The sequence below is a fragment of the Pseudomonas sp. SP16.1 genome, assembly GCF_052682975.1.
Genome location: NZ_JBQYFZ010000001.1, coordinates 387,964 through 442,141 on the forward strand (window position 1 = coordinate 387,964; position 54,178 = coordinate 442,141).

Annotated in this window: 65 protein-coding genes and 3 tRNA genes (2 of these 68 running past the window's edge); 64 read left to right on the forward strand and 4 right to left on the reverse strand. The window is 64.5% G+C overall.

The features are described from left to right. The 37 genes from ACUTAF_RS02020 to ACUTAF_RS02200 all read left to right on the forward strand — a co-directional run. On the forward strand, nucleotides 1-418 hold the 3' portion of the coding sequence (locus tag ACUTAF_RS02020) for a hypothetical protein (protein WP_445578402.1). Its footprint begins 344 nt before the window's first position; the window shows 418 of its 762 coding nt (coding positions 345-762); its start codon lies off the left edge, out of view; it ends in the stop codon at nucleotides 416-418. A gap of 82 nt (nucleotides 419-500) precedes the next feature. Continuing rightward, a complete protein-coding gene (locus tag ACUTAF_RS02025; protein ID WP_445578403.1) occupies nucleotides 501-887 on the forward strand; it encodes an antiterminator Q family protein in 387 nt (128 codons plus the stop codon). Nucleotides 888-1,033: 146 nt separating this feature from the next. Then, on the forward strand, nucleotides 1,034-1,273 hold the full coding sequence (locus ACUTAF_RS02030) for a hypothetical protein (RefSeq protein ID WP_445578404.1): 240 nt from the start codon (nucleotides 1,034-1,036) through the stop codon (nucleotides 1,271-1,273). 58 nt (nucleotides 1,274-1,331) lie between these two features. Beyond that, nucleotides 1,332-1,407 (forward strand) — tRNA-Thr (locus ACUTAF_RS02035). A gap of 5 nt (nucleotides 1,408-1,412) precedes the next feature. Next, nucleotides 1,413-1,488: transfer RNA gene (locus ACUTAF_RS02040), tRNA-Asn, on the forward strand. A gap of 41 nt (nucleotides 1,489-1,529) precedes the next feature. Next, entirely contained in the window at nucleotides 1,530-1,919 is a 390-nt protein-coding gene (locus ACUTAF_RS02045) for a hypothetical protein (protein ID WP_445578405.1), read from the forward strand. Between the two features lie 166 nt (nucleotides 1,920-2,085). After that, entirely contained in the window at nucleotides 2,086-2,259 is a 174-nt protein-coding gene (locus ACUTAF_RS02050) for a hypothetical protein (protein ID WP_445578406.1), read from the forward strand. After that, nucleotides 2,256-2,462, forward strand: a complete 207-nt coding sequence (locus ACUTAF_RS02055; protein ID WP_445578407.1) for a hypothetical protein — start codon at nucleotides 2,256-2,258, stop codon at nucleotides 2,460-2,462. The genes ACUTAF_RS02050 and ACUTAF_RS02055 overlap by 4 nt, the downstream gene beginning before the upstream one ends. After that, nucleotides 2,462-2,632 carry a hypothetical protein gene (locus ACUTAF_RS02060; protein ID WP_445578408.1) on the forward strand — a complete coding sequence of 57 codons (171 nt, stop codon included), beginning with the start codon at nucleotides 2,462-2,464 and terminating at the stop codon, nucleotides 2,630-2,632. The genes ACUTAF_RS02055 and ACUTAF_RS02060 overlap by 1 nt, the downstream gene beginning before the upstream one ends. 25 nt (nucleotides 2,633-2,657) lie before the next feature. Beyond that, on the forward strand, nucleotides 2,658-3,296 hold the full coding sequence (locus ACUTAF_RS02065) for a terminase small subunit (RefSeq protein WP_445578409.1): 639 nt from the start codon (nucleotides 2,658-2,660) through the stop codon (nucleotides 3,294-3,296). Next, nucleotides 3,283-4,578 (forward strand): terminase large subunit domain-containing protein, encoded by a 1,296-nt coding sequence (locus ACUTAF_RS02070; protein ID WP_445578410.1) that lies wholly within the window; start codon nucleotides 3,283-3,285, stop codon nucleotides 4,576-4,578. Before ACUTAF_RS02065 ends, ACUTAF_RS02070 begins: the two co-directional genes overlap by 14 nt. Before the next feature lie 3 nt (nucleotides 4,579-4,581). Beyond that, entirely contained in the window at nucleotides 4,582-5,988 is a 1,407-nt protein-coding gene (locus tag ACUTAF_RS02075) for a DUF4055 domain-containing protein (RefSeq protein ID WP_445578411.1), read from the forward strand. A 14-nt stretch (nucleotides 5,989-6,002) separates the two neighbouring features. Next, nucleotides 6,003-6,215 (forward strand): hypothetical protein, encoded by a 213-nt coding sequence (locus tag ACUTAF_RS02080; protein ID WP_445578412.1) that lies wholly within the window; start codon nucleotides 6,003-6,005, stop codon nucleotides 6,213-6,215. Next, entirely contained in the window at nucleotides 6,203-7,318 is a 1,116-nt protein-coding gene (locus tag ACUTAF_RS02085; protein ID WP_445578413.1) for a structural protein, read from the forward strand. The genes ACUTAF_RS02080 and ACUTAF_RS02085 overlap by 13 nt, the downstream gene beginning before the upstream one ends. Nucleotides 7,319-7,327: 9 nt before the next feature. Continuing rightward, nucleotides 7,328-7,579: a hypothetical protein gene (locus tag ACUTAF_RS02090; RefSeq protein WP_445578414.1), complete on the forward strand. Its 252-nt coding sequence runs from the start codon at nucleotides 7,328-7,330 to the stop codon at nucleotides 7,577-7,579. Between the two features lie 25 nt (nucleotides 7,580-7,604). Then, nucleotides 7,605-7,838 (forward strand): hypothetical protein, encoded by a 234-nt coding sequence (locus ACUTAF_RS02095; protein WP_445578415.1) that lies wholly within the window; start codon nucleotides 7,605-7,607, stop codon nucleotides 7,836-7,838. 140 nt (nucleotides 7,839-7,978) lie between these two features. Continuing rightward, the gene (locus tag ACUTAF_RS02100) at nucleotides 7,979-8,737 is read left to right on the forward strand and encodes a DUF6651 domain-containing protein (protein ID WP_445578416.1); all 759 of its coding nucleotides are present in this window, start codon (nucleotides 7,979-7,981) and stop codon (nucleotides 8,735-8,737) included. A 16-nt stretch (nucleotides 8,738-8,753) separates the two neighbouring features. Beyond that, nucleotides 8,754-9,902: a major capsid protein gene (locus ACUTAF_RS02105; RefSeq protein ID WP_445578417.1), complete on the forward strand. Its 1,149-nt coding sequence runs from the start codon at nucleotides 8,754-8,756 to the stop codon at nucleotides 9,900-9,902. A gap of 55 nt (nucleotides 9,903-9,957) precedes the next feature. Beyond that, nucleotides 9,958-10,272 (forward strand): hypothetical protein, encoded by a 315-nt coding sequence (locus tag ACUTAF_RS02110; protein WP_445578418.1) that lies wholly within the window; start codon nucleotides 9,958-9,960, stop codon nucleotides 10,270-10,272. Between the two features lie 2 nt (nucleotides 10,273-10,274). Beyond that, entirely contained in the window at nucleotides 10,275-10,901 is a 627-nt protein-coding gene (locus tag ACUTAF_RS02115) for a hypothetical protein (RefSeq protein ID WP_445578419.1), read from the forward strand. Further along, nucleotides 10,898-11,392 (forward strand): DnaT-like ssDNA-binding protein, encoded by a 495-nt coding sequence (locus ACUTAF_RS02120; RefSeq protein ID WP_445578420.1) that lies wholly within the window; start codon nucleotides 10,898-10,900, stop codon nucleotides 11,390-11,392. The genes ACUTAF_RS02115 and ACUTAF_RS02120 overlap by 4 nt, the downstream gene beginning before the upstream one ends. Further along, complete coding sequence (locus ACUTAF_RS02125; RefSeq protein WP_445578421.1) at nucleotides 11,385-11,771, forward strand: hypothetical protein; 387 nt, start codon at nucleotides 11,385-11,387, stop codon at nucleotides 11,769-11,771. Before ACUTAF_RS02120 ends, ACUTAF_RS02125 begins: the two co-directional genes overlap by 8 nt. After that, nucleotides 11,768-12,343 (forward strand): hypothetical protein, encoded by a 576-nt coding sequence (locus ACUTAF_RS02130; protein ID WP_445578422.1) that lies wholly within the window; start codon nucleotides 11,768-11,770, stop codon nucleotides 12,341-12,343. The genes ACUTAF_RS02125 and ACUTAF_RS02130 overlap by 4 nt, the downstream gene beginning before the upstream one ends. Beyond that, on the forward strand, nucleotides 12,340-12,756 hold the full coding sequence (locus ACUTAF_RS02135) for a phage tail terminator-like protein (RefSeq protein ID WP_445578423.1): 417 nt from the start codon (nucleotides 12,340-12,342) through the stop codon (nucleotides 12,754-12,756). The genes ACUTAF_RS02130 and ACUTAF_RS02135 overlap by 4 nt, the downstream gene beginning before the upstream one ends. Before the next feature lie 8 nt (nucleotides 12,757-12,764). Then, complete coding sequence (locus tag ACUTAF_RS02140) at nucleotides 12,765-12,962, forward strand: hypothetical protein (protein ID WP_445578424.1); 198 nt, start codon at nucleotides 12,765-12,767, stop codon at nucleotides 12,960-12,962. A gap of 203 nt (nucleotides 12,963-13,165) precedes the next feature. Next, nucleotides 13,166-13,813 carry a phage tail protein gene (locus tag ACUTAF_RS02145; protein ID WP_445578425.1) on the forward strand — a complete coding sequence of 216 codons (648 nt, stop codon included), beginning with the start codon at nucleotides 13,166-13,168 and terminating at the stop codon, nucleotides 13,811-13,813. Between the two features lie 9 nt (nucleotides 13,814-13,822). Next, the gene (locus ACUTAF_RS02150; protein WP_445578426.1) at nucleotides 13,823-14,209 is read left to right on the forward strand and encodes a phage tail assembly chaperone; all 387 of its coding nucleotides are present in this window, start codon (nucleotides 13,823-13,825) and stop codon (nucleotides 14,207-14,209) included. Nucleotides 14,210-14,277: 68 nt separating this feature from the next. Next, complete coding sequence (locus ACUTAF_RS02155; protein WP_445582385.1) at nucleotides 14,278-14,520, forward strand: DUF1799 domain-containing protein; 243 nt, start codon at nucleotides 14,278-14,280, stop codon at nucleotides 14,518-14,520. Between the two features lie 3 nt (nucleotides 14,521-14,523). Next, on the forward strand, nucleotides 14,524-18,006 hold the full coding sequence (locus ACUTAF_RS02160; RefSeq protein WP_445578427.1) for a phage tail tape measure protein: 3,483 nt from the start codon (nucleotides 14,524-14,526) through the stop codon (nucleotides 18,004-18,006). After that, nucleotides 18,006-18,866, forward strand: a complete 861-nt coding sequence (locus ACUTAF_RS02165; protein WP_445578428.1) for a DUF2460 domain-containing protein — start codon at nucleotides 18,006-18,008, stop codon at nucleotides 18,864-18,866. Before ACUTAF_RS02160 ends, ACUTAF_RS02165 begins: the two co-directional genes overlap by 1 nt. A gap of 7 nt (nucleotides 18,867-18,873) precedes the next feature. After that, on the forward strand, nucleotides 18,874-19,770 hold the full coding sequence (locus ACUTAF_RS02170; protein WP_445578429.1) for a DUF2163 domain-containing protein: 897 nt from the start codon (nucleotides 18,874-18,876) through the stop codon (nucleotides 19,768-19,770). Continuing rightward, a complete protein-coding gene (locus tag ACUTAF_RS02175) occupies nucleotides 19,767-20,180 on the forward strand; it encodes an NlpC/P60 family protein (RefSeq protein WP_445578430.1) in 414 nt (137 codons plus the stop codon). The genes ACUTAF_RS02170 and ACUTAF_RS02175 overlap by 4 nt, the downstream gene beginning before the upstream one ends. Continuing rightward, on the forward strand, nucleotides 20,177-23,371 hold the full coding sequence (locus tag ACUTAF_RS02180; protein ID WP_445578431.1) for a phage tail protein: 3,195 nt from the start codon (nucleotides 20,177-20,179) through the stop codon (nucleotides 23,369-23,371). Before ACUTAF_RS02175 ends, ACUTAF_RS02180 begins: the two co-directional genes overlap by 4 nt. After that, nucleotides 23,368-25,227, forward strand: coding sequence for a DUF2793 domain-containing protein (locus tag ACUTAF_RS02185; protein WP_445578432.1), 1,860 nt, complete (start codon nucleotides 23,368-23,370; stop codon nucleotides 25,225-25,227). The genes ACUTAF_RS02180 and ACUTAF_RS02185 overlap by 4 nt, the downstream gene beginning before the upstream one ends. Nucleotides 25,228-25,287: 60 nt before the next feature. Then, a complete protein-coding gene (locus ACUTAF_RS02190) occupies nucleotides 25,288-25,812 on the forward strand; it encodes a hypothetical protein (RefSeq protein WP_445578433.1) in 525 nt (174 codons plus the stop codon). Continuing rightward, nucleotides 25,809-26,198, forward strand: a complete 390-nt coding sequence (locus ACUTAF_RS02195; RefSeq protein ID WP_445578434.1) for a hypothetical protein — start codon at nucleotides 25,809-25,811, stop codon at nucleotides 26,196-26,198. Before ACUTAF_RS02190 ends, ACUTAF_RS02195 begins: the two co-directional genes overlap by 4 nt. Next, nucleotides 26,195-26,461, forward strand: coding sequence for a hypothetical protein (locus ACUTAF_RS02200; protein ID WP_445578435.1), 267 nt, complete (start codon nucleotides 26,195-26,197; stop codon nucleotides 26,459-26,461). The genes ACUTAF_RS02195 and ACUTAF_RS02200 overlap by 4 nt, the downstream gene beginning before the upstream one ends. Before the next feature lie 5 nt (nucleotides 26,462-26,466). Here the strand turns inward: ACUTAF_RS02200 and ACUTAF_RS02205 are convergent, their stop codons facing one another. Together ACUTAF_RS02205 and ACUTAF_RS02210 are read right to left on the reverse strand one after the other, a co-directional pair. Next, nucleotides 26,467-27,702, reverse strand: a complete 1,236-nt coding sequence (locus ACUTAF_RS02205; protein ID WP_445582386.1) for a tyrosine-type recombinase/integrase — start codon at nucleotides 27,700-27,702, stop codon at nucleotides 26,467-26,469. Nucleotides 27,703-27,868: 166 nt separating this feature from the next. Further along, nucleotides 27,869-27,953, reverse strand: a tRNA-Leu gene (locus tag ACUTAF_RS02210). Between the two features lie 112 nt (nucleotides 27,954-28,065). On the opposite strand from ACUTAF_RS02210, the gene queA reads away from it, so the two are divergent. From queA to ACUTAF_RS02240, 6 genes are all read left to right on the forward strand, one after another. After that, nucleotides 28,066-29,109: a tRNA preQ1(34) S-adenosylmethionine ribosyltransferase-isomerase QueA gene (gene queA, locus ACUTAF_RS02215; protein ID WP_445578436.1), complete on the forward strand. Its 1,044-nt coding sequence runs from the start codon at nucleotides 28,066-28,068 to the stop codon at nucleotides 29,107-29,109. A gap of 20 nt (nucleotides 29,110-29,129) precedes the next feature. Further along, entirely contained in the window at nucleotides 29,130-30,245 is a 1,116-nt protein-coding gene (gene tgt, locus ACUTAF_RS02220) for a tRNA guanosine(34) transglycosylase Tgt (protein ID WP_445582387.1), read from the forward strand. 39 nt (nucleotides 30,246-30,284) lie between these two features. After that, nucleotides 30,285-30,617, forward strand: coding sequence for a preprotein translocase subunit YajC (gene yajC / locus ACUTAF_RS02225; protein WP_445578437.1), 333 nt, complete (start codon nucleotides 30,285-30,287; stop codon nucleotides 30,615-30,617). A gap of 69 nt (nucleotides 30,618-30,686) precedes the next feature. Beyond that, a complete protein-coding gene (gene secD / locus ACUTAF_RS02230; RefSeq protein WP_445578438.1) occupies nucleotides 30,687-32,555 on the forward strand; it encodes a protein translocase subunit SecD in 1,869 nt (622 codons plus the stop codon). An 11-nt stretch (nucleotides 32,556-32,566) separates the two neighbouring features. Further along, on the forward strand, nucleotides 32,567-33,475 hold the full coding sequence (secF, locus tag ACUTAF_RS02235; RefSeq protein WP_445578439.1) for a protein translocase subunit SecF: 909 nt from the start codon (nucleotides 32,567-32,569) through the stop codon (nucleotides 33,473-33,475). Between the two features lie 113 nt (nucleotides 33,476-33,588). Next, nucleotides 33,589-34,131: a glycine zipper 2TM domain-containing protein gene (locus tag ACUTAF_RS02240; RefSeq protein ID WP_445578440.1), complete on the forward strand. Its 543-nt coding sequence runs from the start codon at nucleotides 33,589-33,591 to the stop codon at nucleotides 34,129-34,131. Between the two features lie 57 nt (nucleotides 34,132-34,188). Here the strand turns inward: ACUTAF_RS02240 and suhB are convergent, their stop codons facing one another. Continuing rightward, nucleotides 34,189-35,004 carry a type III secretion system regulator SuhB gene (suhB, locus tag ACUTAF_RS02245; RefSeq protein ID WP_445578441.1) on the reverse strand — a complete coding sequence of 272 codons (816 nt, stop codon included), beginning with the start codon at nucleotides 35,002-35,004 and terminating at the stop codon, nucleotides 34,189-34,191. Nucleotides 35,005-35,150: 146 nt separating this feature from the next. On the opposite strand from suhB, the gene trmJ reads away from it, so the two are divergent. From trmJ to ACUTAF_RS02350, 21 genes are all read left to right on the forward strand, one after another. Beyond that, the gene (gene trmJ / locus ACUTAF_RS02250) at nucleotides 35,151-35,930 is read left to right on the forward strand and encodes a tRNA (cytosine(32)/uridine(32)-2'-O)-methyltransferase TrmJ (protein ID WP_445578442.1); all 780 of its coding nucleotides are present in this window, start codon (nucleotides 35,151-35,153) and stop codon (nucleotides 35,928-35,930) included. Beyond that, nucleotides 35,923-36,708, forward strand: a complete 786-nt coding sequence (gene cysE, locus ACUTAF_RS02255) for a serine O-acetyltransferase (RefSeq protein ID WP_445578443.1) — start codon at nucleotides 35,923-35,925, stop codon at nucleotides 36,706-36,708. The genes trmJ and cysE overlap by 8 nt, the downstream gene beginning before the upstream one ends. Before the next feature lie 136 nt (nucleotides 36,709-36,844). Next, entirely contained in the window at nucleotides 36,845-37,339 is a 495-nt protein-coding gene (gene iscR, locus ACUTAF_RS02260; RefSeq protein WP_445578444.1) for a Fe-S cluster assembly transcriptional regulator IscR, read from the forward strand. Nucleotides 37,340-37,369: 30 nt separating this feature from the next. After that, entirely contained in the window at nucleotides 37,370-38,584 is a 1,215-nt protein-coding gene (locus tag ACUTAF_RS02265; RefSeq protein ID WP_445578445.1) for an IscS subfamily cysteine desulfurase, read from the forward strand. A 74-nt stretch (nucleotides 38,585-38,658) separates the two neighbouring features. Next, complete coding sequence (gene iscU / locus ACUTAF_RS02270) at nucleotides 38,659-39,045, forward strand: Fe-S cluster assembly scaffold IscU (RefSeq protein WP_017362576.1); 387 nt, start codon at nucleotides 38,659-38,661, stop codon at nucleotides 39,043-39,045. A gap of 13 nt (nucleotides 39,046-39,058) precedes the next feature. Beyond that, nucleotides 39,059-39,382: an iron-sulfur cluster assembly protein IscA gene (gene iscA / locus ACUTAF_RS02275; protein WP_061241133.1), complete on the forward strand. Its 324-nt coding sequence runs from the start codon at nucleotides 39,059-39,061 to the stop codon at nucleotides 39,380-39,382. Between the two features lie 9 nt (nucleotides 39,383-39,391). Continuing rightward, a complete protein-coding gene (hscB, locus tag ACUTAF_RS02280) occupies nucleotides 39,392-39,913 on the forward strand; it encodes a co-chaperone HscB (RefSeq protein WP_445578446.1) in 522 nt (173 codons plus the stop codon). A 45-nt stretch (nucleotides 39,914-39,958) separates the two neighbouring features. Beyond that, entirely contained in the window at nucleotides 39,959-41,824 is a 1,866-nt protein-coding gene (gene hscA / locus ACUTAF_RS02285; protein WP_445578447.1) for a Fe-S protein assembly chaperone HscA, read from the forward strand. A 3-nt stretch (nucleotides 41,825-41,827) separates the two neighbouring features. Next, the gene (gene fdx / locus ACUTAF_RS02290; protein ID WP_445578448.1) at nucleotides 41,828-42,169 is read left to right on the forward strand and encodes an ISC system 2Fe-2S type ferredoxin; all 342 of its coding nucleotides are present in this window, start codon (nucleotides 41,828-41,830) and stop codon (nucleotides 42,167-42,169) included. Between the two features lie 16 nt (nucleotides 42,170-42,185). Beyond that, nucleotides 42,186-42,386, forward strand: coding sequence for a Fe-S cluster assembly protein IscX (gene iscX, locus ACUTAF_RS02295; RefSeq protein ID WP_445578449.1), 201 nt, complete (start codon nucleotides 42,186-42,188; stop codon nucleotides 42,384-42,386). Nucleotides 42,387-42,495: 109 nt separating this feature from the next. Beyond that, the gene (gene ndk, locus ACUTAF_RS02300) at nucleotides 42,496-42,927 is read left to right on the forward strand and encodes a nucleoside-diphosphate kinase (protein WP_017675177.1); all 432 of its coding nucleotides are present in this window, start codon (nucleotides 42,496-42,498) and stop codon (nucleotides 42,925-42,927) included. 27 nt (nucleotides 42,928-42,954) lie between these two features. Next, entirely contained in the window at nucleotides 42,955-44,103 is a 1,149-nt protein-coding gene (gene rlmN, locus ACUTAF_RS02305) for a dual-specificity RNA methyltransferase RlmN (protein WP_445578450.1), read from the forward strand. A 13-nt stretch (nucleotides 44,104-44,116) separates the two neighbouring features. Next, complete coding sequence (gene pilW / locus ACUTAF_RS02310; protein ID WP_445578451.1) at nucleotides 44,117-44,875, forward strand: type IV pilus biogenesis/stability protein PilW; 759 nt, start codon at nucleotides 44,117-44,119, stop codon at nucleotides 44,873-44,875. Beyond that, nucleotides 44,875-45,900, forward strand: a complete 1,026-nt coding sequence (locus ACUTAF_RS02315) for a RodZ domain-containing protein (RefSeq protein WP_445578452.1) — start codon at nucleotides 44,875-44,877, stop codon at nucleotides 45,898-45,900. The genes pilW and ACUTAF_RS02315 overlap by 1 nt, the downstream gene beginning before the upstream one ends. A 3-nt stretch (nucleotides 45,901-45,903) precedes the next feature. After that, nucleotides 45,904-47,016, forward strand: coding sequence for a flavodoxin-dependent (E)-4-hydroxy-3-methylbut-2-enyl-diphosphate synthase (gene ispG / locus ACUTAF_RS02320; RefSeq protein WP_445578453.1), 1,113 nt, complete (start codon nucleotides 45,904-45,906; stop codon nucleotides 47,014-47,016). A 19-nt stretch (nucleotides 47,017-47,035) separates the two neighbouring features. Beyond that, the gene (hisS, locus tag ACUTAF_RS02325) at nucleotides 47,036-48,316 is read left to right on the forward strand and encodes a histidine--tRNA ligase (protein WP_445578454.1); all 1,281 of its coding nucleotides are present in this window, start codon (nucleotides 47,036-47,038) and stop codon (nucleotides 48,314-48,316) included. 66 nt (nucleotides 48,317-48,382) lie between these two features. Then, nucleotides 48,383-49,027 (forward strand): tetratricopeptide repeat protein, encoded by a 645-nt coding sequence (locus ACUTAF_RS02330; protein ID WP_445578455.1) that lies wholly within the window; start codon nucleotides 48,383-48,385, stop codon nucleotides 49,025-49,027. Continuing rightward, on the forward strand, nucleotides 49,020-50,171 hold the full coding sequence (gene bamB, locus ACUTAF_RS02335) for an outer membrane protein assembly factor BamB (RefSeq protein ID WP_445578456.1): 1,152 nt from the start codon (nucleotides 49,020-49,022) through the stop codon (nucleotides 50,169-50,171). Before ACUTAF_RS02330 ends, bamB begins: the two co-directional genes overlap by 8 nt. A gap of 103 nt (nucleotides 50,172-50,274) precedes the next feature. Further along, entirely contained in the window at nucleotides 50,275-51,750 is a 1,476-nt protein-coding gene (gene der / locus ACUTAF_RS02340; RefSeq protein ID WP_445578457.1) for a ribosome biogenesis GTPase Der, read from the forward strand. A 140-nt stretch (nucleotides 51,751-51,890) separates the two neighbouring features. Beyond that, the gene (locus ACUTAF_RS02345) at nucleotides 51,891-53,039 is read left to right on the forward strand and encodes a pyridoxal phosphate-dependent aminotransferase (RefSeq protein ID WP_445578458.1); all 1,149 of its coding nucleotides are present in this window, start codon (nucleotides 51,891-51,893) and stop codon (nucleotides 53,037-53,039) included. 75 nt (nucleotides 53,040-53,114) lie between these two features. Beyond that, on the forward strand, nucleotides 53,115-53,897 hold the full coding sequence (locus tag ACUTAF_RS02350) for an amidohydrolase (protein WP_445578459.1): 783 nt from the start codon (nucleotides 53,115-53,117) through the stop codon (nucleotides 53,895-53,897). A 159-nt stretch (nucleotides 53,898-54,056) separates the two neighbouring features. On the opposite strand, the gene leuA is transcribed toward ACUTAF_RS02350, so the two are convergent. Beyond that, nucleotides 54,057-54,178, reverse strand: partial view of a 2-isopropylmalate synthase gene (leuA, locus tag ACUTAF_RS02355; protein WP_445578460.1) — the 3' end only. Its footprint extends 1,549 nt past the window's final position; 122 of the gene's 1,671 nt are visible here — the last part of the coding sequence; its start codon lies beyond the right edge, outside the window; it ends in the stop codon at nucleotides 54,057-54,059.

Sequence of the window (54,178 nt, forward strand, 5' to 3'; positions counted from 1 at the left end):
CCCGGCGCCGGAAGTGCGGGAGTTCGCGAAACCGTCGCTGCTCAAGTACTGCGATGTCCGCTACGGCAACAGCGCAAGGAGTACAGCGGTTAATCCGATGGCTTCCCTGCCCGGAACGATTAAGGCCGAGCATGGAGGGCGGCAGGAGGCGGTGGCGTGGAGTCTGCGCTTGCCGGATGGCCGAACGACGCTTGAAAAGGCCTATCCGAAATGGGCTGAAGGCGAAGGAGAGGGTTACGCCATACAGCCGCTCTACACAACCCCACAACCCGCCCCGGACGTTTCGGCGCTGGTGGAGGCGTTGGAGGATTCGCGCGCCTTCACGCTTGAGCATGACAGTGGCCGATCTGGCGTTGTTCGCGGCCGCATTGATGCAGCCCTCGCCACCTTCCGCAAGTCGCGAGGGGGTAGCGATTGAGCGATCCACTCTTCCAGGCCTGGATGGCCTAGCAACGCCGGATATTAGAGAACGCAGGGCTACTACCGAGGGGAAATTCGCGATGATCAAAGCACTGGCAGATACCGAATGGATGCTCGAGCAATGGGGCTGGTGGCGGATGAGCGGGATGGGGGTTCCGCGGTACGTCTCACCGTCGTTCGCCATCATGCGTGACAACGTGCAGCAGGCCGGCGGGCCATCGTTCAGCATCACCGACGAGTTGGCGATGGCGGTCGATAGCTGTGTTGCCAGGCTCTGCGCACGGGAAGCCGGCCGTACGAAGGGCCCGCTGATGGGCGACCTGATCTGGCTGTACTTCGGCGCCAAGTGGCCTGCGCTCAGGATCGCCCGGGAATACGGCGTCGGAGAGGCGAAGGCGCGCGAGGTAATCCGGGCGGGCGTGGCGTGGATTGACGCGGCTCTGGAGAATTTGCGCGAGGCGGCTTGAAAACCGCGCGGAACAAGTGCACTATCCGTCATAACTTGGGGTTGTACCCCATAGCACACTCGAAGCCCTGGCAGAAATGCCGGGGCTTTTTCGTTTCGGCAGGCGAAAGACAGATAGACCATCCTGCACTACCGAGAGGAAGAGTCATGTCTCATCGCATCCGCTGCAAAATGATCTGCCACGCAGTTACGCCCAACGAACACAGCGACGGTGAGCTCTGCACCGTGCAACTCGGCGCAGTCTATTCGCCGGAAAAAGAAACCGAGGACTACATCTACGGCAAGTACACGCCGTACGGTGATTTCCGCGCCGGAATCGTCACTGAGGTGGCGAAGAAGATGGAAGTTGGCAAGGCCTACTACGTTGATATCTTCCCGGTCGAATGAACCCTAGCGCGTCACTCCCTCGACGCTCCTTGCCCGCTCCGGTGGGCCTTTTATTCAAGCCGCTATAGCTCAGCCGGTAGAGCAGCCGACTTGTAATCGGCAGGTCCCGGGTTCGAAGCCTGGTGGCGGCACCATTGAATGGCATGTAGCTCAGTTGGTAGAGCCGGCGACTGTTAATCGCCTGGTCGGAGGTTCGAATCCTCCCGTGCCAGCCAAACACACCGAAGTACAGCCCGGCGATGGGCGGGAAAGGCCTATGAGGATTCGCGACATGACAGAGCCTGCTTCCACAGCGGCTGGCGGGCTCGCCCTGTACAAGCTGGGCGTCCTGGGCGCGCTCGCCGCTGTGCTGGTGACCATCGTCGTTATGGCGATGACCCTGCCGAAGACGGTGCGCGAATTCGTGGTGGCGATGATCTCGACGGTGGTGTCGAGCCTCGCCGGCGGTGCGTTCGTCATCCGCTGGTTCGACCTGCTGCACTGGGCGCAAGACGACCTAGGCCTGGTGGCTCTGGCCGGTGTGATATTCGTCTGTGGCCTTCCCGCCTGGGTCGTGGTCCGCGCCTGGTTCGCCTATGCCGAGCTGCGCAAAGAGATGACCCTTCCCGACATGATCCGCGAGATCAAGCAGGCGGTGTGGAAGTGAGCGGCGAAGTGAACTTCGACCTAGCTCGCATGAAGCGAGCTGTGGCCGGACCTCATCGCGTTATGCCTAGCGGCCTTACCCGAGAGCAGTTCAGACAGTGGATGCTGGATGACGCAAATCGCATCAAGGGACGATCTGCCCGCGAAGAATACGACGGTATCTGACCATGCCCTGGCTCATCCCTGCACTCCTATTCGTTGCTGCGGTGGTGTTCTGGCGCCTGTCGTTTCACACCGATGACGCCGTGGCAGCCTGGTGCCGGTTCCTGCTCGCCTGCTTCCTGCTCTCCCTTGCGCTGATCTTCGCCGGCGTGCAGCTGGTGCATGGGTGGATCGCATGACCGCCAAGGTGTTCCAGCTCGCCGGAAACGGCTTGACCCCGGGCCTGGTGAACGCATTGGACGCCATGCGCCGCGAGATCTGGGAGTCCATCGACAAGGCTGCCGATGCCGGCATGCCTGCTGGCCTGATTGTGGGTCAGCTGGAGTTCATGAAGGCCGCCATCATCGAGGCGCACTTCCGCCAGGCGGAGCAGGAGGAGTGATGGCCAAGGTCACGCTCACGGCTCGCATCACCTACGCATGGTGGTGGAAACCGTACTGCTACGGCCTGATGGCTACGGCCTGGCTGACAGGCCTGGAGCCTGATCCTGAGAAGGTCGGCTACTGGCTGAAGAAAGCGGCGACAATCCACATTGAGGGGCGGAAGGCCTGAGCCGTCCGAGTAACGGCAATGACCTATGGCGCTCACACCAAAGCAGCGACGGTTCGTCGATGAATACCTGATCGACCTGAACGCGACGCAGGCCGCCATTCGGGCTAAGTACAGTGCCAAGACAGCAGCCTCTCAAGGCGAAAGGCTGTTGAGAAATGTTGAGGTTCGACGCGCAATCGCCAAGCGCATGAAAGATCGCGAGAAGCGGACCGAGATTACCCAGGACATGGTGCTACGGGAGCTGGCCAAGATCGGCTTCAGCGACATCCGCAAGGTTGTCCGCTGGGGCGAGACGATGGTTCGCGTGGTGGACGCCGAGGAGGAAGGCGAAGACCTGGTGCCATACCACGGTCTTGCCTTGATCGATTCCACTGAGGTGGACGACGACACCGCCGCTGCCATTGCCGAGGTGTCTCAGGGCAGAGAAGGCCTGAAGGTCAAGTTTCACGACAAGAAGGGCGCACTGGTCGAGATTGCCAGGCACTTGGGTATGTTCACCGCCAAGGGTCATGCCGAGCTTGACCTTGAGATGAAGCGGCTAGATATCGAGAAGCGCCGTGCAGAAGTTGATCGACTGAAACATGGGTTCGATCCAGACGAGGTAGCCCCGGCGCGGGTAGAGGTCGAGATCATCGACGCCAGGAAGCGCGATGCCGGCGCTTAACGTGCCGCAGGGCGAGTTCCTGCTGCTGCCGCACAAGTTCCGGGCGTTCGTCGCCGGGTTCGGCTCGGGTAAGACCTGGGTCGGCGGCGCCGGTATCTGCAAGCACGTCTGGGAATGGCCCGGGGTGAACTCCGGGTACTTCGCCCCGACCTATCCGCAGATCCGCGACATCTTCTTTCCGACGATCGAGGAAGTGGCCTTTGACTGGGGGTTGAAGGTCAAGACCAAGGAGGGCGACAAGGAGGTCGAGTTCTACTCCGGCTGCCGGTACCGCAGCACGACCATCTGCCGGTCGATGGAGAAGCCACAGACCATCGTCGGCTTCAAGATCGGCCACGCCCTGGTCGACGAGCTCGACGTGCTGCCAATGCTCAAGGCGCAGCACGCCTGGCGCAAGATCATCGCCCGCATGCGCTACAAGCTGGATGGGCTGAAGAACGGCGTGGACGTGGCCACGACCCCGGAAGGGTTCAAGTTCGTCCACCAGCAGTTCGTCAAGCAGCTGCGGGACAAGCCTCACCTCGCGGCCATGTACGGCATGGTCCAGGCGTCGACCTACGACAACGAGGCGAACCTGCCGGACGACTATATCGAGTCGCTGATCGAGTCGTACCCGCCGCAGCTGATCCAGGCGTATCTGCGCGGCCAGTTCGTCAACCTGGTCAGCGGCACGATCTACTGCGCCTACGACCGGAAGCTGAACGGCTGCACGGACACGGTTCAGGCCGGCGAGCCGCTGTTCATCGGGATGGACTTCAACGTCGGCAAGATGTCGGCCGTCACGCACGTGAAGCGCGATGGCCTGCCACGGGCCGTCGACGAGATCATGAAGGGCTACGACACGCCTGACATGGTCCAGAAGATCAAGGAGCGCTACTGGCGCTACGACGGGAATGCGTACCACAAGACGTGCGAGATCCTGATCTACCCGGATGCCTCCGGTGATTCGCGCAAGTCGGTCAACGCCAGCGTCACCGACCTGGCACTGCTGAAGCAGGCCGGCTTCCAGGTCAAGGCGCCGGATGCGAACCCGCCGGTGAAGGACCGCATCAACGCCATGAACGCCATGTTTTGCAACGCCAAGGGCGAGCGCCGCTACCGGGTGAACGCCGACAAATGCCCGACCTATGCCGACTGCCTGGAGCAGCAGGTGTGGGGGGCGAACGGCGAGCCGGACAAGTCCACCGACATCGATCACCCGAACGACGCCGGCGGCTACTTCATCCACCGCGAATACCCGATTGTCCGACCGATCACCCAGACCGCCCCACTCAGGATGTAGCGCATGACCAACGACCCGAGCATCGTCCTCCCGGCTGTGAAGGCCATGCGCGAGGACTGGGCCATTGTGGACGCGCTGATGGGCGGCACGAAGGCCATGCGCGAAGCGGGCGAGACGTTCCTGCCGAAGTGGCCCAAGGAGGACGCCAAGGCCTACAAGGCGCGCCTCGGGCTATCCACCCTGCTGCCAGCGTTCGCCGAGACCGTGCGCAACATGACCGGCCGCGTCTTCGCCGAACCTATTTCGTTCGGCGAGGACGTGCCGGACGAGATCCAGGGCTACGCCGAGAACATCGACCGGCAGGGAAACAACCTACAGGTCTGGGCGCAGGAGTTCTTCCGGTCCGGCCTGGCCCGTGGCCTGTGCCATGTTCTGGTGGACTACCCGAAGGCCGACGGGCTGAAGACCCGCGCCGACGAGATCAACGCAGGCGTGCGCCCCTACGCCATCATCATTCAGCCGGGCCAGGTGCTGGGCTGGAAGTCGACCAGCCAGAACGGCGAGCAGATGCTCAGCCAGTTCCGCTATATGGAGAGCGTAGAGGTCGACGACCCGGAGAACGGTTTCGGGGTGAAGAAAATCGAGCAGATCCGCGTGCTGGCGCCGGGCACCTGGCAGACCTATCGCCAGGTGGATGGAGATAATGGCGCCAAGGTGTGGACCCTGTTCGAGGAAGGTGCCACCAGCCTGGACCATATCCCGCTGGCCACGTTCTACACCAAGCGCACCGGGTTCATGACCGCCGAGCCGCCGCTGCTGGAACTGGCGCACCTGAACGTCAAGCACTGGCAGAGCCAGAGCGACCAGGACAACATCCTGCACATCGCCCGGGTGCCGATCCTGGCGGTGATGGGCGCCGGCGACATGGTGGACGAGACCGGAAAGACCAAGCCCTTCGAGCTCACCATCGGCACATCCTCGGCAACCGTCCTCGACAAGGACGGCGACATGAAATGGGTGGAGCACACCGGCCAGGCCATCAAAGCTGGGCGCGAGTCGCTGCTCGATCTCGAAGACCAGATGCGCATGGCCGGCGGCAAGCTGCTGCAGAAGGAGAAGCAGGCGACCAAGACTGCGGCCCAGGCCGAGGAAGAGGCCGCGCAGGAGCTGAGCCCGCTGCAGACCATGGCCGGCCAGTTCGAGGATTGCCTCGACCAGGTGCTGCAGTACTTCGCCGAGTGGCGCCGCCAGAAGGAGGGCGGCCACGTCAGCGTCAACGGCAACTTCGACATCGACTACGCGCCCGAGCAGACCCTGCCGCTGTTGAAGGGCATGACCGACTCGAGCTACCTGTCCAAGGAAACGCTGTTCAAGGAGGTTCAGCGACGCGGTGTGCTGAATGGCGACCTGACGTGGGAAGAGGAGCAACAGAAGATCGCGGACGAAGGCCCGCGACTGGGAGCGCTGTGATGGCTATATGTCAAATGAGCACAGGACGCCAACTAGGCATCCAGATTCTCGAAGCGCTCGGCGTGCCGACTGAGGGCGTTACCTCCGTGTCGATCAACATGGAGCCGGATGACTTGGCCACGGTCACCGTGGTGCGCGCCATCGACCGGGACGAAGCCGGCAAGATCATCGAGAGCCTTCAGCGGTACGCGCTTCACGAACTGCCGGCGACGAAATGCCAACCGTAAACGAGACACTGCAGGACGAGGCGGTCGCGCACAAGGTCTCGCTCGAGCAGTACAGCTTGGGCGTGGTGCGGCGCATCATCGCGCTGCTGAACCGCACGGACGCCAGCTTGGCGGCACAGCTGATGCAGGCGCTGGACATGATGCCGGCCGAGTCGTTCACCGTTGAGCGGCTGGAATCGCTGCTCACCTCGGTGCGCGAGGTCAACGCCGAGGCGTACCGGCGCGTCGAGCAGGAGCTGGCCGGCGACCTGCAGGAGCTGGCCGCCTACGAGACGCAATGGCAGTTCGACCTGTTCGAGCGGCTGTTGCCGGAGCCGGTGAAAGTGCGGTTCCCGGTCGCCAGGGTCAGCGCCCAGCAGGCATACGCCGCGGCGATGTCGAGGCCGTTCCAGGGGCGCCTGCTGCGCGACTGGGTGCGCACGGTAGAGGCCGACCGCATGACCAGGGTGCGCAACGCCGTGCGCCAGGGCTACATCGAGGGCAAGACGGTCTCGCAGATCGTGAGCGAGATCCGCGGCACCAGGGCGAACGGGTACGCCGATGGGTTCCTTGAGCGCCCGCGGCATGAGCTGGCGACGATCATCCGCTCGGCGATCAGCCACACAGCAGCGACGGCGCGCGAGCAGTTCACCGCAGCCAACGACGACGTGGTGCAGGCCGTCCGCTGGGTCAGCACCCTGGATAGCAAGACATCGGCGCCCTGTCGCATTCGTGACCATCTGCGCTATACCGCCGGCACGCACAGGCCAATCGGCCACAAGGTGCCATGGCTGCAAGGCCCTGGCCGGCTGCACTTCAACTGCCGCTCGACCGACGCCATCGTGACCAAGTCCTGGCGCGAGCTGGGCATCCCGGTCGACGAGATGACCCCGGGCGAACGGGCAAGCATGGACGGCCAGGTGCCGGCCGACATGAACTATGCGGACTGGCTGCAGCGCCAGCCGCGCGAGCGTCAGGAGCAAGTGCTGGGCGTAGAGCGCACCAGGCTGCTCCGAGAGGGCGGGCTCAAGCTGCCCGACTTCTACAGCCCGACCGGGCAGTGGCTGACCCTGGACCAGCTGCGCGAGCTCGACAGGGCTGCATTTGAGCGGATCGCGGCGTAATATCGCGCCATGACCGACAAGCCAAGGCTCCACGTGATCGAAGGCACGCCAGCCCCTGACACCGCTCAGGAGCAGGTGCGCAAGCGCGTGAGAGCGACCGAAAAGCCCGCGACGATGATCCAGTGCCACCGCTGTGGCGGCCGGGAAGTCATCGAAACCAAGATCGGCGTCATGCTGAAGAACGGCAAGACTACGGGCGGCACGAAGCAGCTGATCTGCGCGTGCTGCTTCATGAAGGGGGAGCGTGTCGTGGTAGGGTGACGTGCACACAACAAGGAGGTGCAGCATGTCTATCAACTTGGATTCCTACTGCCAGAGCCTTTTTAATGAAATCCAGGAAAAGTGGGGCGGTGGCAAGATGAACCAAACGCTTGTCACGCTCAATGAGGCCGAAAAGCAATGCAGTGAGGAGATCGCGACTCAATTGGAGACCCTGCTTAACGAGGCTTACCCAGAGTCGAGAATCGATGTAACCGTTGATGGGTTCCGACGCATAGCGATATCCCAAAGCCTGAAGTAACCAAAAAAGCCCGCCACCGTGCGGGCTTTTTCTTTCCAGCCTCGGCAATGCCGGGGCTTTTTTATGCCTGATCGGCGGATGCCGTAGGGCGCTCAGGGGCGGATGCCTCACCAGATGGGCGGATGCCCGGAGACCAACCAATGAAACTGAAACTCGACGAACAAGGTCATGCAGTCCTGCAGGACGGCAAGCCGGTCTATGTCCATGACGACGGCAAGGAGGTTGCTTTCGACGCCCCCGGCACCGTCGCCACGATCACCCGCTTGAACGCCGAAGCGAAATCCCACCGGGAGCGCGCCGAGGGTGCAGAAAGCAAGCTGAAAGGCTTCGAGGGGATCGAGGACGGCGCTGCCGCCCGCAAGGCTCTGGAGATCGTGGCGAACCTCGATCAGAAGAAGCTGGTGGATGCCGGCGAGATCGAGAAGGTTAAGGCGGAAGTCGGCAAGGCCTTCCAGGCCCAGCTGGACGAAGCCACCACCAAGGCCAAGGCCTTCGAGCAGCAACTCTACGAAGAGAAGATCGGCGGCTCGTTCGCCCGGTCCAAGCTCATCGCCGAGAAGCTGGCCATCCCTGCAGACCTGGTTCAGGCGCGTTTCGGCCAGGCCTTCAAGATCGAGGACGGCAAGACCGTCGCCTACGACCAGCACGGCAACAAGATCTACAGCCGCGCGCGTCCGGGTGAGCTGGCCGACTTCGACGAAGCCCTGGAAACCCTCGTTGAGCACTACCCCCACAAGAACCACATCCTGAAGAGCTCCGGCGCCAATGGCGGCGGTGCTCCGAATAATGGTGGCGGCGGTGGGGACGGCAAGAAATCCATCAACCGCCAGACCTTCGACTCGCTCGGCGCAGCTGAGCGCCAGAAGTTCGTGAAGGAAGGCGGGAAGGTAACCGACTGAGCATTAGGAGCCCATCATGGCCAACACGCTGACCAACCTCATCCCCGACATGTACGAGGCGCTCGACGTCGTCTCGCGCGAGCTGACCGGCTTCATCCCGGCCGTCTCGCGTAGCTCCGACGTCGCCCGCGCTGCCCTCAACCAGCAGGTGCTGGTGCCGGTGACCACCGCCGCCAGTTCCGCCGACAACACCCCGGGCGTGACCGCGCCGAACACCGGCGACACCACCGTCGACAACGTCGCTGTGTCGATCACCAAGTCCAAGCACGTCCCGGTTCGCTGGAACGGCGAGGAAACCAAGGGGCTGCAGAACGCCGGCACCTTCTCCACCATCCAGGCGGATCGTTTCTATCAGGCCATGCGCACCCTGGTGAACGAGATCGAGGCCGACCTGTGGGGCGAGGCCTACAAGAACGCCAGCCGCGCCTTTGGCGCCGCCGGCACCACCCCGTTCGGCACTGCGGCCGACATGACCGACTTCGCCGGGGTACTGCGCATCCTGGAAGAGAACGGCGCGCCGACCAACGACCTGCAGCTGGCTCTGGGCCATGCGGCCATCGGCAACCTGCGCGGTAAGCAGTCCGGCCTGTTCAAGGTCAACGAGGCCGGTTCGGACGATATGCTGCGCAACGGCATGACCGATCGCATCATGAACATGGCCATCCGCCACTCGCACGCCATCGGCGTTCACACCAAGGGCACCGGTTCGGGCTACGTCACCAGCGGAGCGACCGCTGTGGGCGCGACCGACGTCGCCCTGATCACCGGTACCGGCACTGTGCTGGCTGGTGACGTCGTGACCTTCGCGGCCGACGGCTCCAACAAGTACATCGTCAACACCGGTGTGGCTGCTCCGGGCACCATCAGCCTCGGCAAGCCGGGTGCTCGCGTGCTGATCCCGGGCGCCAACGCGCTGACCGTGGGCAACAGCTATACCCCGAACGTGGCGTTTGCCCGCTCGGCGATCGTGCTGGCAACCCGCGCGCCTGCCCTCCCGGAAGGCGGCGATGCTGCGGACGACGTGATGATGATCACCGACCCGCGCACCGGCCTGTCCTTCGAGGTGGCGGTCTACCGTCAGTTCCTGCAGACCGTCTACCACGTCCGTCTGGCCTGGGGCTTCCGCGCCATCAAGCCGGAGCACATCGGCGTGCTGATGGGCTAATCCACCGCTACGACAACCAGGGGCTTCGGCCCCTGCGTTTTTTAAGGAGAACGAAATGGCTGGTAAATCCAAGGCTGATAAAGCCGCCGAAGCCCTGTTGGCCAAGGCGATCGAACTGAGCGGCCTCACCGCCGACGCATTCGCGGCACTCTCCGAAGAGGAGCGCGGTGGCTTCACCGTCAAGGCCCAGGAGGCTATCGACGCTGCCGCAGTTGAGGCCAAGCGCCTGGCTGAAGAAGCGAAGGCCGCCAAGACCCAGGATCAGGCCGACACCTCCCACCTGGTCAAGATGGCCAAGGGCGGCGATGAAATCAGCGTCCACCCTTCCTGTGTGGCCGATCACAAGCGTATCGGCTGGGTTGAAGCTTAATCGTGCCCAGCGTCGGTGATGGGTTCCGCCCAGGACGCGGCGGCTACTACAAGGAGTCGGACAACTCGGGGCCGTACTGCATCGACAGCGACGGCAATGCGGTACTGATCACCGACCCGCGGCTAATCACCGGCACTACCAACCCGCGAGTCAGGGTAGATATTGCTCAGACCGGATTCTTCGAGGGCCGCGAGTTCAGAACCTTCAAGGAGTGGACCGTAGCGGAAACGTCAACCTACGTGGTCAAGGCGGTGGTCCCGATCAATATCATTCTGTTCGAGCTCGGCATTCAGTTGGACGAAGGTCAGGCTCGCATCGAGACGCTTCTCGGCGGCACGGAGGGCGGGACATTCAGCGAGACGTTGCCGATATTCCCGACAAACACGATGAGCGAAAAGCCGCAGCCTGCATACGTCAATCAGGTCCAGCTGACCTCAGGCGGTACGTTGACAGGCGGTACGTTGCTCGATCCGTTGAGGGCGAAAACATCGGGCAATACCAATCACTCGTCGTCCGTAGGCGCCGCATCTGGAGCGGAGCGCGGCGTAGGCGCAAACACCTACTACTTCAGGATGACGCTAGCTGGAGCTATCGGTGTGTTCAAAGCTCGCTGGGAGGAGAGACCATGACCCTGATCATCGAGGACGGCAGCATCGTGCCGGGCGCTGACAGTTTCGCCACGGCCGCCGAGCTGGTGACCTATGCGGCCAACTTCGGGCGCACGATCCCAGGCACGGAAGCCGATCAGGAGTCCCTGCTGCGCCGCGCCGCGCTGCAGATGGACGCCATGAACTGGAAGGGCGAGATCGTGCAGTATGACCAGGCCCTGTCGTGGCCGCGCTACGGCGTGTACCGCGGCGAGTACCAGCTGTCTTCCGACTCCATTCCGGCCAAGGTCAAGGCCGGCCAGATGGCGCTGGCGACGGAGATACATGCCGACGACCTGGCGCCGCCGGAGTTGAAGGTGGGCGCCATCGAGTCGGAGAAGGTGGGGCCGATCAGTACGACCTTCGCCAAGGTCTCGACGGCGGTATCGCGCGCCGCCGCCGGCCGGCAGTCCGAGGCGCAGTTCGCCGAGTTCCTGAACGCATCCAACCAGGTGAGGCTCGCCCGTGGCTGATATCTACGACCGCGCCAAGGCGCAGGCGGCCCGGATGCTCGCACCGCGCAGTGCCGGCGGTAAGGGCCTGGAACTGACCCTGCGCCGCACGGTGGTCGGCGAGTACGACCCGGACACCGGCAGCAGCGAGACGATCACCGATTACATCGGCTCGGGCCTGCGCGAGAACTACCGCATGGAGGACATCGACGGATCGCTGGTCAAGGCCGGCGACGTGCGTTTCATGGTCTCGCCCGTGCTGCTGAACGGCGACGACATGCCGGAGCCGAAGACGCTCGACAAGGTGCTCTTTGACGGCGAGACCTACACCGTCCAGCGCTGCGACCCGGGCGACTACGCCGGCCTGTCCTGCTTCTTCTACGTGCAGGCCCGCAAATGAGCTTCAGCCTGCAGTTGGCCGAGTTCATCGAGAAGGCCAAGGGCAATACTGAGCAGGTGGTGCAGAAGGTCGCCATCGACCTGATATCGGCGGTGATCGACCGCTCGCCGGTCGGCAATCCCGAACTGTGGGCCGTCAACCAGACCGCCCGCGAGTACAACCTCGAGGTCGTGCGCTTCAACGCCGCGTTGCGCGACGACCCGAACAACCTGACCAAGGCCGGGCGCCTAAAGAGCGGGCTGAAGGTCAACGACAGCATGGACATCATCAGTCCGGACGGCTACGTCGGTGGCCAATTCCGCGGCAACTGGCAGGTGACCTTCGACACCAAGGCGACCGGCCAGCTGGACCGCATCGACCCTCAGGGCGACAGCACCAAGTCGGCTGCAAGCCAGGTGGTTCTGGGCTTCACCTCGGACGTTGGCACGATCTGGGCGGTGAACAACCTGCCGTACGGCCCGCGCCTGGAGTTCGAAGGCTGGTCCAGCCAGGCGCCGGCTGGAATGGTGAGGGTGTCCGTCACCGAGTTCCAGAGCTTCGTCAACCGCGCCGTAGCGAGCCTGCCGCAATGAGCAACCGCCTTATCCGCAACCTGTTCGAGAAGCGCATCAAGGACTGGGCCGCCGCTCGCTCGCCGGTGATTCGAGTCGCCTATCAGGACGCGCCGTTCACGCCGAACAGTGGCGAGACGTTCCTCGAATGCTTCCTGCTGCCGGCCACCACCGACAGCCAGGACCTGGCGGGCGAGCACAAGCTCTATCAGGGCGTCTGGCAGGTGACCATCGTCAAGCCTGCCGGCACTGGCCTGGTGGCTGCCGGTGGCATCGAGGACGAACTGGCCGCGCTGTTCCCGAACAACCTGCAGTTGACCAGCGGGGCGTTCTCCGTGTTCGTCCGCTCGCCGATGAGCGCCGCGCCGGCCCAGGTCGGCACCCCTTACACCCGAGTTCCAGTGTCCTGCCGTTATCGGGCGGACACCCCGTAGGAGGCAGCATGGAAAAGAATGAGCATGTGAAGCGCGACCCCAAGGTACTGGTCATGCATTTTCGGAAGATGGCAGACCGGTTTGAGTCTGGTGCATTGGTACCAATCGAACTCCAGGTTGGTCTCGGGCACGATGGTGAGAGTTGCGGCCGTTACGATAGTCTCGACGGGGTTCGTTTCATGAAGATCGTATATGGTGAATCATGAGTGAACTGACCAAAGAACTGCACCGCAGCCTGATCCGCGCAGCCAAGGCCGCCATAGCGGCATGGGAACGCTGGCTTAAAGAGCACGACCAAGCCGAATAGTCGGCAACCAACACCGAATACCGGGCACGCTGAACAGCCACGCCGCAAGGCCCCGCTGATCGCCACGCCTCCCCGGATTGAAAAAATCCGAGGAGACATACCATGGCTTTCAGATTGCCCAACGGCTCGACTTTCGATCTGGCCTCCACCTACGGGTCGCCGATCACCGTCAGCGCCATCAGCAACGCCAACCCGGCAGTGGTCACGGCCACTGCGCACGGCCTCAGCAACGGCGACATCATCGAGCTGACCTCCGGCTGGACCGGCCTCAATGGCCGCCTGTTCCGTGTCGCTGGCGCCACCATGGACGCCTTCGAGCTCGAGGACATCAACACCACCGACACCACCCGCTTCCCGGCGGCCGGCGGCGCTGGCTCGGCGCGGGAGATTACTGCTTTCGTTTCCGTGACCCAGGTCACCGATGTGACCACCTCCGGCGGCGAGCAGCAGTTCTTCCAGTTCGGCTTCCTGGAGGAGAACGACGACCGTCAGCTGCCGACTACCCGCAGCCCGATGAGCATGAACATCGTGGTGGCCGACGACTCGACGCAGCCCTTCGTGGCCGTCGCCGAGGCCGCCGACCAGAGCCGCAACCCGACCGGCCTGCGGCTGAACCTGCCGAACAACGACATCATCCTCTACAACGGCTACACGACCATCAGCGAGACCCCGGCCCTGGCGCGGAACAACCTCATGACCCGCACCATGACCTTCTCCCTGTCCGGTCGCCCGACCCGCTACAACGCCTAAGGAATCCCCATGGCTGCCAAGTTCAAGATCGAGCAGAACCCGACCTTCGAGGCGAAGGTCGGCATCCACCGCGCCGGCGGCGAGAAAATCGAGGTCGGGATGACCTTCAAGTATCGCACCCGCACGGAAGCGGCCGAGCTGAGCGAGAAGTGGAAGCAGCGCGGCGAGGATCTGGCCAAGGAGTTCGAAGGCAAGGAGGCCGACCTGCCGGCGCTGGTCAGCGCTCAAATTCGCCTGGAAGTCGAGCGCATCCTGGACGTGGTTGAAGCCTGGGAGTTTGAAGACCCGGTGTCCGAAGAGTCGGTTCGCCTGCTGCTGAACGGCGGCAAGCCGATCCACGACGCCATCACCAAGGCCTACTTCGACGGCCTCGACCCGGCCCGCCTGGGAAACTGACCAAGGCGGCCGGCGCACTCTACGAGAAGGGCGAAGACGCCGAAGCTCTGGCGTTCTTCGGCCTGACCCTGGAGGACATGGGCGATGACGTGATCGGCGTCTATCCCGACTGCGCCGAGCCGCTGGCCGTCTTCAGCGAGCTTGCAACTCAATGGCGAATCGGAATGGCCGGGCCTACCGGGCTCGACTATTCCGTCCTCGTCGACGTGTTCCGCATCAAGCAAATCCCCAAATCCCGATGGCAAGACCTCTTCGCAGACATCCGCGTGATGGAGCGAGAGGCGCTTTCCGTCATCCATAAAAAGGACTAGGCCGTGGACATTGCCAGCTTAGGCTTCAGCATCGATACCAGCGATGTCGCGAAGGCCGAGACAGCTTTAGACCGGCTGAACACGGCCGGGGCAAAGACCGAAGAGTCCGCGAGGGGCGTATCCAATGCCATGTCTGGCATTGCTGGCGAGGCATCGACACTTTCCTCTGCTGCCGACTCTTCCGCCCAGGCGCTTAATCGCTTTGTTTCCTCCGAGCAGTCAGCTGCAAAGGTTGGCGAGCAGTTCGTTTCGGCTTTGCGCGAGCAGGTAGACCTGTTCGGAAAGTCAGCAGATGACATTCTTCGCTACCAGGCCGCTCAGCTTGGAGTGCAGCAGCAGTCCGAAGGACTGATTGTCCAGCTTCGAGGGCTGAAGGACGCTCAGGAAGCGGCAAACCAGGCGTTCCTGCAAGAATCCATCGTCATGTCGGCTGCTGCGCAGTCGCGGGAGGCTGTTAGCGCTTCGCGGTATGCACTGATCGAGGGCTTGCGAGAGCAGGTTGCGCTGTTCGGCAAGAGCTCGTTGGAAATCGCCGAGTTCGAGGCCAGGATGCTCGGCGTTGCCGATTCAGCGGCTCCGCTGATCGCAAACCTGCGCGAGCTTCAGTCAGCCCAGCGTCAAGCGGAAGAGGCCGCTAAGGCCGAAGCGGATGCTCAGCGCGCCGCAGAGGCAGCCAGGCAGTCTGCCGCCTCCCAGCAAGAAGCTTTTCTAGGCGGGCTGCGGGAGCAGGTCGCACTGTTTGGCCGCAGCAGCGATGAGGTTGCACAGTACAGGGCGAACCTCCTCGGGGTGTCTGACTCTGCCGCCCCTCTTATTGCGCAGATCAAGCAACTGTCTGCGGCGCAGCGCGAGGCCGAGCGTACCGCAAGGGAAGAAGCAGAAGCCCAGCGCCAGGCCGCAATTGCCAAACAGCAGGCGACCGCGCAGCAGGATAGCTTCCTTGCAAGCCTTCGCGAGCAGGTGGCACTGCAGGGGAAAAGCCGAGACGAGGTGCTTGCATATAGGGCAGGCCAGCTCGGAGTTGGCAACGAGGCTGAACAGTACATCGCCCAAATCAGGGCATTTAATCTCGAGCAAGAGAAGACCGGGACAGTCTTCGATAAGAACGGACTCTCGGCCCGCCAATATCAAGCCTCCTTGCGGCAGCTTCCTGCGCAATTCACGGACATCGTCGTTTCTCTCCAGGCCGGCCAGAATCCCTTCACCGTATTTCTGCAGCAAGGCGCACAGATTAAGGATTCGTTCGGCGGAGCAGGCGCGGCTTTGGCTGAAGTTGCCCGCTACGCCCTTGGCTTGGTCAATCCATTCACCGTCGCTGCGGTCGCGGTGGGGGCCTTGGCGCTGGCCTACAAGCAGGGCAGCGACGAAGGGACAGCCTTCAACAATGCCCTGATCCTCTCCGGCAACATCGCCGGCACCAGCGCGGAGCGCCTGGCGAACGCTGCTGCAGCGATTGACCAGGTGACCGGCACCCAGCGGCAGGCCGCCCGCGCGCTCGCCGAGGTGGCCGGCACGGGCAAGTTCACCGCCGACCAGATCGAGACCATCGGCCTGGCCGCCGTGGCCATGGAAGAGGCGACCGGCCGCGCGATCTCCGAGACGGTCAACGAGTTCAAGCGCCTGGCCGACGAGCCGACCGCCGCCGCGGCGAAGCTGAACGAGCAGTACAACTTCCTCACCGCCGCGGTATACGACCAGATCTCTGCCCTGGAGCAGCAGGGTGACGCCGCCGGCGCCGCGCAACTGGCCATCGACACCTTCGCGCAGTCCATGAACGAGCGCGCGAACGAAATCGAGCAGGGCCTGGGCTTCATCGAGCGCGCCTGGAAGGGAATCAAGGACGGCGCCGCAGAGGCCTGGGACGAGATGCTCGGCGTGGGCCGCTCGCAGACGCCGGAAGAGCGCCTGGAGGAGCTCACCTCTGGCAGCCGGTTCAACTTCGGACGGATCGCGGCCAATGCTGCGGTGCTCGGCCCGATCGGCGGCGCTAAGGAGCTGTTCGACCAGTTCACGCGCACGGGCGCCGAGCAGAACGAGCAGATCGCCGAGATCTGGCAGGAGATCCAGGACCGCGACGAAAAGGCCTGGGTCGAGGGTATGCAGGCCCAGCAGGAGCAGTCGGCCATCGAAGCGCAGCAGCGCATCGACCAACTGCGCAAGTCGACCCTGACCAACGCCGAGAAGCGCGTTAAGGCGCTCAACGATCTGCGCGCCGACCTGGCCAAGATCGAACTAGTGAACCCGGACGATCCGCGCCTGGCCGCGGACAATGTGGCCCGGCTCGAGCGCAACATCGCCGAGCAGTTCAGGGATCGGCAGAGCACCACCAGGACGCCGGCCGTCCGCGACGATGCCGCCACCCGCATGCTGCTGACCCTGCGGCAGCAGAGCGCCGAACTCGAAACCCAGCTGCTCAGCGAAACCAAGCTCACCGCCGAGCAGAAGAAGCGCGCCGAGTTCGAATCGCTGATCGCCGACCTCAAGACCAAGGACATCCTCACCGCCGACCAGAAGTCGCTGCTGGCCAATCAGGACGCCATCAAGGCGCAGCTCGACAAGAACGTCGCCCTGGGCGAAGAAGTCCGCCTGCACAACGACAGCATCAAGCTGCAGGAGCGTTCGGCCCAGCTGCAGGAAACCATTCGCGCGTCGCTGGAAGGGCGCCAGGAACAGCAGCAGCGCCAGCTGGATGCCTTCGGCCTTGGCCGGCGCGAGCTGGAGCGCGTGCAAGCCGAGGCCTCGATCTTCCGCGAGTTCCGCCGCTACCAGGCGCAGCTGGACAAGGCCACGCCGGCCGACCTGCTGGGCAGTGCGCAGTACGAAACAGCGGTTCAGGAGATCAAGGGCGGCCTGAACGAGGCCCTTGCGGCCAACGAGGACTATTTCGAGAGGCTGGATGAGCTTCAAGCCGACTGGAAGAACGGAGCTAAGGGCGCCCTGGCCGACTATATCGCCGACGCCAAGGACATTGCCGGTCAGACCTACGACCTATTCAACAATGCTCTTGGGGGCCTCGAAGACGCCTTCGTAGAGTTCGCTCTGACCGGGAAGCTGTCGTTCAAGGATCTGGCGAACTCCATCATCGCCGATCTGGCGCGCATCGCGGCTCGGCAGCTGACGGCCAATCTCGCCGAGGGGCTACTTGGCTCGCTGGGCGGGGCATCTGGTGGGCTTTCCAGCCTGTTCGGTGCCTCTAGCGGAAGCTACACCGGCGCCTTCGGCTTCGACGGTGGCGGCTACACCGGCAACGCACCTCGCACTGGCGGCATCGACGGCAAAGGCGGCTTCTTGGCCATCATGCACCCGCAGGAGACCGTCATCGACCACACAAAACCATCGGCCAATGGCCGTATGGGTGGCGGCAACACCCAGAACAACTACTTCTCCTTCCCCAACATCACCGACGCGAAACAGGCCCGTGAGGCGACAGCTACTGCTGCTCGCCAGTTCAATGCCATCGCGCAGCAGTCTGCGAGGTTCGGATAATGGGCGAGTTCCTGGAAGAACGGTTCCCGCACGATATCAATTACGGCAGCGGCTTCCGCGACATCGGCGCCGCGCGCACGGTGAATACGTTCGGCGGCGACGAGTTCCGCAGCCTGGATCACCCATTCGTGCGCTGCGCGCTGGATGTCGAGTTCTCGCGCCAGAAAGAGGAGGTGATCGGCCGCATCATCGACCTCAACCGGCGCGCCAACGGCACCTTCCGCGGGTTCAGGGTCTACAACTACAACGATTTCTCGACCAACGCCTACACCAAGTCGCCGACCGCCTTCGACCAGCCGATGCAGCTGATCAGCACCGGCGTTTACCAGATGGTCCGGTGGTATGGGAATCCGGCCGACGCCAAGTGTGCGCGCCGGATCATCCGCAAACCGGCAGCCGGCACGACACTGGTCGGCGTGGGCGGGCAGGTACTGCCAGCCGCGCAGTGGAGCGTCGACACGACGACCGGCATCGTCACCCTCGCCGCCAACAAGTCGCGCTCGATCACCGGCATCACGAAGGCCAGCCAGGCCGTGCTGACGGTGGGCACGAACACGTTCCTTGTCGGCGAGTCGGTGGCTATCAGCGGCGTGGCCGGCATGGTCGAAATCAACGGCCTGCGCGCGCTCATCACTGCCAAGCCGACCAGCACGACTATCCAGGTGGCGATCAACTCCGCGCTGTTCAGCGACTACCTGAACAGCGGCACGGTGCAGACCCACCCCATCGCCGGCGAGGCCGAAACCTCAGGCTGCATCTTCGACATCCCGATGCGCTTCGACGCCGACCTGTCCGGAACCTTCATCGGCCCCGGCGTGCTCGGCACCTCGGTCGGCATCCGCGAAATTCTGAACCCCTGAGAATCCCATGAAGCCACACGTTGCCGACTACGCGACGCGGGTTTACTGCGTCCGCATCGAGCCCGCCAACGACTCGCCGATCGTGCGCCTGGCCGGCTACCCGGTCGACCTCAAGATGAGCAATGGCCAGGTATACCTGACCGAGAGCGGCTATGAGTTCTCGGGTCTGGACAACACCAGCACATTCGCCAGCGCCTCCATCGACCTCAACGGTATCCTGCAGCAGGGCGCGATCAGCCGCACGGATCTTGCCTCGGGCGTCTATGACAACGCCCGGGTCTACCTGTTCGCCACGTCCTGGGCCAACCCTATTGAGGATGAGGAGCCGCTCGGCCTGATGTTCTTCGGCGCCGCGCAGTTTGACGAACTGCGCGACTCCTACAGCGTGCAGCTGATGGGCGCCATCGACGTGCTGTCGCAGTCGGTAGGCCGCACCTACACCGCCTCATGCCAGTGGACGCTGTTCGACCAGCACCTCGGCGGCGACCTGCTGCCGGCGCACAAGAGCCGCTGCACCGGCCCGCGTTCGGCGCCGGACGGGCCAGCCATCGCCGACTACCTGGTGACCGGCACCATCACCAGCGTGACCGATCAGTACATGTTCGCCGATGCCGCGCGTGCGGAAGCGCCTGGCTGGTTCGACTTCGGCGAGATCCGCTTCACCAGCGGCAACAACGCTGGCCTGGCGCCGATCCGCGTCAAGGCCTTCACCGCCGGCGGGGTGATGTTGCTGCAGGACGCGATGTTCTACCTGCCCGAGATCGGCGACGCCTACGAAATGATCCCCGGCTGCAACAAGACCGGCGACCAGTGCGGTGACAAGTACGGCAACAAGATCAACAACGGCGGCTTCGAAGACGTTCCGTCGCCAACCCAGTACAGCCAGGTCGGGAGGGGCGCATGAAGGGTGCAGACGTAGTTGCCGCCACGCGCGCCTATCTCGGCGTGCCGTTCCGTCACCAGGGCCGCACGCCGCCCCTGGCGCTCGACTGCGCCGGCCTGTTCGTCATGGTCTGCCGCGACCTGGGGCTGCCCGTGATCGACGAGCAGGGCTATGGCCGCAACCCGTACAAGGGCCTGCTCGAGCAGTGCATCGAGCGCCAGCCGTTCCTGCAGCGGGTACCGCGCGAGGACATGCGCGAGGGGGATATCCTGCTGATGCGTTTTGACGGCGAACCCCAGCACATCGCCATCCACGCCGGCTACTCGATGATCCACGCCTACGAGCACGTCGGCAAGGTGGTCGAGCACCGCATGGCCGCTGTCTGGCGCGCGCGCGTTGTGAGCGTCTACCGATTCGAGGGGTGCCAATGAGCAGCGGAGGTCAGATTGCCGGTGCCGTTGTAGGCGGCATTGTTGGTTTCGTCGTCGCTGGGCCTGCCGGCGCCCTCCAGGGCGCTGCGCTCGGCTCTGGTATCGGCGCCGCCCTCGACCCACCCAAAGGCCCCACCGTCCACGGCCCGCGCCTCTCCGACCTCACCTTCCAGACCAGCACCTACGGCGCATTCCTGCCGCGTTTCTACGGTACTGCACCGGCGCACGGCAACGTGTTCTGGCTGGAAGGCGGCAAGCTCAAGGAGGTGGTGCGCAAGAAGAAATCGGGCGGGAAGGGGAGCGGCAGCAGCCAGACGACCAAGACATACACCTACTACGCCACCTTCGCCATCGGCCTGGGCGAAGGGTCCATTGCCGGCGTGCGCCGCATCTGGTGCCGCGACAAGCTGATCTACAACGCCGGCAGCGACGACCTCGAGACCATCATTGCGAGCAACAAGGCAGCGAAGGGCTGGCGGCTGTACCTGGGCACCGATGATCAACTGCCCGACCCGCGCATCGAGGCCGAGAAGGGCGTCGGCAACACGCCGGCCTACCGCGGCACCGCCTATATCGTGTTCGATGATTTCGAGTTGACGAAGTACAACAATTCGCTTGAGGGGGCTCAGTTTAAGTTTGAGGTCGTGTCTTCGGGGGCTCAGCCAAAGCGAAAACTTCTCGACCGCGCCGTAGCCGCCCCCGTGGGCGCCGGGTATCACGTCAGGCCGCTGCAGAGGCAGATGACGAGCGACGCTAGCCTTATGTCGTTCTACGCCTACGCCCCCTCTGACGGGATTACCGGTGACATACCCAACTCGGAGGCGGTGGCGCAGCTGAATAACCGCGGCGACTACATTCGGAATGCAACGTTTCCGGTCGACGTCGTAAGACCCCAGGTTGTTTCGTCTGGCGCGACCACTGTCTATGTGGGGGATCTAGGAGGCGAGAACCTGTGGGTACCGGAGTACGCGAGCGACTTCCCCATAGGCTCTACGCGGCAGATACTGCCGTTAGGGGTTATTACCGGGAAGGATACAATATCTGTGTCCGGTTCTCTCGGGGACGTTGCTGATGCATTGCCTGGGGAGTCTGGTAGGTACGTTAAGGGATGTGCTTTAAGCGAGGATGGCGACAGCATAATTATCCTAACCGACTCATCCCCTAAATCAATGTCCGCCACGGCGGACAGGTATTTCGTCGTTAACTCTGAATTGACCGTTGTTGACTCTGGCGCCATATCAGGCTCCGATAGGATATTTGCGTTATTTGACAACACTAATATTGTTACAGGAGCTACAGCATTTGATCGGCATGGCGCGTCTGTTTGGGTCGTGTATAACATAGGGTTTTCTATCAGGGTGGTTGGGTACTCATTGGCGGGCGGCGTTCTTTCGCAAGATTATTTTGAAGAGACAACGCCAATTAGCTCGCCAAAGTACCCGGCGATTGCGCTGATTGACGGGTTGCTCTATGTACTTCTCGATTATAGCGGCAACGTGAGGTGGCGCGTCTATCAGGGCCCGGAGATCGGCAACGACACGGCCGAACTTTCTGAAGTTGTTGGCAGCGAGGTCGGGATGTCCGCTCTGCTAGCCATGTCGGATATTGACGCAGCTGCATTAACTAACGCTGTTCGCGGTTACCGTGTACAGGGTGGCACAATACGCGCGTCTCTTGAAAACCTGCAGAGCGTTTTCCCGTTCGACGTGCGCCAGCACGGTTACCAACTGCAATGCGTACCGCGCGGCGGAGCCAGTGTTGCGACCATCCCGCATGAGCACCTGGGCGCAACGTCTGGTGAATCTGCTGCAGATATCCTGCGGCAATCGCGTGAAATGGACTCGCAGTTGCCGGCCTCGACGCACCTGAAGTTCTGGGACGCAGACCGCGAGTATGCGAATGGCGAGGAGTACGCCGATAGGCCAGGGACAGAGGCAATCAATCGGGTGGACCGCGAGGTGCCCATAGTCCTAACGGCTACGGAGGCTGCACGGGCGGTAGACGTGCTGCAGCAGCTACCGTGGCTGGAGCGAACTCAGCTAGACTTTGAGCTCCCCCCGATCTATGGCCATCTGGAGCCGGCCGACGTCGTGACGGTGACGACGCCCGGGGGCACCTACCTGCTGCGCCTGACCGAGATCAATGACAGCCCTGACATGGTGCGCAAGTGCAAGGCCAAGCCGGCCGGTGCTGCAATCTACAACAGCGAGGCGGTTGGCGGTGGTGGGAATACGCCACCGCAAACCATCGGGCTCGCCGGCCCGTCGCTGTTCCTGCCGCTCGATATCCCGCTGGTTGATGAGGTCAGCCAGTCGAGCCCGGGTTTTGTCGGCGTGATGACCGGCTACAACAACAGCTGGCCGGGCGCCATTGCTGTCCGCTCGGCGGATGGCGGGCAGACGTTCGAGGATATCCAGGCGTTCCCAGGTAAGGCGACTGTCGGTGTTTCCCAGAACGCGCTGGCTGACCATGCCGGCTACCTGATCAGCTCGGCCACGCTGACGCTGTCCGTCATCTCCGGCGAGCTCGAGTCGATCACCCAGGATCAGCTGCTGACCGGCTACAACTACGCGGCCTACGGGGTAGATGGCCGCTGGGAGATCGTTCGATTCCGCGACGCCACGCTGAACGCAGACGGCACCTATACCCTATCTGGCTTCGTGCGGGGCGACAAAGGCACGGAGTGGGCAACTGGCCTGCACCAGGTCGGCGACTACTTCGTGCTGCTGGATGACCCGGACAACGCATTCATCGGCATGTCGATTCAGTCCATCGGGCTTGATCGCATCTATCGCGGGGTGACGTCTGGCGCGAGCCTGGATGATGCCGATGACGTCACCTTCTCGTACGACGGGGTGAATCTCGAGCCGCTGAGTGCCGTCAACGTGACCGGCGCCCGGGACGGATCGCAGAACTTCACGGGTTCGTTCTACCGCCGCTCGCGCCTCTCCAGCACCTGGTGGACGAACGGCGTCCAGGCCCCCGTTGGCGAGACGACGGAGGCCTACGAAATCGACGTCATGAACGGCTCGAGTGTGGTGCGCACGATCTCGTCCAGCACCACCAGTTTCAGCTACACCGCCGCCCAGCAGACGACCGATTTCGGCTCTGCCCAGGCTTCCATCACGTTCCGAATCTACCAGCTTTCTGAGGTGGTAGGGCGCGGCTATGTCCGAGAGGTAACACTGTGACGACACCGAAACTGCAACTGCCTGAAACAGCGAATGGGCAGGCCAACTATCTGCTGGTCAACTCCGCGCTAGCAGCGCTTGATCAGCTGGTCATGCCGCGCGTAGTGGACAAGGATCTGTCTACACCGCCGGGCTCGCCGAGCAATGGCGCCATGTACATCGTTGGTGGAAGCCCGACTGGAGCTTGGGCTGGAAAGGCCGGAAATCTCGCATGGTGGCTGACTGCGGTGGGAGCATGGACATTTCTGGCGCCTGCCGCTGGCATGTCAGTTCGCGTGCTCGATGAATTGGATAGCAGCGGCCTTCCGGTTGTCTATTCCTATAACGGTAGCGCATGGGTGCAGCAGCCTGGGGGCGGCATGACGAATCCTATGACCACCGCCGGAGACATGATCATCGGCGGTGTCAGCGGGTCTCCAACTCGGCTCGCCGCTGGCACTGACGGCTATGTGATGACCATGGCGTCCGGGTTCCCGGTGTGGCAAGCGCCATCAGGTGGCGGATTTACTGGCGGCACTCTGACGTCCGCGCTAAATGAGGCCCCACTGACCACCTTGGCGTCTGCGTCGACTACCAATATCGGTGCCGAGGCTGCGAATACCATTAATATCAGCGGTACGACCACTATCACTTCGTTTGGCACCATTGCCTCGGGTGCGGTTCGTAGGCTGGTGTTCCAGGGCGCTCTGACTTTGACCCACAACGCAACGTCGCTGATCCTGCCGACTGGAGCAAACATAACGACGGCCGCAGGGGATAGCGCAGAGTTCGTTTCGCTTGGCTCTGGTAACTGGCGCTGCACGGACTACCTGCGTGCCAGCGGTGAGCCCCTGGCGGGGGGCGGTGGTGGTAGTGGGCTGACGCATTTGACCGAGGCGAAAAATACCTCGGCGCCCAACGCAACGGTGCCGGTGGTATCGCTGTCGGTGACGATCACTGAAACCAACGGTGACGTAGCCTTCGTGCCGAAAGGCACCGGGGCGCTGATGGCGGCCATGCCAACAGGTACGGCGTCCGGGGGGAATAAGCGCGGCACGCACGCTACCGACTGGCAAACTAATCGATCGAGCGCCACGCAGGTGGCTAGCGGCAACTACGCGTGCATAACTGGGGGGCAGCAATGCACCGCGAGCGGTTCACACGCCGTTGCCGGCGGCTATTTCGCTGAGGCATCCGGGGCGCAGAGCATTGCTATCGGCGGCCAGAGCGCCTCGGCGACCGCGCAATATGCGACCGCCATCGGGGGAAATGGGCCGTTAGCTAACCAGCAATATGCGACCGCCATCGGGGGTAACGGGGTCACGGTGACCGGCTCTAGTGCAACGGGTGTCGGCGGCGAGAGCAACATTATCGACGGCCCACTATCGTCAGTCTGCGGCGGTGCGCGGGCCACCACCCGAGGCGTTTACGGCGTGGAAGCCCGGGCCGCTGGACGATTCAGCGCGAACGGCGACGCGCAGCGCGAACGTTTTGTGCTTCGGCGCGCCACAACCGACGCCACTCCAGCCGTGCTATCTGCGGACGGGGGTTCCCCAGCAGCGGCTACCCAGGTCACGTTGCCCAACAACGCAGCGTACGGGTTCACGGGTCGATTGGTCGCGCGCGCTTCAGCGTCCGGAGACTGTGCGTCGTGGGAGTTCAAGGGGACTATCCGGCGCGGCGCTAACGCCGCGGCTACGGCGCTGGTTTCCGCCGTTTCGCCGACCCTGGTGGCTGGCGATGCTGGCGCTGCCGGCTGGACAGTCAGCGTGACAGCAGACACCGCGCTAGGCTGCTTGAGCATTACCGCCACAGGTGCGGCGGCGACCAACATAAAGTGGGTGGCGGACGTCGAGACGGTGGAAGTCGTCGGCTAATCACGCGTCAGCCTATGCCATGCCCGCCACTGAGCGGGCTTTTTCGTTTCTGGAGACCCTATGACCCTCTCTGAAATCCGGGAGCAGGCCATCGCGCCTGCGCTCGCGCTGTTGCCGCCGAAAATGTCCAGCGCCGCCGCAGAGGTGATGCTGCTGGCGATCACCCAGCAGGAAGACGCCGCCCAGCGTCGCCGGCAGTGGCCGACCGGCCCGGCCCGTGGCCTGTGGCAGTTCGAGCCCGGCACCCTGGCCAGCCGCGGCGGGGTGTGGGGCGTGTTCCTGCACCGCGCCAGCGCCGGTCACCTGCGCACCCTGGCCAGCGCCCGCGGCGTATCGCCTGAGCCTGCCGCAATCTGGGCCGCGCTGCAGGGTGACGACACCCTCGCCGCCGGCGTGGCCCGCCTGCTGCTGTGGACGGACGCGCTACCACTGCCCGAGGTCGGCGCCGTCGAGGCCGCCTGGCAGTGCTACCTGCGCACCTGGCGCCCCGGCGCCTACACCAACGGCACCCCGGCCGCCCGTGCCGAGTTGCGCCGCAAATGGGGGCAGTACTACGCCAGGGCGATGGATGAGGTGCTGTCGTGAGCGCCTGGCTGAAGCTGGTACCGGCCTGGGGTTGGTGGTTGCTGGCGCTGCTGGCGGTCGGCGGTGGCCAGCAGCTACGGGTCTTGAGCCTACAGGCTGAGTTGCACACCGAGCGCCGGGCCGTGGCCGGCCGAACCGGCGAGCGTGATGCCTGCCGGGCAACCCGGGCCAGCCTCGAGGCCGGCGTCGAGGAGCAGAACCGGGAGTTGGCCGCCCTTCGCCGCGCCGCCGAACAGCGGCAGGAGAGGGCGCGCCAGGTGCAGGCGGCGGGGCGGCAGCAGGCCCATGCCGACTACCAGGCCGCGAACCGCCTGCAGCAGGAGCGCACCGGCGGCGACGCCTGCGCGGCGGCAGAGGCCATCATCGATCAGGAGTTGGGCCTATGACCCGGGGAATGCTGGTGGGGATGCTGTTCGCGCTGGCGGGGTGCGCCGGCCAGGCCGTCGAGCCCGAGCCGCGGGTGGTGCGCGTAGAGGTGCCAGTGCAGGTGCCCTGCCGGACGGATGAGGTTGCCGTACCGCCCTGGGCGGCGGCCGGCCTGCGCCAGGACGACAGCCTGGAACTGAAGGTGCGCGCCCTGCTGGCCGAGCGCCGACAGCGGATCGGGTACGAGCGCGAGCTGCTGGCGGCGAATGAGGCCTGCCGGTAATCCGGTCAGGGCCTGCGGCTGAGCGACTTGGCTTCCCCGGCGGACAGGGCATCCAGATAGTCGGCGTACCACTGCATCATCACCCTGCGCTGTTCGAGGTACTGGGCCTTGTTATAGACCCCGGCGACGCCCTCGACCTTGTGCGCCAGCTGGGCGTCGATGTGCTTCTTCGGCCAGTCGTGCTCGTTGAGCAGGGTGCTGGCGGTGTGGCGCGTGCCGTGGCCAACCAGGCGGCCCTTGTAGCCTACCTTGGCATACACCAGGCAGATGGTGTTTTCGCTGATGGTCGGGTTTTTCGGCCCTACGCCGGGGAACAGCCAGCGGCTGCGGCCTGTGATCCGGCGCAGTTCACGCAGCGCTTCGATGGCCTGGGAGGGGAGCGGGGTCATGTAGTCCCTGTCCATCTTCATCTTGTCGGCCGACACTGACCATGTGCCGGCTTTCAGGTCGAACTCGGCCCACTCAGCGAAACGCAGCATGCCGGGCCGGACGGCCAGCCACAGGCAGAGCCATGCGGCGGTGCGCGCCGGCAATCTACTGGTGCTGGCCTGCAGAGCGCGCAGGAAGTCTGGCAGTTCATGCTCGAGCAGGTGCGGCTGCTGCCGAGTGGCTGGCGCCGGCGCTGCGATCGCGTGCAGTCGGCTGGCCGGGTCGTTCTCGGTCAGGCCCTTGGCGATCGCCCGGCCGAAGATCTGATTGATCCAGCCGCGCGCCTTCTTGGCCACGTTGTGGGCGCCGCGGGCTTCCAGTGAGGCCTGCAGGTCGGCGCAGTGGTTTCGCGTGATCTCGTCGAGCTGCTTGTCGCCCAGCGCCGGCAGGATGTCCTTATCCAGGTAGGTGCGCGCCTTGTCCAGCGTGCTCTGCTCCAGCCCTTTGGCCTGCATGTGCAGGTACCAGTCCTCTGCCGCCACCCTGAACGTGCGCGCAGCCGCCGCATCCAAGCGAGCCTTCTCGGCGCGCTTATGCTCCAGTGGGTCGATGCCGTTGCTGATCTTCGCCTGGTGCTCGGATGCCTTCTTGCGCGCCAGCGCGCCACCGACCTCAGGGTATGCGCCCAGGCCCAGCCATGACCATTTGCCGGCCGAGTTCTTGTAGCGCAGCTGCCAGGACTTGCCGCCGTCGGGCTTCACGCGGAAGTACAGGCCGGCGCCGTCGAGCTCACGATATTCCTTTGCTTCCGGCTCCAGGGTGGCCAGGACGGTATCGGCCAGCGGCCGGCGCTTGATGGCGGTTCGCTTCACCTGCGGTGTATCCCAAAGTTCGCGGGAAAGCGAGGATACATAGGGGGATACAGGGATACAAGAATTTCCCTGAACCTTGGGCGATCTCCAGAAACAAAAAAGCCGGCTCAACTGGCCGGCTTTCCTGTGGTTCTGGCGCTCTGCGAATATCGCAGAACCTTACATGTGGTGCCCCGGGGGAGACTCGAACTCCCACTCCTTTCGAAAACGGATTTTGAATCCGCCGCGTCTACCGATTCCGCCACCGGGGCACGATGGCGGCGCAGTATAGGGATGCCTCTGGCCTCGGTCAATTGGCGCGCGTGGCCAGTGCGGGGGATTTCCGGTAAGCTTTGCCGCCCTGCAGAATTGCCCCTTCCGATCATGCGTGTTGCCGATTTCCACTTCGATCTTCCCGAGTCGTTGATCGCTCGTCATCCCCTGGCCGAGCGCCGTGCCAGCCGCCTGCTGCAGCTGGACGGGTCCAGCGGTGAGCTACGTCATGGCCAGTTCACCGACCTGCTCGGTCACCTGCGCGCCGGCGACCTGATGGTATTCAACAATACCCGGGTGATTCCCGCGCGCCTGTTCGGCCAGAAGGCTTCCGGCGGCAGGATCGAGGTGCTGGTGGAGCGGGTGCTGGATCAGTACCGCGTGCTGGCGCACGTGCGTGCCAGCAAGTCGCCCAAGCCCGGCTCGAGCATCCTGATCGACGGTGGCGGCGAGGCCGAGATGGTCGTGCGTCACGACGCCTTGTTCGAACTGCGTTTCGCCGAGCCGGTGCTGCCCTTGCTCGAGCGGGTCGGCCATATGCCGTTGCCTCCTTATATAGATAGGCCGGATGACGCCGCCGATCGCGAGCGTTATCAGACCGTCTATGCCGAGAAGGCCGGTGCGGTGGCGGCGCCCACCGCCGGCCTGCATTTCGACGATGAGCTGCTGGCGGCGATCCGCGCCAAGGGCGTGGAAACCGCCTTCGTCACCCTGCACGTCGGCGCCGGTACCTTCCAGCCGGTGCGGGTCGAGCGTATCGAAGATCACCATATGCACAGCGAGTGGCTGGAGGTCGGTCAGGACGTGGTCGACGCCGTGGCCGCGTGCCGGGCGCGCGGCGGCCGGGTGGTCGCGGTGGGCACTACCAGCGTGCGTTCGCTGGAGACGGCGGCGCGTGATGGCAAGCTGAAGGCCTTCAGCGGCGATACCGATATCTTCATCTACCCGGGGCGGCCGTTTCATGTGGTCGATGCCCTGGTGACCAATTTCCACCTGCCCGAATCGACCCTGCTGATGCTGGTGTCGGCCTTCGCCGGTTATCGCGAGACCATGGCCGCCTACCGCGCGGCGGTGGAGCAGGGCTATCGCTTCTTCAGCTACGGTGATGCCATGTTCATCACCCGCAACCCCGCCGCGCGCGGGCCCGAGGTTTGAGTATGTCGCGCACCTGTCGCATGTCCTTCGAGTTATTGGCTACCGACGGCAAGGCCCGTCGCGGTCGGCTGACCTTCCCGCGTGGCGTGGTCGAGACCCCGGCCTTCATGCCGGTGGGCACCTACGGCACGGTCAAGGGCATGCTGCCGCGCGATGTCGAGGGCATCGGCGCGCAGATCATCCTTGGCAACACCTTCCACCTGTGGCTGCGCCCGGGCATGGAGGTGATCAAGCGCCACGGCGACCTGCACGACTTCATGCAGTGGCAGGGGCCGATCCTCACCGACTCCGGTGGCTTCCAGGTGTTCAGCCTCGGTGCCATGCGCAAGATCAAGGAGGAGGGCGTCTACTTCGCCTCGCCGGTCGACGGCGCCAAGGTGTTCATGGGCCCGGAGGAATCGATGCAGGTGCAGCGCGACCTGGGCTCGGACATCGTGATGATCTTCGATGAGTGCACGCCGTACCCGGCCGAGTTCGACGTGGCCAAGCGCTCCATGGAGCTGTCGCTGCGCTGGGCGGCGCGCTCCAAGGCGGCCCATGGCGAGAGCACGGCGGCGCTGTTCGGCATCGTCCAGGGCGGCATGCACGAGGAGCTGCGCATGCGCTCGCTCGACGGGCTGTGCGAGATCGGCTTCGACGGCCTGGCCATCGGCGGCCTGTCGGTGGGCGAGCCGAAGGAGGAGATGATCCGCGTGCTGGACTTCCTGCCGCCGCGGATGCCGGCCGACAAGCCGCGCTACCTGATGGGCGTCGGCAAGCCGGAAGACCTGGTCGAGGGCGTGCGCCGCGGGGTGGACATGTTCGACTGCGTGATGCCGACCCGCAATGCACGCAACGGCCACCTGTTCGTCGATACCGGCGTGGTGAAGATTCGCAACGCCGTGCACAAGCACGACGACTCGCCGCTGGATCCCTCCTGCGACTGTTACACCTGCAAACACTTCTCCCGCGCCTATCTGCACCACCTGGACAAATGCGGCGAAATGCTCGGCAGCATGCTCAATACCATCCATAACTTGCGGCATTATCAGCGGGTTATGGCTGGTTTGCGCGAGGCTATCGGACAGGGTACATTGGCCGCCTTTGTCGAAAGCTTCTATGCCAAGCGCGGCCTGCCCGTGCCGCCGCTGGACTGATTTCCGAACGATTCAAGACCTTTTGATTAGGAGTGTTACATGAGCTTTTTCATTCCCGCCGCCTACGCCGAAACCGCCCCGGTCGCCGGTCCCGCCGGTAGCGGCTTCGAGTGGGTGTTCCTGATCGGCTTTCTGGTCATCTTTTACCTGATGATCTGGCGCCCGCAGGCCAAGCGTGCCAAGGAGCACAAGAACCTGCTCGGCAGCCTGCAGAAGGGCGACGAGGTGGTGACCAGCGGCGGCATCGCCGGCAAGGTGACCAAGGTGGCCGACGACTTCGTGGTGATCGAGGTGTCCGACAGCGTCGAGCTGAAATTCCAGAAGCAGGCCATCGCCGCCACCCTGCCGAAGGGCACGCTGAAAGCCATCTGATCCGGTTCCTGATTTTCCATCCGACGGGGCGCTGATTGCGCCCCGCTTCATAAGCGGGCGGCTCGATTCATGCTCAACAAATATCCTCTGTGGAAGTACCTGCTGATCCTGGCCGTGCTGGCGATCGGCCTGATCTATTCCGCACCCAACCTCTACCCGGACGATCCGGCCGTGCAGATCAGTGGCGCCAGTTCGGCGCTGAGCATCGAGCAGGCGGATCTCGACCGTGTCAGCCAGGCGTTGCAGGCGGCGGGGATCGACGTCAAGGCCGCGAGCCTGGGCGAGCAGGGCCGCGGTGGCCTGATCCGCCTGCACAAACAGGACGACCAGTTGCCGGCCAAGGACGTGGCGCGCCGCGTGCTGGGTGACGACTACGTGGTGGCGCTGAACCTGGCGCAGACCACGCCCGACTGGCTGCGCGAGCTGGGCGCCAGCCCGATGAAGCTGGGTCTGGATCTCTCCGGCGGCGTGCACTTCCTGCTGGAAGTCGATATGGACAAGGCGCTGGACGTGCGGCGCAAGGTCTACGAGGGCGAGATCAAGAGCCTGCTGCGCAAGGAGCGCGTTCGCTACCGCAGCATGCCGGAGCAGAACGGTCGCATTCAGCTGGGCTTCGCCGACAACGCGACCCTGGAGCAGGCGCAGCGCCTGATCCGCAAGGATTTCGCAGATTTCGAGATGACCGCCGTCGAGCGTGCCGACCAACAGGTGCTGCAGCTGGCGCTGACCCAGGCGAAGATCACCGAGATCCGCGAGTATTCGATCAAGCAGAACCTCACCACCGTGCGCAACCGGGTCAACGAACTCGGCGTGGCCGAGCCGCTGGTGCAGCGCCAGGGGGCCAACCGCATCGTGGTCGAGTTGCCGGGGGTGCAGGACACCGCCGAAGCCAAGCGCATCCTGGGCAAGACCGCCAACCTCGAGTTCCGCCTGCAGGCCGAACTCGATGCGCCGCGCGCCGCCACCGAGAGCTTCGAGTTCCGTGAGGAGGGCCGCCCGCCGGTGCAACTGGAGCGCGAGCTGATCATCACCGGTGACCAGGTCACCGATGCCCAGGCCAGTTTCGACGAGAATGGCAGCCCGCAGGTCAACATCCGTCTCGATGGCCATGGCGGCGAGCTGATGAACCGCGCCACGCGCAACAACGTCGGGCGCAGCATGGCGGTGATCTTCATCGAGCAGAAGCCGGTGACCCGCTATGTGCGTCAGGTGGTTGACGGCGTGGAGAAGGAAGTGGCGGTCGCCTCCTTCGTCGAAGAGAAGAAGATCATCAGCCTGGCGACCATTCAGTCGGCGCTGGGCAGCCAGTTCCGCATCACCGGCCTGAACGGCCAGGGCGAATCTTCTGAGCTGGCCCTGTTGCTGCGTGCCGGTGGCCTGGCCGCGCCGATGTACTTCGCCGAGGAGCGCACCATCGGCCCGAGCCTGGGCGCCGAGAACATCCAGTTGGGTGCCGAGGCGGCGCTCTGGGGCCTGCTCTTCGTCGCGCTGTTCATCCTGCTGATCTACAAGTACTTCGGCCTGCTCGCCACCATCGCGCTGGCGTTCAACATGACCATGCTGCTGGCGCTGATGTCGATCCTCGGCGCCACCCTGACGCTGCCGGGTATCGCCGGTATCGTGCTGACCATGGGTATGGCGGTGGATGCCAACGTGCTGATCTTCTCGCGCATCCGTGAGGAAATGGGCAACGGCATGTCGGTGCAGCGCGCCATTCACGAGGGCTTCGATCGGGCCTTCTCGGCGATCGTTGACGGCAACCTGACCACCCTGTTGGTCGGCGGCATTCTTTTCGCCATGGGCACCGGGCCGATCAAGGGCTTCGCCGTGACCCTGTCGCTGGGCATCATCACCTCGATGTTCACCGCCATCATCGTGACCCGCGCCATGGTCAATCTGACCTGCGGCGGTCGCGACTTCAAGAAGCTGTGGATCTGAGGGCTGGCACGATGAAACGCGTTATCAACTTCATGGGCATTCGCCACGTCGTGTTCGCCGCTACCGTGCTGCTGACCCTGGTGGCGCTGGGCAGCCTGGTGACCAAGGGGCTGAATTTCGGCCTGGATTTCACCGGCGGTACCCTGGTCGAGCTGGGCTACGAACAGCCTGCCAATCTCGAGCAGGTGCGCAGTCAGTTGCGCAGCGCCGGTTACGCCGATGCCGTGGTGCAAAGCTTCGGCGCCACCACCGACGTGCTGGTGCGCATGCAGGGCGACGACCCGCAGCTGGGCAATCAGTTGGCCGAGGCATTGCTCAAGGTCGGCGGCGACAATGCCTTCGCCGTCAAGCGGGTCGAGTTCGTCGGCCCGGCGGTAGGCGAGGAGCTGCGTGACCAGGGCGGCCTGGGCATGCTTCTGGCGCTGTTCGGCATCCTGATCTACGTCGCCTTCCGCTTCCAGTGGAAGTTCGGCATGGGCGCGATCCTCTCGCTGATCCACGACGTGATCGTCACCCTCGGCGTGTTCGCCTTCTTCCAGATCCCCTTCGACCTCACGGTGCTGGCGGCGGTGCTGGCGGTGATCGGTTACTCGCTGAACGACACCATCGTGGTGTTCGACCGTATCCGCGAGAACTTCCGCGTGCTGCGCAAGGCGGATCTGATCGAGAACATCAACATCTCCACCACTCAGACGCTGCTGCGCACCATGGCGACCTCGATCTCCACGCTGCTCGCGGTCGGGGCGCTGATGCTGTTCGCCGGCGAGAACCTGTGGGGCTTTTCCCTCGCGCTGTTCGTTGGCGTGACGGCGGGTACCTATTCGTCGGTGTATATCGCCAGCATCCTGCTGATCTGGCTCAAGCTGACCCGCGAGGACCTGATTCCGCCGGTGAGCGAAGAGGTGGACGAGCGCCCCTGATGGCGTGATGGGCGTCACGCCGGTCGACAAGGGCCGCGACGAGTGTGAACTCGCCGCGGCTTTTTATTGTCCCAGGCAAGGCAATAGGCGTTTTCGCCGGACAGGAGAAGAACATGAACAAGTCGATGTTGGTAGGTGCGGTGCTGGGTGCCGTTGGAGTCACCGCCGGCGGTGCAGTGGCCACTTATAGCCTGGTCGATCGTGGCCCCGAATACGCAGAGGTGCTGGCGGTGACCCCGGTCAATGAAACCATCAAGACTCCGCGCGAGGTGTGCAAGGACGTCACCGTGACCCGTCAGCGTCCGGTGCAGGACCAGCATCAGATCGCCGGTACCGCCATCGGTGCGATCGCCGGCGGCCTGCTGGGCAATCAGGTCGGCGGCGGCACCGGCAAGAAGATCGCCACCGTGGCTGGCGCTGTCGGCGGCGGCTATGCCGGTAACAAGATCCAGGAGGGCATGCAGCAGCGTGACACCTATACCACCACGGAAACCCGCTGCGATACGGTGACCGACACCAGTGAGAAGCTGGTGGGCTATGACGTCAAATACCAGGTGGGCGAGAAGATCGGCACGGTGCGCATGGATCGTGACCCGGGCAGCCAGATTCCGCTGAACGAGCAGGGCGAGCTGGTGTTGGTGCAGCAGGCCCAGTAAGAAGAATTTCGAGCAATAAAAAACGCCCCGAGGGGCGTTTTTTATTGCTCGGTAGAACTAGCGCTTCATCGAGGGCGCCAGGTGCGGCTGGATGGCGGTCAATACCGCCTTGAAGCACTTGGTGTTGCCGGCGACGATCTGGCCCTTTTCCAGGAACTCGTGGCTGCCGCTGAAGTCGCTGACCAGGCCGCCCGCTTCCTGGATCAGCAGTGCGCCGGCGGCCATGTCCCACTCGGACAGGCCGAACTCCCAGAACGCATCGAAGCGGCCGGCAGCGACATAGGCCAGGTCCAGGCTGGCGGCGCCGGCACGGCGAATGCCGGCGGTCTGGCCGGTCAGGCTGCGGAACATGTTCAGGTAGTTGTCCAGGTGGTCGAGCTGACCGTCGCGGAATGGGAAGCCGGTGCCGAGCAGGGCGCCATCCAGGCTCTTGCGGTTGCTCACGCGCAGGCGGCGGCCGTTGAGGGCGGCGCCGCGGCCGCGGCTGGCGGTGAATTCTTCCTGGCGCACCGGGTCGAGCACGATGGCATGCTCCAGGCGGCCGCGGTACTTGCAGGCGATGCTGATGGCGAAGTGCGGCACGCCGTGAATGAAGTTGGTGGTGCCGTCCAGCGGGTCGATGATCCACTGGTAATCCGCACCTTCGCCGCTGCCCTCCAGCACGCCGCCTTCCTCGCCGAGGAAGCCGTGGCTCGGGTAGGCCTTGCGAATGGCCTGGACGATCATCAGTTCGGCGGCCTTGTCGACCTCGGTGACGTAATCCTTGGCATCCTTCTCGTCGACCGAGATGACGTCCAGGCGCTCGATGGAGCGAAAGATCATTTCACCGGCGCTGCGAGCGGCGCGCAGGGCGATATTCAGCATGGGCTGCATGGAAGGTTCACCTGGGGCGTTAAAGAAAGCCGGCCATGTTAGCAGAAAAGTCCGGCGGATGCAGTGCCGTCCGTAGGGCGCATGGCATTAATCCAAGGGCTTGGGTAAGATCGTTGGCCCCCTTGTCGACTCCGAGAGAGCCTGTGTTGTTGGACAATATTCGCGTGGTTTTGGTGGGTACCAGTCATCCGGGCAATATCGGAGGCGCGGCGCGGGCGATGAAGAACATGGGCCTGTCGTGTCTGGTGTTGGTCGCTCCCGAGGATTTCCCCAGTGGCGAGGCGGTGGCGCGGGCCTCTGGCGCCACCGATATCCTCGACGCTGCGCAGGTGGTCGGTGCGCTGGAGGAGGCGCTGGTCGGCTGCACGCTGGTGATCGGCACCAGTGCGCGCGATAGGCGCATTCCCTGGCCGCTGCTCGATCCGCGCGAATGCGGCGTGACCAGCTGCGAGCAGGCCGCCGCCGGCGGCGAAGTGGCCCTGGTATTCGGCCGCGAGTACGCGGGCCTGACCAACGAGGAATTGCAGCGCTGTCAGTACCATGTACATATCCCGTCCAATCCCGAGTTCAGTTCGCTGAACCTGGCGGCAGCGGTGCAGGTGCTGGCCTATGAGGTGCGCATGGCCTGGCTGGCGGCGCAGGGTTTGCCGAGCAAGGTGGAGAAGCTGGAAACCACGGCCATGCTCAATTCCCAGGCGGCCACGGCGGATGAGCTCGAGTCGTTCTACGGGCACCTGCAGCGGGTGCTGGTGATGATCGGCTTCCTCGATCCGCAGAAGCCGCGACACCTGATGGCCCGCCTGCGTCGCCTGTATGGGCGTAGTGCGGTGAGCAAGTTGGAAATGAATATCCTGCGCGGCATTCTCACCGAGACCGAGAAAGCCGTGCGCGGTGAGCCTCACAAGCAGGGGAAGTCCGATGTTTGAGCGCATGCGAGAAGATATCCAAAGCGTCTTTCACCGCGATCCGGCGGCGCGCAATGCCTTCGAGGTGGTGACCTGCTACCCGGGGCTGCATGCGGTCTGGCTGCATCGCGTCGCCCACGCCCTGTGGCGTTCGGGCTGGAAATGGCCGGCGCGGGTGGTGTCCAACTTCGGTCGCTGGCTGACCGGTATCGAGATCCATCCGGGGGCGAAGATCGGTCGACGCTTCTTCATCGATCACGGCATGGGCATCGTCATCGGCGAGACCGCCGAGATCGGCAACGACGTCACGCTGTATCAGGGTGTGACCCTGGGTGGCACCAGCTGGAACAAGGGCAAGCGCCATCCCACGCTGGAAGACGGCGTGGTGGTCGGTGCCGGGGCCAAGGTGCTCGGTCCGTTCACCGTCGGCGCCGGCGCCAAGATCGGCTCCAATGCCGTGGTGACCAAGGCGGTGCCGGCCGGCGCTACCGCAGTCGGCATCCCCGGCAAGATCATCGTCAAGTCCGACGACGAGCAGGAGGCCAAGCGCCAGGCCATGGCCGAGAAGATCGGCTTCGATGCCTACGGCGTCGGCCAGGACATGCCGGACCCGGTGGCGCGCGCCATCGGTCAGTTGCTCGACCATCTGCATGCGGTCGACGGTCGCCTGGAAGGCATGTGCAAGGCGCTCACCGCTTTGGGCAGCGATTACTGCGCCAAGGACCTGCCGGTGCTGCGCGACGAGGACTTCGCCGGCGTCTGCAAGGACCAGCAGCCGGGCGACAAGCCCGCGGCCTGATGCATGCCGGGGCGGCCTTTGCTATGATGCCGCCTCCTTCTGCGGCCAATCCCGAGTAAATCAATAGGTCTTATAGTTGACTTAAATACTCGGGAATCGCATACTTCGCCGCAATTCAGTGATTCGTGGTAGAGCCATGCGACTGACCACCAAAGGCCGTTACGCCGTTACCGCCATGCTCGATCTGGCGTTGCACGCGCAGCACGGTCCCGTATCCCTGGCCGATATTTCCGAGCGGCAAGGCATTTCCCTGTCCTACCTGGAGCAGCTGTTCGCCAAGTTGCGCCGTGGCAACCTGGTTTCCAGCGTGCGCGGCCCGGGTGGCGGCTATCAGCTGTCGCGCGACATGCGCGGTATCCAGGTGGCGCAGGTGATCGATGCGGTCAACGAATCGGTGGATGCCACCCGTTGCCAGGGGCAGGGCGATTGCCATGCGGGCGACACCTGTCTGACCCACCACCTGTGGTGCGACCTCAGTCAGCAGATTCACGAGTTCCTCAGCGGCATCAGCCTGGCCGATCTGGTCGGGCGTCGCGAGGTGCAGGAAGTCGCGCTGCGCCAGGATCAGCTTCGCTGCACCGGTAAGACAGCGCCGCGCCTGGACAAGATTGAAGCGTCCGCCATCGAATGAGCAGGGCGTTTGCCTGATAGGAGAAACCTGATGAAGTTGCCGATTTACCTCGATTACTCCGCCACCACGCCGGTCGACCCGCGTGTGGCGCAGAAGATGAGTGAATGCCTGCTGGTCGATGGTAACTTCGGCAACCCGGCCTCGCGCTCGCACGTCTTCGGCTGGAAGGCCGAGGAGGCGGTGGAGAACGCTCGTCGCCAGGTCGCCGAGCTGGTCAATGCCGACCCGCGCGAGATCGTCTGGACCAGCGGTGCCACCGAGTCCGACAACCTCGCCATCAAGGGCGTGGCGCACTTCTACGCCAGCAAGGGCAAGCACATCGTCACCTCGAAGATCGAGCACAAGGCGGTGCTGGACACCACCCGCCAGCTGGAGCGCGAAGGTTTCGAGGTTACCTACCTGGAGCCCGGCGAAGACGGCCTGATCACCCCGGCGATGGTCGAGGCCGCGCTGCGCGATGACACCATCCTGGTGTCGGTGATGCACGTCAACAACGAGATCGGCACCATCAACGACATCGCCGCCATCGGCGAGCTGACTCGTTCGCGCGGCGTGCTTTTCCACGTCGATGCCGCGCAGTCCACCGGCAAGGTGGAGATCGATCTGGAGAAGATGAAGGTCGACCTGATGTCTTTTTCCGCGCACAAGACCTACGGACCCAAGGGCGTCGGTGCCCTCTACGTACGACGCAAGCCGCGCGTGCGCCTGGAGGCCCAGACCCACGGCGGCGGCCACGAGCGTGGCATGCGCTCCGGCACCCTGGCCACCCACCAGTGCGTCGGCATGGGTGAGGCCTTCCGTATCGCCAAACAAGAGATGGCTGCCGAGAATCAGCGCATCGCCGCCCTGCGCGATCGCTTCTACCGCCAGCTCGAAGGCATGGAGGAGCTGTACGTCAACGGCAGCCTGACCGCCCGCGTGCCGCACAACCTCAACCTGAGTTTCAACTACGTCGAGGGTGAGTCGCTGATCATGGCGCTCAAGGACCTCGCCGTATCGTCCGGTTCCGCCTGCACTTCGGCTTCCCTGGAGCCGTCCTACGTGCTGCGTGCCCTGGGCCGCAACGACGAACTGGCACACAGCTCGATCCGCTTCACCTTCGGTCGTTTCACCACCGAGGAAGAAGTCGACTATGCCGCCGCCAAGGTGCGCGAGGCGGTGGACAAGCTGCGCGAGCTGTCGCCGCTGTGGGATATGTTCAAAGAAGGTGTCGACCTTTCCTCCGTGGAATGGGCAGCACACTGATAGCTGCCGAGGCGGATCGCCCGGGTTTCGGCGCTCCGCCGCAGAGCGGCACCTGATGAGAGAGGAAGTACAGCATGGCTTACAGTGACAAGGTCATCGACCACTACGAAAATCCGCGCAACGTCGGCAAGCTGAATGCCGAAGACCCGGACGTCGGCACCGGAATGGTCGGTGCGCCGGCCTGCGGCGACGTGATGCGCCTGCAGATCAAGGTCAGCGAGAGCGGCGTGATCGAAGACGCCAAGTTCAAGACCTATGGCTGCGGCTCGGCCATCGCCTCCAGCTCCCTCGCCACCGAGTGGATGAAGGGCAAGACCCTGGACGAAGCGGAAAGCATCAAGAATACCCAGCTGGCCGAGGAACTGGCGCTGCCGCCGGTGAAGATCCACTGTTCGGTGCTCGCCGAGGACGCCATCAAGGCGGCCGTGCGCGACTACAAGCAGAAGAAAGGCTTGCTCTGATACGAGGTTTGCAATGGCCATCACCATGTCTGAAGCGGCGGCTCGTCACGTGCAGCGTTCCCTGGAGGGGCGCGGAAAGGGCGAGGGCATTCGTCTCGGTGTGCGCACGACCGGTTGTTCGGGCCTGGCCTACGTGCTCGAGTTCGTCGACGAACCGGCGGCCGAGGATCAGGTCTTCGAGAGTCACGGCGTCAAGGTGATCATCGATCCGAAGAGCCTGGTCTACCTCGACGGCACCGAACTGGACTTCGTCAAGGAAGGCCTCAACGAGGGCTTCAAGTTCAACAACCCCAACGTGCGCGGCGAATGTGGCTGCGGCGAAAGCTTCAACGTTTGAGGCGCTCGCGTGGGTAGTCCCTGTCACTTCGCGTTGTTCGAACTGCAGCCGAGCTTTCGGCTCGACCTGGATCAGCTGGCCAGCCGCTACCGTGAGCTGGCGCGCCAGGTCCATCCGGACCGTTTCGCCGATGCCGGCGAGCGCGAGCAGCGCCTGGCGCTGGAACGCTCGGCCAGCCTCAACGAGGCCTACCAGGTCCTGAGAACCCCGTCGCAACGCGCGCGTTACCTGCTCGCCCTGCGCGGCCCCGAGTTGCCGCTGGAGGTGACGGTGCAGGATCCGGATTTCCTCCTGCAGCAGATGCAGCTGCGCGAGGAGCTGGAGGAACTGCAAGACGACGCCGATCTTGCTGGTATCGCCACCTTCAAGCGTCGCCTCAGGGAGGCGCAGGAACGGCTCAACGACGGCTTCGCCGCGTGCTGGGACGACGACGCTCGGCGCCAGGAGGCCGAGCGTCTGATGCGCCGCATGCAGTTCCTCGACAAGCTCGCCCATGAAGTGCGCCAGTTAGAAGAGCGCCTCGACGACTAACCCGTGGGTTGCCTGGCAGCCTGCCTGATGATTTTCGAATAGACCATGGCCTTATTGCAGATCGCCGAGCCAGGACAGAGCCCGCAGCCGCATCAGCGTCGGCTGGCAGTGGGTATCGACCTGGGTACCACCAATTCTCTGGTCGCCGCCCTGCGCAGCGGCCTGGCCGAGCCTATCGCCGATGCCGAGGGCAAGGTCATCCTGCCGTCGGCAGTGCGCTATCACGAAGGGCATGTCGAAGTCGGCGAGGCCGCCAAGGCAGCGGCTTCCGGCGATCCGCTCAATACCGTGCTGTCGGTCAAGCGTCTGATGGGCCGCGGCATCGCCGACGTGCATCAGCTCGGCGAGCAACTGCCCTACCGTTTTGCCGTCGGCGAATCGCATATGCCCTTTATCGAGACGGTGCAGGGGGCGAAGAGCCCGGTCGAGGTCTCGGCGGAAATCCTCAAGGTACTGCGTCAGCGCGCCGAGCAGGCCCTGGGCGGCGAGCTGGTCGGAGCGGTGATCACCGTGCCGGCCTATTTCGACGATGCCCAGCGCCAGGCCACCAAGGACGCCGCGCGTCTGGCCGGCCTCAACGTCTTGCGCCTGCTCAACGAGCCGACTGCGGCGGCGGTCGCCTACGGTCTGGATCAGAAGGCCGAAGGCGTGGTGGCGATCTACGACTTGGGCGGCGGTACCTTCGACATCTCCATCCTGCGCCTGACCGGTGGCGTGTTCGAGGTGCTGGCCACCGGCGGTGACAGCGCCCTCGGCGGTGACGATTTCGATCATGCCATCGCCGGCTGGATCATCGAGCGGGCCGGTCTTTCCCAGGATCTCGACCCGGCGGCCCAGCGCGGCTTGTTGCAGGCAGCCTGTGCGGCCAAGGAGGCGCTGACCGTTGCCGATCGCGTCGAGGTCCGCTATGGCGACTGGAGCGGCGCACTGTCGCGCGAGCAGTTCGAGGCGCTGATCGAGCCGATGCTGGCGCGCAGCCTCAAGGCCTGCCGCCGTGCCCTGCGCGATTCCGGCGTCGAGCTTGAAGACGTCAGCGCGGTGGTCATGGTCGGCGGTTCTACCCGTGTGCCGCGCGTGCGCGAGGTGGTGGGCGAGCTGTTCGGCCGCACGCCGCTGACCAATATCGACCCCGACCAGGTGGTGGCCATCGGCGCCGCGATCCAGGCCGATACCCTGGCCGGTAATCATCGTGGCGATGGCGAAGAGCTGCTGCTGCTCGACGTGATTCCGCTGTCGCTCGGCCTGGAGACCATGGGCGGGCTGATGGAGAAGCTGATCCCGCGCAATACCACCATTCCGGTGGCGCGCGCCCAGGACTTCACCACCTACAAGGATGGCCAGACGGCCATGATGATTCACGTGCTGCAGGGCGAGCGCGAGCTGATCGCCGACTGCCGCTCCCTCGCTCGCTTCGAATTGCGCGGCATTCCGCCGATGGTCGCCGGCGCGGCGAAGATCCGCGTGACCTTCCAGGTCGACGCCGACGGCCTGCTCAGCGTCGCCGCGCGCGAGCTGGGTTCCGGCGTCGAGGCGAGCATCCAGGTCAAGCCGTCCTACGGCCTGACCGACGGCGAGATCGCCCGCATGCTGCAGGATTCCTTCCAGAACGCCGGCGACGACAAGGCAGCCCGTGCCCTACGCGAGCAGCAGGTCGATGCCCGGCGCCTGCTCGAGGCGGTCGAGGCGGCGCTGCAGGCCGACGGCGAGCGCCTGCTGGACGCCGAGGAGCGCGAGGTCATCGCGCTTCAGATGCAGGAGCTGCGCGAGCTGCTCGGCGGCGACGACGGTCCGGCCATCGAGCGTCAGAGCAAGCGCCTGTCGCAGGTGACCGATGCCTTCGCCGCCCGCCGTCTGGATTCGACGGTAAAGGCCGCACTGGCCGGGCGCAATCTGAACGAGATCGAGGACTAGTTGATGCCGCAGGTTATTTTTCTGCCTCACGAGAGGTTCTGCCCGGACGGCATGGTGGTCGAGGCCGAGCCCGGCGTTTCCATCCTCGAACTGGCGCACCAGCACCATATCGAGATGGAGAGCGCCTGCGGTGGCGTGTGCGCCTGCACCACCTGCCACTGCATCGTGCGCGAAGGCTTCGATTCGCTGAATGAAGCCGATGAGCTGGAAGAAGACTATCTGGACAAGGCCTGGGGTTTGGAGGCGCAGTCGCGTCTGGCCTGCCAGGCGATCGTTGGCGAGGAGGATCTCACCATCGAGATTCCCAAGTATTCGCTCAATCACGCGGCCGAAGCGCCGCACTGATCAGGAAGGCAGCAGCATGAGCCTAAAATGGACCGATGTGCTGGAAATTGCCATCCAGCTCAGTGAGAGCAAGGCGGATGTCGATCCGCGTTACGTCAACTTCGTCGATCTGCACCGTTGGGTCGTGGAGTTGCCGGACTTCTCCGACGACCCGCAGCGCGGTGGGGAGAAGGTGCTGGAGGCGATCCAGGCCGCCTGGATCGAAGAGCTCGACTGAGCGAGGCGCCCCAGGCGCCCCAGGCGCCCGCCCTACGCTTTTAACCGGAACCCGCGTATAATTCGCGGGTTTAATTTTTCGCTTTAACCCTAAGTTTCTGGAGCTTCACATGGCCGTTCAACGTACTTTCTCCATCATCAAGCCTGACGCCGTCGCCAAGAACGTCATCGGTGAGATCACCACTCGTTTCGAAAAGGCCGGCCTGCGCGTCGTCGCGTCGAAGATGGTGCAGCTGTCCGAGCGCGAAGCCGCCGGCTTCTACGCCGAGCACAGCGAGCGTGGCTTCTTCAAGGATCTGGTCGCCTTCATGACCTCCGGTCCGGTCATCGTGCAGGTGCTGGAAGGCGAGAACGCCGTTGCCAAGAACCGCGAGCTGATGGGCGCCACCAACCCGAAGGAAGCCGCTGCCGGCACCATTCGCGCCGATTTCGCCGTGTCCATCGACGAGAACGCCGTGCACGGTTCCGACTCTGAGGCTTCGGCTGCGCGCGAGATCGCCTACTTCTTCTCCGCCACCGAGCTGTGCGCACGCATTCGCTGATCCGGCGAACGATGCGAGGGTGAAGCCATGACCAATACCACCGGCAAGATCAACCTGCTGGGCCTGACCCAGCCGGAAATGGAGCAGTTCTTCGAGTCCATCGGCGAGAAGCGCTTCCGTGCCGGCCAGGTAATGAAGTGGATTCACCACTTTGGCGTCGATGATTTCGCCGCCATGACCAATGTCGGCAAGGCCTTGCGCGAAAAGCTCGAGGCCTCTGCCGAGATTCGCGGCCCGGAAGTGGTCAGCGAGAATATTTCCGCCGATGGCACGCGCAAGTGGGTGGTACGCGTGGCATCGGGTAGCTGCGTGGAGACCGTGTACATCCCGCAGAACGGCCGCGGCACCCTGTGCGTGTCGTCGCAGGCCGGTTGCGCCCTGGATTGCAGTTTCTGCTCCACCGGCAAGCAAGGTTTCAACAGCGACCTGACCAGCGCCGAGATCATCGGCCAGGTGTGGATCGCCAACAAATCCTTCGGCAGCGTGCCGGCGAAGATCGATCGTGCCATCACCAACGTGGTGATGATGGGCATGGGCGAGCCGCTGCTGAACTTCGACAACGTCGTGTCCGCCATGCAGATCATGATGGACGACCTCGGCTACGGCATCTCCAAGCGCAAGGTGACCCTGTCCACCTCCGGCGTGGTGCCGATGATCGACAAGCTGGCCGAAGTGATCGACGTGTCCCTGGCCCTGTCGCTGCACGCGCCCAATGACGAGCTGCGCAACCAGCTGGTGCCGATCAACAAGAAGTACCCGCTGGACATGCTGCTGGCGGCGTGCAAGCGCTATATCTCCAAGCTGGGTGAAAAGCGCGTGCTGACCATCGAGTACACCCTGCTCAAGGGCGTCAACGATCAGCCCGAGCACGCTGAGCAGATGGTCGCACTTCTGGCCGATGTGCCTTGCAAGATCAACCTGATTCCGTTTAATCCCTTCCCCTTCTCGGGTTACGAGCGGCCGAGCAACAACGCCATCCGCCGTTTCCAGGACCTGTTGCACAAGGCCGGGCATAACGTCACCGTGCGCACCACGCGCGGCGACGATATCGACGCCGCCTGTGGCCAGCTGGTTGGCCAGGTCATGGACCGTACCCGTCGCAGCGAGCGCTACATTGCCGTGCGCCAACTGGGCAGCGAGGCGCAGGAGCCTCGCAATGCCGTCAATCGAAATTGAAGAGAGGATGCCCATGACCCTGCGCCCAGCGCTGTTGTTGCTCGTTGTCAGTCTGCTTGGCGGATGCGTGACCACCGGGGACGTGAACCCCATGCGCACGGCGAAGGGGCGTGACGAGGCGCGCGAGGCCTATGTGCAGCTGGGCATCGCCTATATCCAGCAGGGTGATACCCAGCGCGCCAAGATACCGCTGAAGAGCGCACTGGAACTCGACCCTTCCGACGCCGATGCGCATGCCGCGCTGGCCATGGCCTTCCAGCTGGAAATGGAGCCGAAGCTGGCCGACGAGCATTTTCGCAAGGCCCTGGCGCAGCGTCCCGGAGACGCCCGCCTGCTGAACAACTACGGCGGTTTCCTGTACGAGCAGAAGCGTTATCAGGACGCCATGAACTTCTACCTCAAGGCGGCCGAGGACAACCTCTATCCCGAGCGTTCGCGGGTGTTCGAGAACCTCGGGCTGACCGCGTTGCAACTGGGGCAGCGCGAGCAGGCCAAGGAATACTTCCAGCGTTCGTTGCGTCTGAGCAGCCGGCAGCCGCGTGCGCTGCTGGAGATGGCCCAGCTTGCCTACCAGGACAAGGCCTATGTGCCGGCGCGCAGTTATTACGAAGCCTTCAGCGAATTGTCCGGGCAGAACGCCCGTAGTTTGTTGCTGGGCGCCCGTCTGGCGGAAATCTTCGATGATCGCGACAAGGCGGCCAGCCTCGGTCTGCAGTTGAAGCGCCTGTATCCGGGGTCCCAGGAATACCAGCAATATCTATCGGGGAAATAATGAAAGCGGTGCATAGCGAAGCCACTCAGCCGATGGCAAGCAATCCGGGCGAGAGCCTGCGCCAGGCCCGGGAAGACCGCGGCTGGAGCGTCGCCGAGGTGGCGGGGCAGCTCAACCTGACGGCGCAGCGCCTGTCCCAGCTCGAAGCCGGCGATTTCGACAAGTTGCCCGGCACCACCTTCGCCCGCGGTTATATCCGTGCCTATGCCAAGTTGCTGGGGCTCGATCAGGCGCGTCTGGTGCTGCAGTTCGACCAGTTCACCGGTACCGACGCCACTGGCAGCGACGTCCATAGCCTCGGGCGTATCGAGGAACCGGTGCGTTATTCGCAAAGCATTCTGCGCCTGGTCAGTTTCGTCCTGCTGCTGGCGCTGGTCGGCGCCGGCTTCCTCTGGTGGCAGGAGCAGGGCCGTCCGGGTGCCGGCCTGGTCGAGCGGGGGATCGAGCACGTCGAGGTGGAAGGCGCTGACGGCACCACTCAGGTGCATTCGCTGGCCGAGCCGGAAGACCAGGCGGTCGTTGCTGCCCAGGGCGAGGAGCAGATCAGTCCATTGCCCTTGCCGATCGAACCGGGCGAGTCGGCAGAGGGGGCGAGCGAAGCCGAACCGCCGGCTGGCGAATCCGCTGCCGCTGGCGACGAGGCGGTCGCCGAGCTGCCCGAAGCTCCCGCGCAGGACATCCCGAGCCAGCCGCAGGCCAGCGCTGCCGAGTCGGCGGCGCCTGCCGCGGTCGAACCGGCGCCCGCTGCTGCCGAGCCCGCGGCTCCGGTCGCCGTCGCGCCGGGCCAGGGTGCGCTGACACTGCAGTTCACCGCCGACTGCTGGACCCAGGTCACCGACGCCAACGGCAAGGTGCTGGTCAGTGCGCTCAAGCGCAGCGGTGAGCGTCTCGAACTGAGCGGCAAGGCGCCCATGGAGTTGCGCCTGGGCTTCGCCCGCGGCGCCCAGGTCAGTTACAACGGCGAGGCGGTGGACGTTTCGCCCTTCATCACCGGCGAGACCGCGCGCCTGAAGCTGGGGTTGTAAAGCATGCATTGTGAATCGCCGATCAAACGCCGCCTTTCGCGCAAGATCTGGGTGGGTTCGGTACCCGTGGGCGGCGATGCGCCGATCGCGGTGCAGAGCATGACCAACACCGACACCAACGACGTGGCCGCCACCGTGGCGCAGATCCGTCGCCTGGAGGATGCCGGCGCCGACATCGTGCGCGTCTCGGTGCCGGACATGGACGCCGCCGAGGCCTTCGGCCTGATCAAGCAGCAGGTGCGCGTGCCGCTGGTGGCCGACATCCATTTCGACTACCAGATCGCCCTGCGCGTGGCCGAGTTGGGCGTCGACTGCCTGCGCATCAACCCGGGCAATATCGGTCGCGAGGATCGGGTCAGGGCCGTGGTCGAGGCCGCCCGCGACAAGGGCATCCCGATTCGCATCGGGGTCAATGCCGGCTCGCTGGAAAAGGATCTGCAGAAAAAGTACGGCGAACCGACGCCCGAGGCACTGGTGGAGTCCGCGCTGCGCCATGTCGAGCACCTCGATCGCCTGAATTTCCCCGACTTCAAGGTCAGCGTGAAGGCCAGCGACGTATTCATGGCCGTAGAGGCCTACCGGTTGCTGGCCAAGCAGATCGAGCAACCGCTGCACCTGGGCATTACCGAGGCTGGCGGCCTGCGCTCCGGTACGGTGAAGTCCGCCGTGGGCCTGGGCATGCTGCTGGCCGAAGGCATCGGCGACACCATCCGCATCTCCCTGGCTGCCGATCCGGTGGAAGAGATCAAGGTCGGTTTCGATATCCTCAAGTCCCTGCGCCTGCGTTCGCGTGGCATCAACTTCATCGCCTGCCCGAGCTGCTCACGGCAGAACTTCGATGTGGTCAAGACCATGAACGAGCTGGAAAGCCGCGTCGAGGACCTGCTGGTGCCGCTGGACGTGGCGGTGATCGGCTGCGTGGTCAACGGCCCCGGCGAAGCCAAGGAGGCGCATATCGGCCTGACCGGCGGTACGCCGAACAACCTGGTCTATATCGACGGCAAGCCCGCCTCGAAGCTGACCAACGACAACCTGGTCGACCAGCTGGAAAAACTGATTCGCGAGAAAGCGGCCGAGAAGGTCGCCGCCGAGGCGGCACTGATCGTCCGTAGCTGACACTTCCTAAGGATTCCGCGTGAGCAAGACACTGCAAGCCATTCGTGGCATGAACGACATCCTGCCCGAGCAGACGCCCGCCTGGCGCTACTTGGAAAGCACCCTGGTCAGCCTGCTCGATGGCTACGGCTACAAGGAAATCCGCTTGCCCATCGTCGAGTACACCGAGCTGTTCGCCCGCGGTATCGGCGAGGGCACCGACGTGGTCGACAAGGAGATGTACACCTTCCTCGATCGCAACGAAGAGTCGCTGACCCTGCGTCCCGAAGGTACCGCCGGTTGCGTGCGGGCCGTGCTCGAGCACGGGCTGTCCGGTGGCGGTCAGGTGCAGAAGCTTTGGTATGCCGGCCCGATGTTCCGCTACGAGAAGCCGCAGAAAGGCCGCTATCGCCAATTCCATCAGGTCGGCGTGGAAGCCTTCAACCTGCCGGGTCCGGATGTCGATGCCGAACTCATCGTGCTCACCTGGCGTCTGTGGAAAAAGCTCGGTCTGGCCGACGCCGTGACCCTGCAACTCAACAGCCTGGGTTCCAGCGAGGCCCGCGCCGCCTACCGCGACGCCCTGGTGGCTTACCTGCGCGAGCGTTTCGACCGGCTCGACGAAGACAGCCAGCGCCGTCTGACCACCAATCCGCTGCGCATCCTCGACAGCAAGAGCGAGGCGACCCAGGCCGTGCTGGTCGGCGCGCCGACCCTGGGCGACTATCTCGACGAGGAGTCGCGCCTGCACTTCGAGGGCGTCAAGGCGCGCCTGGACGCCGCCGGCATTCGCTACCAGATCAACCACAAGCTGGTGCGCGGCCTGGACTACTACAACCGCACCGTGTTCGAGTGGGTCACCGATAAGCTCGGCGCCCAGGGCACGGTATGCGCCGGCGGCCGTTACGATGGCCTGGTGGCGCAACTGGGGGGCAAGGCCACGCCGGGCGTCGGCTTCGCCATGGGCGTCGAGCGCCTGGTGCTGCTGCTGGAGACCCTCGAGCTATTGCCGGCCGACCTCAACCGCGGCGCCGATGTCTATGTATGCGCCTTCGGCGAGGCGGCGGAGCTTGCCGCCTTGACGCTGGCCGAGCGTCTGCGTGACGAGTTGCCGGGGCTGCGCCTGCTGGTCAACTCCGGCGGCGGCAGCTTCAAGAGCCAGTTGAAGAAGGCCGACAAGAGCGGTGCGCTGTACGCCCTGGTCATGGGTGAAGACGAACTGGCCCGGCAAGTGGTAGGTTGCAAGCCGCTGCGCGACGACAGCGAACAACAGAGCATCGCCTGGGCGGCCCTGGCCGAGCACCTGGCGGCCCGTCTGTAACGACGGCCAGACAATCTGGGTAGTTTCTACCGACCTGCTGACGGGTCGAGCGATAGGAGTATTGGGGTGGTTTCGCGTACCGAAGAAGAAGAGCTGGCGGTAATCAAGGATTGGTGGCAGCGCAACGGCAAGCCCCTGCTGACCGGTGGCGCGCTCGCCCTGGTGGTGGTGTTCGGCTGGCAAGGCTGGCAGAAATACCAGACCAATCAGGCGCAAGGCGCTTCGCAGATCTATCAGCAACTGCTGGAAACCGCCCTGGATCCGGCTGGCAAGCCCGATGCGGCGAAGGTCGCCGAGCTGGCCGGCAAGCTCAACAACGAATATGCCGGCAGCCACTACGCGCAGTACGGCAGCCTGTTCGTCGCCAAGGTCGCGGTCGAGGCGGGCAAGCTGGACGATGCCGCCGCGGCGCTGCAGGGCGTGCTCGACAAGCCGGCCGATGCCACCCTGGGCGAGCTGGCGCGCCAGCGCCTGGCCCGCGTGCTGGCCGCGCAGGACAAGGCCGAGGAGGCCCTGGCGCTGCTCGCCGGCGAAGCCGAGGCGGCCTTCCTGGCCAGCCGCGAAGAGCTCAAGGGTGATTTGCTGGCACAGCTGGGGCGTAGCGACGAGGCGCATGCCGCATACCGGAAGGCCAAGGATGCCCTGGCCGAGGACGCCGCCGTCGGTGGCCTGCAGATGAAGCTGGACGACCTGGCAAAAGGGGATGCGTGACGTGATGCGTTGGAAGAATGCCGCACTGCTGGCCCTGGCCGTACTGGCCGTGGGTTGCAGCAGCAATAGCAAGAAGGAACTGCCGCCGGCCGAGCTGACCAAGTTCGACGAGGAAGTCGAGCTGCGCACCGAGTGGAGCCGTTCCATCGGCGAAGGCCAGGGCGAGACCTTCAACATGCTGGTGCCGGCCATCGACGGCGAGGTGATCTACGCCGCCGACGTCGAAGGCCTGGTGATGGCCCTGGATCGCACCAGCGGCAAGGTGATCTGGCGCAAGAAACTGGAGATTCCGGTCTCCGGCGCGGTCGGCGCCGGCTACGGTCAGGTGCTGCTGGGTACCCTCAAGGGTGAGGTGATCGCCCTGGATGCCAGCAACGGCGAAGAACAGTGGCGCTCGCGGGTCACCAGCGAAGTGCTGGCCGCGCCGGCGAGCAACGGCGACGTGGTGGTGGTGCAGACCCAGGACGATCGCCTGATCGCCTTCGACGCCGACACTGGCAGCCAGCGCTGGATCCTCGAGAACACCCCGGCGGTGCTGACCCTGCGCGGCACTGGCAGCCCGCTGGTGACCAATCGCCTGGTGGTGGCCGGCCTGTCCAGCGGCAAGGTCATCGCGGTCGACGTTCAACGCGGCCTGCCGGTATGGGAGCAGCGTGTGGCCATTCCCCAGGGCCGTTCCGAACTGGAGCGGGTGGTGGATATCGACGGCGGCCTGCTGCTGTCCGGCGGCACCGTCTACGTGGTGAGTTACCAAGGCCGCGTGGCCGCGCTGGATCTCGACAGCGGCCGCGTGCTCTGGCAGCGCGAGGCCTCCAGCTCGGTGGGCGTGGCCCAGGGCTTCGGCAACGTCTACGTCAGCTTCGCCAGCGGCACCGTCGAAGGCATCGACGAGCGCAGCGCCTCGGCGCTGTGGAGCAACGATTCTCTGGCCCGTCGCCAGCTGTCGGCACCGCAGGTGTTCTCCAGCTACGTGGCGGTCGGCGATCTGGAGGGCTACCTGCACCTGCTGAGTCAGGTCGATGGTCGTTTCGTCGGCCGTACCCGTATCGACAGCGATGGCCTGCGCGCCCGTCCGCTGGTGGTGGGCGACTGGCTGTATGCCTTCGGTAACGGCGGCAAGCTGGTGGCGCTGACCATCAAGTGAACCGGCTATGCTGCCAGGTGATCCTGGCGGCAGCCTGAAACATTCCGGCCGCTGCCCGTGCAGCGGCCTTTGCATTTTATGAAATAACCTAGTGGAGAGCCTGATGGTTCCCGTAATAGCCCTGGTGGGCCGGCCCAATGTCGGCAAGTCCACGCTCTTCAACCGCCTGACCCGCAGCCGCGACGCCATCGTCGGCGACCTCTCCGGTCTGACCCGCGACCGCCAGTACGGCGAGGCGAAGTGGCAGGGGCGCACCTATATCGTGATCGACACCGGCGGCATCTCCGGCGACGAGGAAGGCATCGACGCGAAGATGGCCGAGCAGTCGCTGCAGGCGATCGAGGAAGCCGATGCCGTGCTGTTTTTGGTCGACGCCCGCGCCGGCATGACTGCCTCCGACCAGATGATCGGCGAGCATCTGCGCCGGCGTAACAAGCGCAGCTTCCTGGTGGTGAACAAGGTCGACAACCTCGACGTCGACCTGGCCCGCGCCGAGTTCAGCCCCATGGGCCTGGGCGAGCCGCTGGCGATCGCCGGTGCCCATGGTCGCGGCATCACCCAGATGCTCGAAGTAGTGCTCGGCGCCTTCCCCAAGGATGCCGGTGAACCGGAGGAAGGTGTCGAAGAGGAAGAGGTGCAGGAAGGCCAGGAGGCCAAGCGCATCCCCGGGCCGAGCGAGAAGGACGGCATCAAGCTGGCCATCATCGGCCGGCCCAACGTCGGCAAGTCGACCCTGGTCAACCGCATGCTCGGCGAAGAGCGGGTCATCGTCTACGACCAGGCCGGCACCACGCGCGACAGCATCTATATCCCCTTCGAGCGCGACGACGAGAAGTACACGCTGATCGACACCGCCGGCGTGCGCCGCCGCGGCAAGATCTTCGAGGCGGTGGAAAAGTTCTCGGTGGTCAAGACGCTGCAGGCGATCCAGGACTCCAACGTGGTGGTGTTCGTCATGGACGCCCGCGAGGGGGTGGTCGACCACGACCTCAACCTGCTCGGCTTCGTCCTGGAAAGCGGCCGCGCTCTGGTGATCGCCCTGAACAAGTGGGACGGCATGGACCAGGGGCAGAAGGACTACGTGAAGACCGAGCTGGAGCGCCGGCTGTTCTTCGTCGACTTCGCCGACATCCACTTCATCTCGGCGCTGCACGGCACCGGCGTCGGCCATCTGTACAAGTCGGTGCAGGCTTCGTTCCAGTCGGCCATCACCCGCTGGCCGACCAGCCGCCTGACGCAGATTCTCGAGGACGCCGTCAGCGACCACGCACCGCCGCTGGTCAACGGCCGCCGCATCAAGCTGCGTTATGCCCACCTCGGTGGCGCCAACCCGCCGCTGATCGTGATCCACGGCAACCAGGTCGATGCGGTGCCGCGTGCCTATACCCGCTACCTGGAAAACACCTACCGGCGTGTGCTCAAGCTTGTCGGTACGCCGATCCGCATCGAGTACAAGGGCGGCGAGAACCCCTACGAGGGCAACAAGAACACCCTCACCGACCGCCAGGTGAACAAGAAGCGCCGCCTGATGAGCCACCACAAGAAGGCCGAGAAGAAGCGCAAGGACAAGCGCAAGTAAGCGCCGCCGCCTTGCCCGTCGCTGCCTTGGCGGCGGGCAAGGCATAAGCCCCTTCACGCTTTTCATCAGCCCTGCCGCTGCCCTTGGCACCGGGCATCGGCTATCCTCGCGACTTGCTCAAGCCCCCGCAGGAAGTCGCGATGCTCGTTAGCAAACTGCCCAAGGTCGGCACCACCATCTTTACCCGCATGTCCCAACTCGCCCTGGACAGCGGCGCGATCAACCTGTCGCAGGGGTTTCCCGATTTCGACGGGCCGCAGGCGCTGCGCGAGGCGGTGGCGCGCCATGTGCTGGAGGGACGCAATCAGTACTGTCCGATGACCGGCTTGCCCAACCTGCGCCAGCAGGTGGCGGCCAAGATCGCTCGCAGCTATGGCGTACAGCGCGATGCCGACAGCGAGATCACCATCACCCCCGGCGCCACCGAGGCGATCTTCTGCGCGGTGCAGGCGCTGATCCATCCGGGCGACGAGGCCATCGTCCTCGACCCCTGCTACGACAGCTACGAGCCCTCGGTGGAGCTGGCCGGCGGGCGCTGCGTGCACGTGCCGCTGGCGTTGCCGGACTTCGCCGTGGACTGGCAGCGTCTGACTGATGCCATCGGCCCGCGCACCCGGCTGATCTTCCTCAACTCGCCGCACAACCCCAGCGGCGCGCTGCTCACCCGCGCCGACCTGGACAAGCTGGCCGAGCTGATCCGCGGTCGCGATATCCATGTGATCAGCGACGAGGTCTACGAGCATCTGATCTACGACGGCGCCCGCCATGCCAGCGTGCTGGCCCACGAGGAACTGTATGCGCGTGCCTTCGTGGTCAGCTCCTTCGGCAAGACCTACCACGTCACCGGCTGGAAGACCGGCTACGTGGTGGCACCGCCGGCACTCACCGCCGAGCTGCGCAAGATCCACCAGTACGTCAATTTCTGCGGGGTGACCCCGCTGCAGCATGGCCTGGCCGAGTTCATGGCCGCCTGCCCCGAGCATGTCGAGGAGCTGCCGGCCTTCTATCAGGCCAAGCGTGACCTGTTCTGCGACCTGCTGGCCGGTTCGCGCTTCACCTTCACCCGCGCGCCCGGTACCTATTTCCAGCTCGCCGACTACTCGGCGATCCGCCCCGAGCTGGACGACGTGGCCATGGCCGAATGGCTGACCCGCGAGCACGGCGTGGCGGCGATTCCGGTGTCGGTGTTCTACCAGGCGGCGCCGCAGGGGCTGCGCCTGGTGCGCTTTTGCTTCGCCAAGCGCGAGGACACCCTGCGCCAGGCCGCCGAGAAGCTGCGCGCGGTCTGATCGGTAGGGCGGGTGCAACCCGCCTGTGAAGTGTTGGCGGGTTTCACCCGCCCTATGGCGAGCGAGGCGCCCCAAATGAGCGATAGACCCGATCTCGAACTGGCCCTGATCCAGACCAGCCTGGCCTGGCACGACCCGGCCGCCAACCGGGCGCACTTCCAAGCGTTGCTGGAGCAGGCGCGCGGCGCCGACCTGGTGATCCTGCCGGAGATGTTTTCCACCGGCTTTTCCATGCACTCGGCCGAACTGGCCGAAGCCGAGGACGGCCCGACCACGGCCTGGCTGCGCGAGCAGGCGCAGCGGGTCGGCGCGACGATCTGCGGCAGCCTGATCATCCAGGCCGCCGACGGCAGCTACCGCAATCGCCTGCTCTGGGCGCGCCCGGACGGCTCGCTGGCGCACTACGACAAGCGCCACCTGTTTCGCATGGCCGGCGAGCACAAGCACTACAGCGCAGGCGAGACGCAGGTGCTGCTGGAGCTCAAGGGCTGGCGGGTGCGTCCGCTGATCTGCTACGACCTGCGCTTCCCGGTATGGAGCCGCGATGCCGGCGGCACCGATCTTTTGCTCTATACCGCCAACTGGCCGGGCGCGCGCCGCCAGCACTGGAACCGCCTGCTGCCGGCGCGGGCCATCGAGAACCTGTGCTACGTCGCTGCGGTTAACCGCGTCGGCGAGGACGGCAAGGGCCACGCCTATACCGGCGACTCGCAGGTACTGGATTTCCAGGGCGAGCCGTTGCTGGCGGCCGAAGCCGGCGACGGGGTGTTTCGCGTGACCCTCGGTGCCGGAGCGCTGGCCGCCTACCGCGAACGCTTCCCGGCACATCTGGATGCCGATGGCTTTGCCCTGCGCTAGCTGCGCCGCCGGTAAACGGCCGGTGCGCACGGCGCACCCTACGGGGTGATGCGGTCGAGGCCGTAGGGTGCGCCGCGCGCACCGCTGCTGACGCGGACGCTGCGCTGAAACGACAACGCCGGGCAATGCCCGGCGTTGTTCGTCTTGCTTCTGGCGCAATCAGGCCGCTTGGGCCTCGGCCTGGCTCAGGGCGCGGTTGAGCGCGCTGAACAGGGCGCGGAAGCTGGCGGTGGTGAGGTTCTCGTCGATGCCGATGCCGTGCAGCGCGCGGCCGCCATTGA

Bases quoted from the DNA above. Each gene is read 5' to 3' on its own strand.
- ACUTAF_RS02025 (WP_445578403.1), top strand. From the start codon at position 501: ATGATCAAAGCACTGGCAGATACCGAATGGATGCTCGAGCAATGGGGC.
- ACUTAF_RS02030 (WP_445578404.1), top strand. From the start codon at position 1,034: ATGTCTCATCGCATCCGCTGCAAAATGATCTGCCACGCAGTTACGCCC.
- ACUTAF_RS02045 (WP_445578405.1), top strand. From the start codon at position 1,530: ATGAGGATTCGCGACATGACAGAGCCTGCTTCCACAGCGGCTGGCGGG.
- ACUTAF_RS02050 (WP_445578406.1), top strand. From the start codon at position 2,086: ATGCCCTGGCTCATCCCTGCACTCCTATTCGTTGCTGCGGTGGTGTTC.
- ACUTAF_RS02055 (WP_445578407.1), top strand. From the start codon at position 2,256: ATGACCGCCAAGGTGTTCCAGCTCGCCGGAAACGGCTTGACCCCGGGC.
- ACUTAF_RS02060 (WP_445578408.1), top strand. From the start codon at position 2,462: ATGGCCAAGGTCACGCTCACGGCTCGCATCACCTACGCATGGTGGTGG.
- ACUTAF_RS02065 (WP_445578409.1), top strand. From the start codon at position 2,658: ATGGCGCTCACACCAAAGCAGCGACGGTTCGTCGATGAATACCTGATC.
- ACUTAF_RS02070 (WP_445578410.1), top strand. From the start codon at position 3,283: ATGCCGGCGCTTAACGTGCCGCAGGGCGAGTTCCTGCTGCTGCCGCAC.
- ACUTAF_RS02075 (WP_445578411.1), top strand. From the start codon at position 4,582: ATGACCAACGACCCGAGCATCGTCCTCCCGGCTGTGAAGGCCATGCGC.
- ACUTAF_RS02080 (WP_445578412.1), top strand. From the start codon at position 6,003: ATGAGCACAGGACGCCAACTAGGCATCCAGATTCTCGAAGCGCTCGGC.
- ACUTAF_RS02085 (WP_445578413.1), top strand. From the start codon at position 6,203: ATGCCAACCGTAAACGAGACACTGCAGGACGAGGCGGTCGCGCACAAG.
- ACUTAF_RS02090 (WP_445578414.1), top strand. From the start codon at position 7,328: ATGACCGACAAGCCAAGGCTCCACGTGATCGAAGGCACGCCAGCCCCT.
- ACUTAF_RS02095 (WP_445578415.1), top strand. From the start codon at position 7,605: ATGTCTATCAACTTGGATTCCTACTGCCAGAGCCTTTTTAATGAAATC.
- ACUTAF_RS02100 (WP_445578416.1), top strand. From the start codon at position 7,979: ATGAAACTGAAACTCGACGAACAAGGTCATGCAGTCCTGCAGGACGGC.
- ACUTAF_RS02105 (WP_445578417.1), top strand. From the start codon at position 8,754: ATGGCCAACACGCTGACCAACCTCATCCCCGACATGTACGAGGCGCTC.
- ACUTAF_RS02110 (WP_445578418.1), top strand. From the start codon at position 9,958: ATGGCTGGTAAATCCAAGGCTGATAAAGCCGCCGAAGCCCTGTTGGCC.
- ACUTAF_RS02120 (WP_445578420.1), top strand. From the start codon at position 10,898: ATGACCCTGATCATCGAGGACGGCAGCATCGTGCCGGGCGCTGACAGT.
- ACUTAF_RS02130 (WP_445578422.1), top strand. From the start codon at position 11,768: ATGAGCTTCAGCCTGCAGTTGGCCGAGTTCATCGAGAAGGCCAAGGGC.
- ACUTAF_RS02135 (WP_445578423.1), top strand. From the start codon at position 12,340: ATGAGCAACCGCCTTATCCGCAACCTGTTCGAGAAGCGCATCAAGGAC.
- ACUTAF_RS02140 (WP_445578424.1), top strand. From the start codon at position 12,765: ATGGAAAAGAATGAGCATGTGAAGCGCGACCCCAAGGTACTGGTCATG.
- ACUTAF_RS02145 (WP_445578425.1), top strand. From the start codon at position 13,166: ATGGCTTTCAGATTGCCCAACGGCTCGACTTTCGATCTGGCCTCCACC.
- ACUTAF_RS02150 (WP_445578426.1), top strand. From the start codon at position 13,823: ATGGCTGCCAAGTTCAAGATCGAGCAGAACCCGACCTTCGAGGCGAAG.
- ACUTAF_RS02165 (WP_445578428.1), top strand. From the start codon at position 18,006: ATGGGCGAGTTCCTGGAAGAACGGTTCCCGCACGATATCAATTACGGC.
- ACUTAF_RS02170 (WP_445578429.1), top strand. From the start codon at position 18,874: ATGAAGCCACACGTTGCCGACTACGCGACGCGGGTTTACTGCGTCCGC.
- ACUTAF_RS02175 (WP_445578430.1), top strand. From the start codon at position 19,767: ATGAAGGGTGCAGACGTAGTTGCCGCCACGCGCGCCTATCTCGGCGTG.
- ACUTAF_RS02180 (WP_445578431.1), top strand. From the start codon at position 20,177: ATGAGCAGCGGAGGTCAGATTGCCGGTGCCGTTGTAGGCGGCATTGTT.
- ACUTAF_RS02190 (WP_445578433.1), top strand. From the start codon at position 25,288: ATGACCCTCTCTGAAATCCGGGAGCAGGCCATCGCGCCTGCGCTCGCG.
- ACUTAF_RS02200 (WP_445578435.1), top strand. From the start codon at position 26,195: ATGACCCGGGGAATGCTGGTGGGGATGCTGTTCGCGCTGGCGGGGTGC.
- queA (WP_445578436.1), top strand. From the start codon at position 28,066: ATGCGTGTTGCCGATTTCCACTTCGATCTTCCCGAGTCGTTGATCGCT.
- tgt (WP_445582387.1), top strand. From the start codon at position 29,130: ATGTCCTTCGAGTTATTGGCTACCGACGGCAAGGCCCGTCGCGGTCGG.
- yajC (WP_445578437.1), top strand. From the start codon at position 30,285: ATGAGCTTTTTCATTCCCGCCGCCTACGCCGAAACCGCCCCGGTCGCC.
- secD (WP_445578438.1), top strand. From the start codon at position 30,687: ATGCTCAACAAATATCCTCTGTGGAAGTACCTGCTGATCCTGGCCGTG.
- secF (WP_445578439.1), top strand. From the start codon at position 32,567: ATGAAACGCGTTATCAACTTCATGGGCATTCGCCACGTCGTGTTCGCC.
- ACUTAF_RS02240 (WP_445578440.1), top strand. From the start codon at position 33,589: ATGAACAAGTCGATGTTGGTAGGTGCGGTGCTGGGTGCCGTTGGAGTC.
- suhB (WP_445578441.1), bottom strand. From the start codon at position 35,004: ATGCAGCCCATGCTGAATATCGCCCTGCGCGCCGCTCGCAGCGCCGGT.
- cysE (WP_445578443.1), top strand. From the start codon at position 35,923: ATGTTTGAGCGCATGCGAGAAGATATCCAAAGCGTCTTTCACCGCGAT.
- iscR (WP_445578444.1), top strand. From the start codon at position 36,845: ATGCGACTGACCACCAAAGGCCGTTACGCCGTTACCGCCATGCTCGAT.
- ACUTAF_RS02265 (WP_445578445.1), top strand. From the start codon at position 37,370: ATGAAGTTGCCGATTTACCTCGATTACTCCGCCACCACGCCGGTCGAC.
- iscU (WP_017362576.1), top strand. From the start codon at position 38,659: ATGGCTTACAGTGACAAGGTCATCGACCACTACGAAAATCCGCGCAAC.
- iscA (WP_061241133.1), top strand. From the start codon at position 39,059: ATGGCCATCACCATGTCTGAAGCGGCGGCTCGTCACGTGCAGCGTTCC.
- hscA (WP_445578447.1), top strand. From the start codon at position 39,959: ATGGCCTTATTGCAGATCGCCGAGCCAGGACAGAGCCCGCAGCCGCAT.
- fdx (WP_445578448.1), top strand. From the start codon at position 41,828: ATGCCGCAGGTTATTTTTCTGCCTCACGAGAGGTTCTGCCCGGACGGC.
- iscX (WP_445578449.1), top strand. From the start codon at position 42,186: ATGAGCCTAAAATGGACCGATGTGCTGGAAATTGCCATCCAGCTCAGT.
- ndk (WP_017675177.1), top strand. From the start codon at position 42,496: ATGGCCGTTCAACGTACTTTCTCCATCATCAAGCCTGACGCCGTCGCC.
- rlmN (WP_445578450.1), top strand. From the start codon at position 42,955: ATGACCAATACCACCGGCAAGATCAACCTGCTGGGCCTGACCCAGCCG.
- pilW (WP_445578451.1), top strand. From the start codon at position 44,117: ATGACCCTGCGCCCAGCGCTGTTGTTGCTCGTTGTCAGTCTGCTTGGC.
- ACUTAF_RS02315 (WP_445578452.1), top strand. From the start codon at position 44,875: ATGAAAGCGGTGCATAGCGAAGCCACTCAGCCGATGGCAAGCAATCCG.
- ispG (WP_445578453.1), top strand. From the start codon at position 45,904: ATGCATTGTGAATCGCCGATCAAACGCCGCCTTTCGCGCAAGATCTGG.
- bamB (WP_445578456.1), top strand. From the start codon at position 49,020: ATGCGTGACGTGATGCGTTGGAAGAATGCCGCACTGCTGGCCCTGGCC.
- der (WP_445578457.1), top strand. From the start codon at position 50,275: ATGGTTCCCGTAATAGCCCTGGTGGGCCGGCCCAATGTCGGCAAGTCC.
- ACUTAF_RS02345 (WP_445578458.1), top strand. From the start codon at position 51,891: ATGCTCGTTAGCAAACTGCCCAAGGTCGGCACCACCATCTTTACCCGC.
- ACUTAF_RS02350 (WP_445578459.1), top strand. From the start codon at position 53,115: ATGAGCGATAGACCCGATCTCGAACTGGCCCTGATCCAGACCAGCCTG.